Here is a 57,671-nt window from a genome sequence, read left to right as displayed (position 1 = left end):
CCGTTTCCATTTCGGTAAACCCTGGTAAAATCCACGCCCAAATACGCGCGGCCCTGTGTCCCGTCAAAAAATTTTGTCAACGAGGAAAGCCCCTCGGTTCCTCCCAGGGATTTTTCGATGGTGGCGGTATGAGGCACCCGAAACTGCATGCCGCCGTTGATCGCCCCCAGAAGCAGGGCGTTAAAGCTCGCCACATTGCGCTCCGCCAATTGCCGCCCAAACGCTTGGATCCCCTCAAAGGTAGACGCCGCGGTTTCCACATTCATCGGAATAAATCCGACCATCTTCCTTTTTGTGACCGCTCCTAAAAAACTCACATCGAGACGCAAATCCCGTTTCTCCGGCAGCTTTTTTATAGAACCGGTTTGTGCCAGATAGGTGCGATAGTACCGGGCCATGCCGGAATAGCCGGCGTTTTCGCCGTATAGGAAATGATACCGTACCACATAGGGAGCTTCGGGTTCCTTTTTGGAATACACCCGGTTTGCCACCACATTCTCCTGCTGATCCAGAATATCGTTTGATGCAACGTCCATGGTATAGTAGGTAAAGTAGGGGGCTGCCGTATTATACGAGGAAAGTGAATTCACGGTCTTTATCCGCACGCCGCCCATAGCGTCGCCGCTCTCCACAATGCCGAAAACCCCGCGATTCCCGCTGCGTATACCGAACACGGGAAACGGCGAATAGGGAACCAGCGTCGAAGCGTCGTTATGGTTGACGCCGAAATCGCTGCCGTAAAACGGCAGCTCCGTTTGCGTTAAGGAAGCGCTGCTGCCATTTCTGGAGCTGTTCTCAATAACCGCGCCGCTGCCGTCGGGGATCATGAGATAGCCCTCTTCCTGCGCCGTCGTGGAAAACAAATTGCTCAGCAGATAAATTTTTGTCAGCGTATATCCGCTGTTCTTGACATGCACGATATGGGACGTGTCAATCTGTGCTATGAGATCTCGCTCCTGCAGCCGATACACCACCGGGATCTCGAAATACGCCTGCGCGGCCCCGGCGGCATTGACGGCGCCGGCCTGTGCTTCCTCCCGGGATATGAACGACTCGTCAATGCTCAGCGCGGCGGAAACCTCCTCCAGAAGAGAACGCTGAACCGACGTCAAATACGTAGGATCGCAAACATACAGGAGCCCCAGCGACGCGAGCCCGGAATATTTCTTGGCGTATGCCGCCTTGTCGGCGTCGTCCAGCTCGTCGTAAACAATCGCTTGATACAAATTTTGGAATCTCGCGAATTGGGAGGTCGAGATTCGCTCCTCCCCGATAGCCCGGTCTGCCTTTTCCGCAAGCTGATCGTAGCCTTTCTGGCTCATGACATAGCAAATCGTTTGTTTTTCCGTGTTGGTTCCGAACGCATAGGTGATAGTAAGAGAATCCGGCTCCGCTTTTACCGTTACCTGATTCAGCCCGTCGTCGTCAACACTGTTGGGATAGCTGCTCATCATATTGCGCGCGCTGGCTCCATCGTAATATTCGACAGCCACCTGAGAATAGGCGTCGGCCTTTCCTTCCTCGCTCAGATCTGTATCGTCCTCATAAACCGCTCGGTTGGAGAAAAACACGCTGCCCGTGTCCTTGTCCAGTACGGCGATATCATAATACCGGCCAAGATACAAGGTCAAATGATCGTTGCTGAGGACTTCTTCCATCGCAGAAAGCGCCTCAAGCTCTTTCTCGCCCGCTTTAAACGCGCCGCTTTTCGCCTCACTTTGTAAATCGCTGACAAATTGACTGGCATGCGGCGCATAGACGGACTTGGCGTCGCCGGCAGAAATCGCTTCCCCGCCGCAGCCGGCCAGCAGCGTCAGGGCGGCCAGACAGCCGATGGCCGACACGGCAGCCGAGCGCTTCTTCGTGTGTGGCATCCGTTTACCTCCTCTCAAGACAGTCTGAGCTTAAGCTCCGCCCAAAGCGTAACAAAAAAACCGGACATCTGCTGGATTAGGTTGAAAAACAGCAGGGCGATATAGGCCATCATACACATGCCCAATAGAATGAAAACAATCATCAGAACCGATTTGGCAAACGTGTATTGGTGGGTAACCAGTGTTCCCGTAAACAGCAGGAACGCCATCCAGACATAGCCGATATTCACCAGCATTGTATAAAAAGAAGCCTCCGTCAGCACAAGCATATAACTCAACGGAATGAGGATACACTGAATCAGAGTCACCGGCACCAAGGCGTAGGCCGTCGCCTTTAAAATATCGGTAAACCGCCCCTCGCCGTCATACAAGCTGGTGAGACACCAGCTTGCGATGCACCATAAAAAGAACAGCCCCAGCGTCGTGGCCACGCTTTTATAGATGCTGAAATTCACGCCGCCGGCGGGATTGAACAGATATGAGGTGCAATAGCCGGACAAAACGGAGACAAGGATGTAAAGGGTAAGCAGAATTCCAGCCGTACGCAGGCTGCCCTTGCGTTCGTGTTTGATCTCCCAATAGCCCTTAAACGGGTGTACGGTTACATACAAGGAATACCGCAATTCTTTCAGCAAAGTACCCATAGGCTCACTCCTGACTGCCCTTATAATATTTTACCATGCGCTTTATCAGGGAATACAGCAGGGCCAGTACCCCAAGTGAGATGAGGATTCCCATTATAACGGGAAAATACGTTTGCACCTTTTGTTCCCGAATGAGAGCAACCGTATCAGAATACCGGTTTTGATCCTCGGCATACCGAAAATACTTGAGCGCCGCATCGTATTTCCCCTGCTTGAGCATAGCGTTTCCCAAGCCCACAAACGCGTACTTAAAATTGGTGTTTTCCCCCGCCAGCTGCGACCAAAGCTTGTAGGCTTCCTCGTAGTCGCCGTTAAACTGACTGGCCTCCGCCTGCAAAACCAGCTGGCCGTAGGCCGTCGGCTGGAATACCAGCACCTTTCCAAGTCCGCTGTCCAGCACCAGCAGATTGTCCCCCTGATACCGAATATCCACCGGCATTTGAAAATCGCTTTTTCGGTTTCCGATATTTCCAAAAATAAAGAGAAGATTTCCGTTGTCGTCGTAGGTGAAAATATGCCCTCTTTGCTGATCCAGCAGACTATATATCCCATTCTGGCCGACCGCCACACCGACGATGCGGGAGGGCTCTTCCTTAAAATCCAAATCGCCCAGCGGCGCGTAAAAGCCGTTTCTTTTCAGGACGTCGTTTCCCATCGTGTTGAGCTTTTTTATTGGCGTCACGGTGCCGGATTTATCCTTGGATCGGATGGCGTTCAAAATATCCTCGCCGTCCAGAGAGCTGATGGTAGACCAGAGAAAATCCTCGTCGTCCATAAAAATACTATTGTATTCCGTGGGAACAAACTGCTCCAGCTTCGCCTTCTGCGTTTCCGTAAAAAAACGCCGTAAAAGCACGGTCATTACATCATACTGCACCCGGGGAGAACCAATATATCCCATGAAGCGGCCCTCACTGTCCAGCTGGATGATGCCCCTGTTAATATTGCGGGCCACTACGTACATTCTCCCGATGCTGTCCACCGCCAGCCGGGAGGGCAGAAAAGCCTCGTCCCCACCGGTCAGCCCTGTCATATTGGCAGGTTTTTCCAAAATCTTAAAAACCGTCCCGTCCTCCCGGCATTGGAGGATGCGTCCGTTTTGAGTATCGGCTACCAGCAAATCCCCATTATCATATACATAAATACCCTCGGGCTGATTGAGCTGAAGCGTATCATTTTCGTATGGAAAATCCGTCAAAACCTTTTCCAGCCGAAAATCCGCCGAATATATCAGGATGCGGTTGTTGTCGGTATCCGCGACATACAGCCGGCCGGTTTTCTCCGACAGAACCATGCACTGTGCATGCCCGGCCCGCAGCCCGTCCGCGTCTACCAAATCGAAAGCGGTCTTAAACGTGTACGCATCGGGAATGCTCACGTCGTTTCCCTTTTCATCGTAGGTGTAGCTTGCGTTCTCGCCTATCCCCGTATAGGCGAGAGCCGGAAAGCACGCCATCAAGCTCAACGCCAGCAGCACAAGCAGCGCACGGCCGCCTTTCCAATACTTCACAACCACACCTCAATCCTTCATGCCCGACGTGGACATCGTCTCTATAATATTGGACTGGGAAACGACGAACACGGTTAAGGGCACCAGCATCATCAGCACCGTGATGGCGCCGCCGACCCCCGCCCGGGCAATGCCGGCCGCCTGCACCTGACTGAGTGCATAGGACAGGGTTTTCAGCTGCTCACTGAAAATATACGACGAGCTTCCCAGCCCCCACAAAGATTGCACCGTGAAAATCATCAGCGTGATCCATGCCGGCTTGGCCATGGGCATGACCAACTTGAAAAATTTGGTTCCCTCCCCGGCACCGTCGATATCCGCGCTTTCCAGTACAGAAAGATTCACCGTCTGATCCATAAACTGCTTCATAATAAACAGGCCGAGCGGGGCACCTACTGCTGGCAGGATGACAGCGGTATAAGTGTCAATAAGATGGAGTCTGGACATGATGATAAAGCTGGGGATCGCCGTGACGGCCGAGCTAAACATAAGCGTGGTTTGGATGACGGAAAAAATAAAGCGGGAGCCCGGGAACCGATACCGCGACAACGGATAGGCACACATAGAGGCCAATACGATATGCAGCAGCGTTCCGGCCGCAGTGATGAATACCGTGTTGAATATGTACCGGCTGAAAGGTATCCAGGAATCCGACATGAGGGAAAACAAATCGCCGAAATTTTTCATAGTGGGCTTGATAACAAAAAAGCGAGGCGGAAACAGCCACAGCTCATTGGCGGGTTTCAGCGACGTTGAAATCGTGTAGACAAACGGCAGGATCATCAGCAGCCCCATAAGTGCGAGAAAGAGAACCAGGACAATATCGCCGCCTACCGAACGAGCCACTTTTTTTTTGAATAGGGTATGTGAAATCGACATCATTCAAGTTCCCACGCCTTTCAAAAGTCTGCGCACCGCCATGTTGCAGAAAATCATCATGAAAAACAAGAGCGTTGCAATCGTGCAGGCATAGCCCATCTCGTACCGTATAGTGCCGTAATCCGCCAGATGGTTCATAATGGTGTGGACGGAATAATTGGTGCTGGGAAATCCGCAGAGACCGGTAATAACATCCCCCACGCCGAAAGAGCCGGTTATGCTCAGTACAGCAGAGAGAAGCAGCTGCGGCTTCATCAGCGGCAGCGTTACAAACCACAACTCCTGCCACCGGTTGGTGATCCCGTCTATCGCCGCTGCTTCATAGTACTGCTTATCCACGCCCTGGAACCCCGCGATGAACACAAGGAAAGAGGTTCCCAGACTCATCCATAGGATAATTACGATTAAAACAGGAAACATATAGGCTGGATTTTGAAAGAACTGGATAGGCGCCTGTATCACCCCCAGCCTCCGAAGCATGCTGTTGATATAACCCTGGGCATCGCCGCTGAAAAGATAATTCCAGATAACAAATATGCCCCCGGAAATAGACGGTGCGTAAAAAACGATGGTGAAAAACACGCGCATGCCACGCGACAGATCGTTGATAAGCCAAGCAAAAAAGAAAGAGAGCAAAAAGCCTCCCGGGCCGACGATGACGGCAAAAGCCAGCGTGTTCTTAAGCGCAATAACAAAAATATCGTCATTTAGAAACAAACGAAAATAGTTGCTGACCCCGATAAATTGCGGTGCACTTAGCATATTGAAAGACGTAAAGCTTAAGCACACCGCCACCACGACGGGCAGAATGGTAAACAGGGTGAAAATAAGCAGATACGGGAGCATAAACAGATAATGCGTGCGGTGCTTCCGCATGGCTTTAAACGTATTGGAACAATCGGATTTGAGACGAGCTTTAAAAGCATGTCTTCCTGCAAACATTCGCATCGGCCACCTTTTTCTAAACGTTGACGCCCCACATCCCTCACTGCAAGCCGAATTCCCGGCGTTTGAGAGCCATTTCCCGGTTGATCTGATTCACATAGCCAAGCAGCGTATCACGGGCGCTGACATTTTCGCTGTATACGGTGGCAATGGCAAAGCCCACATTCCGGCTGGTCATGTACCCGCCCGGCACCTCGGGAATCCCCCGGGTAGCTTTCAGCTGCTTGAGCAGAACCTGTTTGTCGACAGTGCGCCAAGGCAGTCTGGCGAGAGCTTCCAGATTGGCGGTGTTATACCGCGCACCGACCCCCATGACGCTCTCCAGTTCCTTGCCGTATTGATACTGCGTATCGCTGCTGGTCAGCCATTTCATGAATTTCCAGGCTGCTTCCTTATTTTTGCTGGCGGACATCAGCACACAGCCGGATCCAGACGATGGGGAAATGTTTTGCACGGCGCCGTCCTCGCCAGCGATGCCGGGGATGGTGGTCATGCCCCACCGGCCGCTGATTTCCGGGGCGGAAATTTGCAGCAGGTTGTAGTTGGTATAATCTTCTATGCCGATAACGATTTCCCCCGTGCGGAAGCGGGTGACGAAATTGTAGGCGTATGGGAGATTATAGTCGGTAAAAAGCCGCATGAAATAGTGGAAAGCATCCAGATTTGTCTTGCTGTCCAGCGCCGTCCTGCTGCCGTCCTCGCTGTAAAGCTGTCCCTGATTCTGATAGAGGAACATGGCATAGGAATTAAAATTCGGCATCAGGGACACATTCATGTTTTGTCCCTGTATCGTGGGCAGGGCGCCAATAAGATCCTGCCAGGTCCGGATCGAACCGATGTCGATTCCGAGCTGTTCCAGAATATCCCGGCGGTAAAACATCATTAGAAAGGAGAACGTTTCCGGCAAGGCATAGATGCCGCCGCGATACCGGTAGGGGACCAAGGCGCTGTCGGAAAACCGTTCGGCCACCTGGTCGAAATCTTCCATAAGAGATAAATCCGCCACCGCTCCCCGCATGGCGTAATTGGCCGGATCCCCCCCGCTGACTTGCAGAGCCACATCCGGGCCCAATCCCGCCACTGTGGCAGTCAGAATGGTCGTCGCCGGAACCAGCTGGAGGTTCACCGCGGTTCCGTAAGAGGGAGAGAATTGCTGCTGGATCAGCCGACGGAGTACCATCGCCTGATCGCGGCCGCCCGATAGGCCGTTGCCCACCCATACGGTTATGGAGGTATCGCCGGTGCCGCCCGAAAGGTTGTTATAATCGCTGACAAAAGAGGACAGAAATTTCTGAACACCGTCTTTCAGCGAGAGGAAAAAGCTCACATTGGCTGTCGGAAGTGCTGCCTGCGGCTCGGCAATAAACAAATAATCCAGCAACAGTGGCTGCTTTTTCACATCCAGGAGCAAGTTGGCAAAGGTACTCAGCGCATCGCGGAACTGGCTGTAAATTCCGGGGATCTGCCCGGGAGAGCGTACCATTTCATCGAGCTGGTATGCCAGCTGATTCATCTGCGCGACATTGGAATCCTGCTTCCCCGTCAGATCCACCCAACTGGCGGCAATTTTTTTCAGCTGCGCCGCTTGCTGCCGGAATACCTCGATTACGTCGGGCATGTATTGGTCGATGTTATAATCCCGGTATAGGTCGGGTTCGGAGCCAAGCAGGGTCAGCAGCCGCCAGCTTGCCGTATTCAGTTCATCAAGGCTCTGTGAGGCGTCAAGCAGGGAGGGCGCAAGCGCCCCCAGCGTCACCTCCAGCGTAATCGTCCGAGAGCCCTTGTCCAGATAAAACAAATAGGGCGTATCGCCGCCTGCCGCGGTTACCTGCCAACTGGAATCGAACGCAAACTCCATATTTTGTGCTTCACTGAACGGAATCTCCCCATCAATACGCAGACTTCTTACACAGGGAACGTCACGCAAATAGTTTTGCTTAAAACGATAGCCGATGTGATAAAGCCCGCTTTCCGGCACTTCGATTTTCCATGTAATCCACGCCCCGGGTTCCTGCCAGCGGGTTCCGCCAATCACATTGATTTTTTGTTCGTTATATATGTAGGGCTCGTTAGCCGGGGAAGTGTTGTCCGCGCTGGCATACAGCGCGGGGCTCGACACCGCGCTGGTATCCTCCGCTTGCACCTTTAAAATTCCGTCTTTCAGCACCCCCTGTACCGCCGAAGCGCCTTGCCTTTGATATGCCGCTACAGCTTCCGTATAGTTCGGTACGGGTTCAGCGGGAGGGTTCAGCGTAACGGATGCAATCGCCATCGGCTCCGCTATCGATTCCAGCGCGAGGCTGTGCGTCCCCTGTGTCAGGTAAAACTGCAGGGGGCCGTAAAAGCCGGAAGCATCTTGGAGCGTGGCCGACAGCCACTGCGGCTCTTCCTTCAGCACGGTCTGCCGCTCCTCATCTTCTGTGCTTTCCCGGGCAAATACTCTGCCGAATTCAAGCTGAGAGGCTTCCTCAAAAGGGACTGTTCCATCAATAAGCAAGCGTCTTTGAACGGCTGAGCTGGTCCCCTCCATGGGGTAATATGCAAGCGTGATCGTATATAAACCGGCCTGTGAAACCTCTATCGTCCATTCTGCCCGTCCCGTCTCTTCCGTCAGTACCACGTCACCCGTTTTGCCAGCGTATTCTTTTACCAAACGAACATTTTCGCCGCCGTGCAGAGAAGAAAGATCCACATGTACACTTTGACTGGGAGACTCTCCCGTTTGCATTGCCGTGATATAAGCGCCGTATCCTGTGGCCTTCCTGGTCTCCCCAGCAGGGGATGTATCTGCAATTTCCGCGAAACCGGTCATGGGAACGAGAGCAATTGTCGTGGCAAAAATCACCAAGGCGCACAATCCCGTCAAAAACCTTTTTTGAGAGATCCGCAAAGCAATCACCCCTTATTTTCGTTTCGTTATACGTGTAACACAAAACAATTATAGACTGTCCGTACAACAAATGCAATACTTTTCTTTAAAAAATATTTAATTTATTAATCGCCCAGCCCGTTCTCCTGAATGACCTTCTGATACCAATAGGCGCTGTCTTTCCACGTCCTGTTTTGCGTCGAATAATCCGTGTGCAAAATACCGAAAGGATACGAATAGCCCGCCGTCCATTCGAAATTGTCATATAGGGACCAGAGATAATACCCCCTGACGTCAGCCCCGTCTTCAATAGCTTTGTGAATCCATTTAAGGAAGCCTTCCACATACTGAATGCGATAAGCGTCATGAACCCTGCCGTCCGCCCCTACTCGTTCGTTGGCATTATGTACGCCGTTTTCCGTAATATAGATAGGGATTTTCAATTGAAAATCCTCACGCAACATGGTTATCGCATCATATACGCAGCGCGGATAGTACTCCACACCCGTTTCCAGGAAATTACCTCCGTTGCGTTCCATGGCACGTTTTATCTCTGCTGCTTGCGCGGAAACCACTACACGGTTGTAGCAATTGCAGCCAAAGAAGTCAATGGGCTGGCTGATAAGCTCTAGGTCGCCTTCCCTGATTTCCGGCATCGTGCCGTCCCGCTCCATTTTATCCAGCAAATACGCCGAGTAGCGGCCTTTTAGAACCGGATTCAAATAGGAAAGGTACGATTCTTCGTTTTCCCGCAATGCGATAGCAATGTCCTCTTCGTTTTCCGGGCGCGCGGGATGCCGGTGCCAAATATCGACCACAATACCGATCTGGCTGTTTTGGGAGCTGCACGCCCGGAAAGCCGCAACGCCCTCGCCGTGAGCCCTTAGTATATTATGATTGGCTTGTTTCCCAAACGCCTCGCTTTTGAGCCCAGGCGCGAAAAGCCCCGTGGCATACCCCATATAAGTGGCAATTGGTTCGTTAATCGTGGCAAAGAGCGGCACGCGATCCGCGAATTCCTTGAATAGAAGCTGCGCATATTCTCCAAACCACTTGGCTGTATCCCGATTCAGCCAACCGCCCAATGTTTGCAGTTCATAGGGTAAATCCCAATGGTACAGAGTCATGTTGGGGGCAATATCATTTTTCAATAACTCGTCCACCAGTCTTTTGTAGAAATCCAGGCCCTTGTCATTGATTCTCCCCTTGCCCTCCGGCAATATCCGTGGCCAGGAAACGGAAAAGCGATAACTGTTCAGCCCCAACCGCTTCATTTGCTGAACATCCTCTTTATAAAGCTCATAATGGTTGCAAGCCGTTTCCGGCAAATCTCCGTTCGCCGTTTTGCCGGGAATCCGGGAAAACACATCCCATATGGACAAGCCTTTACCATCCTTCTGAGCCGCCCCCTCTATCTGGGCGGCACTTGTCGCCACACCCCATAAAAAATCTTTCGGAAAAATACAAGCCATTTTAAACCCCTCCCAAGTTGTTACACGTATAACTATATCATCTTTAATTGGAGAAGTAAATAGCTTTTGATAAATCTTATAAGGACCAACATTTCTTTGATTCATTTTTGCGCTATACATCCAACGACCTCTTGTATTTACGCGTAAAGCATTGCATACTGGAAAGGCAATAAATGGATGGAGAATATCCCATGAGCGTTGTACATGCGCACCGCGGTGCGTCCACCTATGCGCCGGAGAACACCATGCCCGCCTTTCGTTTAGCTATGGAAATGGGAACGGACGGCTTTGGGAACGACATTCATTTAACGAAAGACAAGGTGTTCGTTGTCAGCCACGACGCATCTATTGCCCGCTGTTCCGACGGAAACGTCCTTATCCATGAGAGTACGCTTGAGGAACTGCGCCGTTTTGATTTCGGGAGTTGGTTTTCGGAGAGGTTTGCCGGAACGAGTATCTCCACACTGGACGAAATGCTGGACCTCACCAGCCGTATGACCGTATTGAACATTGAATTAAAGCCCCCGCTGCCTGCCGGCCAGGAACTAGATGAGGCATTGGGCATCTTATATGAGGCGCTGAACCGGCATCATTGCACAGAACGAGCTATCATCACCTTCTGTCATGACTGGGCGGCGCGTCTCAAGGAGCTGTTTCCAGATTTGCGCACGTGACTTCTATATGGCGAGCATCTTTCCCCCGAGGAAACCGTGGCGCTGGCGGAACGGTACAGCGCCGACGCCGTTCACCCGGCGCTGAACGGCGTAACGTCAGATGTAGTGACCGCCTGCCATGATCGAGGGCTTCTCATCAACGTCTGGACCGTGGATGCTCCTGAAGCAATTGAGCGGGCCATTGCCCTTAAAGTAGACGGTATCATCAGCAATGTTCCCGACCGTGTTCTTCGCGCCCTAGGCCGCGACGTTAAATGAGAAACTGACAAATGCCAACCGGCGGACCCGGGAGCGTTTACCGGCCGGCATTTGTTGTAATGGTTATCGCAATATGAAAGATAGCAAAAGGGGAAGTGGCGGTAACCATTCCAGCTCTGTGTTCTAATTTTCACAACTTAGGAGATTAAAAACAGTGATGGGCTTACGCGCGGAAAAACTTCTAAGATTTTTTCTAATACTTTCTGGAATAAGCGGTCTTTAAACGGGAAGCGGGTCGGTTAAGATTTACAGGCGCAAAAGCCTTGAAACCCGCATGAATACTAGGCTTTACGTGGCATTACCCGCCCCTCGGTAATCTTCTGTGACACCCCACCCATGCGATTCCGATTCCAAAGGCCGGGGGTTCGAATCCCTCCGGGCGGACCAAAAATAGAGCGTCGTGCGCGTCAGCGTGCGGCGCTCTATTTTTTATCCCTGTCCGCCAGGGAGACGAACCCCCTGGGTTCTGAATCCCTCCGGGCGGACCAAAAATGGAGCGTCGTGCGCGTCAGCGTGCGGCGCTCTATTTTTTATCCCTGTCCGCCAGGGAGGCAAAGCTCCCGGGTTCTGAATACCGACCGGCGAACGAATAACACAAGCCGACAAGCTTACTGGTAAACTTGTCGGCTTGTGTTATATTTCTTAAAAATCAAAAACTACGATTGCATGAAAAGATTGGGATATGGCTTATTCAGACGTGACGGATGTCTTATTGGTTTTGCGAAGGAAATAGAGCCCTGCACTCGCAAGCCCGGCTGCCACGATAGCCATTACATACAGGAGGCTCGAGTCGCCGGTGGTGGGAGAGGCGGCATCGGAAGCGGTATTCGTCTGTCCGGTGGTTGGCGTCGTGGGCTGGGGTTCCGGAGAGACGCTGGAATCCGGCTTTTCCGGCTCCACAGGGGACCCCGAGCCATACTGCACCAGGTACTGCGCCGAGGCCAGCCACTGCTCGTTGTCGAAGTCCCGGCCAAGAACCAGCACCTTATCCTTGTACACCTTGACAAAATATCCCTGTGCACCCTCGATGGTGGCCTGCGCGTCGCTCCACAGATAGGCCACGGAGGCCGTATTGAAAATCGTCGGCAAATTCTCGTCCCGCTCTTTCATGTTGGAAGCGGAATTCATTTCCCAATGGCTGTGGCCGCTAAACAGGATGACCTCGGGATAGTCCTTGAGGATCGCGGCAAATTCCTCCGCCCGGTCAATACCGTGCCATCCCTGATATTCGTAGGTGCCCGCCACCGTATCGATAAGTCCCTGGTGCAGGAACACATAGATCGGCCGGTTTTCATCCCGCTTTTCCGCCAGCTTTTCCCGGAACCAGTTCAGCTGCTCATCCGACAGATAGGCATACAAGCCGTTTCCGCCCATCTCGCTGCCCAGGAAAATGAAGTGGGCGCCGTCGATCCACTCGTCAAAATAAATCGTTTTGGAATCTGGATTGGTGTATTCCAGGAAGGTTAACAGCTTCTGCTTATCATTGCCCGGCCCATAAAAATCATGGTTGCCGATGGCGCAGCGCACCTGCGATAGATCAAAGCCGGCCTTTTCGACCAGATCCTGATAAAGCTCGTATTGCCTTACCGTACCGTTGTCCGCGATATCCCCGTTGATCATGATACCTTTGCTGTTCGGGGACAGCTGCTTAACCTGTTTGAGCGCACTGGTGAAATGCTCGTTGTGGATAGCTGCCGTGGCGGGGTTATCGCTCAGATGGATGTCGCTGAATACCTGAAACTCATATAGCGGTTTGCCGAAATCATACTCGTTGCAGCCTTTCGGCAGCATGGCGGTGGCATAGGTTTCCGAGAGCCGTTTGCCCCGCGCGGCGTACACCAGAATCCGATCGGCGCCGTTGGGGATCAGGGTGTTGGCCACCATCGTATACGTGGTGACCTCTCCGGCGGCCTTAATCAGGGGAAACGAGGTATAGTCCGCCAGCTTCCCCTGCGCATTCCCCCAGAAAGCCGCATAGGAATCCGGGATCGCGTCCTTACTGGCCGTGATGGTCAGCTTGCCGTCGGCCGAACCGGTGAAGCGGTTGTTCCGCTCATAGACGGCGGAGGCTGGCGCCACAAGAGCCGTGTTCTTCTCGTTAATGATGATGCCCGTCTGCGCCAACATCGTATACCCGTCGTTTTCACATAAAAAAATGGTGTATTCCCCGGCGGGCAGATTCTTCAAATCCTGACGGACGATATATTCGGATTCAAAAATATTTTTGGCTTTCCCGGACGTGTTGCCGTCCTTGGCCACATAGTACCACCGGATGGATTGTATCGCCGCCCCCGGGTTCTCGCCTTTTCGATAGATGCCCACCCAGTCATTGCCCGTCCCGGCCGCTGTTATCATAATGGCCTCGCCCTCGGTATAGGCCGCCTTGTCCGTACTCAAGAGAGCGCTGTCCGCAGAGGCAGACAGCGGAACGCAAGCGGACGCCGCCAGCAAAAGGCTGGATATAGCCGCCAAAATTTTTTGCCTGACTTTCAAGTCTCAGACCTCCCTGCTTATGCTTTTCAAAATTTTGCGTATGCTTGCGGATTTTCTTTCCATACAGGCCTGTCGGGACGGCGGCTGACGCCGCCGTCCCGGTTTTGTGGGCTCTAGTAAAAAGTCCCATCACGTATAAAGGCTGCTGCGAAATGTCCTCATGCGCCTTTTAAGACCGATTTCCCGCAAAGGGACCAACCTTTTTCTTAAACAGGATGAAGACAACTCCTCCGGCAATGACCAGTACCCCTGCCACAATCAGCACAATCCACAGCGGGCTGAAGCCCCCCTGTTCATCGATATTCGTGGGTGTGTCACTGCTGTTGGAGGTGGTATCCGGCTTGCTGGCGCTTTCGCTGGATTGGGTGGGAACGCTGGACTCCGGCTCGGCCGCGTCCGAAGCATCGGAAGAGACCGGTGCCTCCGAAGAAACGTCCTCCGGCTCGGAGGAGGCCTCCGCCTGAGAGGCGGCCGTGGTTTTAGCCGGGGTGTCGGGGGCTTTTGTAGTCGCATTCGTGTTCGGTTTAGTCGTGGGCTTGGCGGGGGCGTTGCCCGCCAGCTCCACTATCGGCAGGTCGGGCGCTTCCCAATATCGCTGATAGGAGGGGTTGGCCCAGGACACATAATAATCGCGGGCCCCGTTTTCGTCCATATCGTCATTGATACCAAAGTTGAAGCCCAGCCAGTCGCCGGCCTTGTGATTGCCCTTTTCCGACCAGGGAATGCTGATTTCGCAGAGATAGTCGCTGGCATTGCGCACGCAGCTGGCGGTTGCGGTTTTGATATTCGTCTTGTTGGAGGTCAAGGCGCCGGTGGACGGTTTGCTGTTGCGCTCATAGGGGTTCACCAGCAGCTGCCAGTTGCCGCTGTTGTCATAATACCTGCCCAGGTCGTCCGCCGTCTCCGAAACAAAGAGGGTCACCTGCTCCGTCATAAAGCGCACCACAGAGGAGGGGGCGTCCGCCGGATCGCTGGGCGTTTTGTCGGTGGCGGCATATACCAGGAAATACAGGTTGTTTTCATCCCACATGACCCTGGCATAGGAATCCTTCAGCGGCTTATCCGCGGCGTTATAGCGGGTTGCCGTCTCATCGCCGGCCCAGATGACGGGAATCTTATCGGTGGTGTTCCAGACGGCGTCAATTTTACCGTCGATAACCGGCGTGCCATACTGGGCCTTAGGGTTGTCGTCCGCCAGGCTCCCCATAGGGCAGGCGAGAGAAAGGGCCATGGCCGCGGCCAATACGATACTCCATTTTTTCATATGCTGCTCTCCTTTATACAGAGGACTTATCCGCCGGGCCCTCTCGCCTCTCCTGTTAAGGCAGGCCGGGCTTACGCGTCGTTCAGGATTGCCCTTGGGCCGCTTTTTTGTACACCGTCAGCAGAGCCGCCGCCAAGGCCGCGGCCGCGAGCGCGCCGAACCACACGATACGGGAGGACTCACCGGTGGTCACATTGTCCGGCTCGGTGGGCTGGGTGGGGTCGGTGGGATTCTCCTGCGTGGGGGTGGATTCTTCCGGCTGGGCGGGCGTATCGCTGTCCTCGGGCTGGGTGGGATTGGAGGACTCCTCCGGCTGGGTGGGGGTGGGGGTCAACTTCTCCTCGCTGAGTGTGAAGGTGACGGTGCCGCTGCTCTTGCTCTCAGAGGAGTTCCAGAGCCAGTAGTTCCGGCTGCCGTCGTCGGTGACAGGCAGCGGGCCGTCCTCACCGTAAAAGCCGTTGTAGTAAACCCGCACCTGCAGCTCGGTGGCGTCCGCGGCGAGACCGATCATCTCGCGGTTGACCTTTTGCATGGCAATGTAGTGGCCATCCTCCAGGTGAATGTTCTTAGAAGGCAGGTTCCACAGGTGGCCGGAGATTTCCGCACTGCCAAGCTTCGGATATACATGATAGATACCGTTCTTGGACCAGTCGCGGCCAGCGGGGCAATAGGTGCTTACCTCCTGGTAGTTGGCTTCGGTCACGTCATAGAGATAGTAGATATACGTGTCGTCATACATCACTTTGTAGGACACGACGGCGTCCACCTTATTGTCTTTGGCCACCTGGCTGTCCGTCCGGCCTTCCGCGACATTGGTGCTGGTTTTGAAGTAATCCAGCGGGATGGCGGACACCTGATTCCAGATGGGATCGTCATAGCCGGCGGGGGTGCCGATTTTCATGGTTTTGTCCAGGGTCGGTTCCTCCGGCTCGCTGGGAGTGGAGGATTCCGGGGTGGAAGATTCGGGTTCGGAGGATTCCGGCTCAGAGGATTCGGGTTCAGAGGACTCCGGCTCGGAAGATTCCACAGGGGCCTCCGCAGGGTTAACGGTAACCTCATATTTCTGATTGTTCCACATGGCGAACAGCATATAGTTCCTGCCGCCCGGTGCAGGGAACATGGCCTGATTATTCACGGTCTCGATCGAGTCGTTATACCCCACGTTAAAGGTAATCTTATTATTGTCCTTTGTCACGCCCAATTTCTCATAGGGAATTGTGAGCATCTCATAGTAACCCCAGGTCTCGTCCTTAATCACCTTGGTAATTCCTTGGCTGCTCAAATCCGACCAGCGATAGGCGGACACTTCGCCCAAAGAACCCAGAGCGCCAAAAAAGAAGCCCTCATAGGTCCACGCGGAAGCGCCTGGAGCATAACTGGCGTCCTGGCGTACAAAGGGATCCTCCGCCTTCAGACGGATATACATATTCTTACCGTCCGCCATCAGCTGGTAGGAGGCTTTGGAGACAACATCCTTTTTATCCTCCGCCGTCAGGTCGCCATACCATTTGTGAAAGTTCCAAGCTTCATTTACCACGGCGCCCAGCTCTTTCGCGGGGACCTTCTCCCATTCCGGATCCGCAACGCCTGTGGGGGTGCCCACGCTGGTGGTATCGGCATTTTCCGCGGGAATGACGGCCGCCGACGCGCCGGTGGCTACAAAGGCGACCAACATCACGAGGATCAGGGCCATACAGGAAACCAGGGATACGATTTTGCCGTGCAACTTAGTCATACTTGTCTCTCCTTTTTTTAATATATATTGAAGGGGCGGCCCGACTGAGGCTGTGCGAACCGCGCCATCAATCCAAATCGGTACGCAGCCACCTGCGTCAGGTGTCCAGCCAGTCTATCGGCGGGGTATTGACATCCACATTATTGATGGAGCCTTCTTCATGCTCGCGTAGCTGGATGTTGTACTTTTTAATGTCATCCAGCAGCTGCTGATTGGCCTTTTTCCAGGCCGCGGTGTTCTTCTGGCTGCGGTAATTCACCGACTGGGCCAGGTAGGTATACTGCAGGCGGGAGCGTTTGACATGCTCGAGCTGATCGCCGGAGGCGGCCTTTTCCGCCGCGTCCCACCAGCCCTGCGCCCTGGCGACAAAGTCCTTGGTGTTGGCGTTGCCAAAGGGGGTCAGAATCTCGGGGCTGATATAGATGGTGGCGGAGGTGCCCAGCTTCTTCACCAGCTTTTCAAACTCGGTGATATAGGTCTTGATGTTCTTCCAGCCACTGCCGTAATACGCCTGCAGGAAGCCGTCCATCAGCGCGTTCACATCGGCCTTCGGGTTCCACAGCAGCTTGGACAGCAGATAGGCGCGCAGCTCGCCGAACTCGCCGCCCTTATTCGGATTGCCCTGTTCAAAAATACCCGTCACATTGTTCTCGATCAGGAACTGGATGTTGGGCTGCAGAACACTGAAGTTCGGATAGGTGTACAGATAGAAATCGAAGTCCGTGGTGTAGTCCCATACATAAATGTTCTTGGTCAGCTTGCCCCAACCCTTGAGATCGTTGGCAAACGTACGGTTCACCGTGCGTTCATCGTCGTTCAGCGGCGTATCGAACGCGCAGTAGAAGGAGCAGAGACGGACGATGACGTTATCCGCGGGTTTGGTCTTACAGGGGGGTTGAGAATACATGTAGGCCAAGGTGTCCACCTGGACATGGGGATACTTTTTCTTCACTTCGGCGGCTATCTGATTGATCGCCCGGATGATCGGGCCCGCCGGACTGCCCTCTTCCTTAATAATGGCGGCGCATTTTTCACAGCGGCAATAGGCGGTCGTATCGTTCTGGGAGACCGAGACAATGTCGGAATCGGGATCCTTCGACAGCAGATCCAGCGTGCTTTGAGTCAGGACTTTGACGACCTCCGGATTGCTCAGGCAAAGGGTGGCTGTATCCCGGCCGCCGCTGACGGTAAGGCCGAAGTATTCCGGATGCGCGTTGTAATACTTGTTGGCGGGCAGCAGGGAGGAAAAGGTATGCACGAACTGGCCGCCCGCATAATGGATTCCCCGGCCGTAGCTGCTGCTTACGCGGCGGCTATGATCCGAATTGTTCCGCATTTTGGCGGCGAACACGGTGTCGAGCGTGGCGTGCCAACCCACGTCCCGGTACTCCAGCGCCGGGTTCTGCACGTCGTTGATGGAGTCGGGCAGGCGGATGGTCTTGGAGGCGGGGACGGATTCAAAGTTCTCGGAATAGAACCCGCAGCCAAAGTACGTCTCCAGCAGGTGATACACGCCGTAAAGGGTGGATCGATCGTCGACCCCCTCCACCGCGATTTTGTTTCCCTTTTTGAGCACCGCGAAGCCGTCGTATTTCAACTTGCTTTTGTCTACCTTCACGCTGCGGCTTGTACTGCCGACGATAAATTCGTTAGCCGTTTCCGCCGTGCTGTCATTCACGATGGAAAGCTGAACGCCGGTAATTTTCTTCAGATAGCTCTGCAGTTCCTTGGCCGCCTGCTGTTCGACACGGGTGGCCTTTGCTCCCTGCACAATCACGTAGCTGGCCGGATCCGTGGAGGAAGAGGCCGTCCGCCGGGTGGTGGTCGTGGTCGCGCCGGGCTTTTGTCCGGCCGAGTTATTCTGCGGGCGCCGGGTGGTTTCCTGGCCAGCCCCCGACTCGGTTCCTGTAGAACTGTCCGCGCCGGAGACGGTGAAATCCCCGCTTTCCGGAGCTCCGGCAGCGGAGGACGGACTCTCGCCGCTCTGGCCGCCTGCCTGTGAGCTGCCGGGATTGGCGGGCTTTCCGCAAGCGGCCAACGGCAGGAGCAGCAGCAGGGACAGCAGCAGCGCCATCCCGCTTCGCATTGTTTTCGCCATATGTTTCTCTCCTATTCTTTATGATCGGTTTCGATGCGGACAACCGGCGCTTCAGCGGGTGGGATCCACCCACTCCAGCGGGGAAATGTCTGTATCCACCTCCTCGAGCGTCCCTTTTATATGCTCGCGCATCCGGATGCCGCAACGGATGAGATCGGCGCGCAGCCGCCCGTTTTCCTGCTTCCAGGAGGCGGTGTCCTTCTGCTCGTCATAGGCCGCGCATTGGGACAGATAGGTGAATTGCAGGCGGGAGCGTCTGACCCGCTCCTTCTGCTCGCCCGCCGCTTCCGCTTCCGCCTCGTCCCACCAGGCCCGCGCACGTTCCAGAAACGCCCGGGTACGACGGTCCTTAAAAGGAACCAGCTTTTCGGTCTTGGCGTAAATGGTGGCGCCGGTGCCCAGTTCCCGGATCAGCTCCTCAAAGCCGGTGATATAGGCTTTGAGATGCCGCCAGCCCTTCCCGTAATAGTGCTCCAGGAAGCCGTCGGTCAGGGCCTGCACATCCTCCTCGGGATTCCAGAGCAGCTTGGCCAGCAGATAGGCGCGCAGAGCGCCGAATTCCCCGTCCGGCTCGCGGTTGCCCTGTTCGAAAATGCCGGTGACATGATGACGGAGCAAATACTGGATATTGGGCTGCAGGACATGAAAGTTGGGGAACGTCTGCAGATAGATGTCAAAATCGGTGGTATAGTCCCAGACGTACAGGCGGTTGGTCAGCCGGCTCCATCCCTCCAGATCGGCGGCAAAGCCTGCGTTCGGCTCCCGCTGCGGATCGTCCAGGGTGGTGTCGAATTCGCATTCGAAGGAGCAGAGGCGGACGATCACGTTGTCCGCCGGCTTTGTCCGGCAGGGTTTTCGGGAATACATGTACGCCAGCGTATCCACCAGCACATGAGGATGCCGCTGCGCCACCGCGGCGGCGACGGCGTTGACCGCGCGGATCAAGGGGCCGGCCTGGCTGCCTTCCTCGTCCGCCACGGCCTGACAGGCGGGGCAATGGCAGTACTGCGGGTTGTCGTTCTGCGACACCGACAGAATATCCGCCGCCGGATCGGCCTCCAGGGCATCCAGCGCGCCGCGGGTGAGCAGGCGGACTACCTCCGGATGGCTCAAACACAGCGCCCCCCGATCCCGTTCCCCGTCCTCCCGCAGCGCGAAATATTCCGGGTGGCTTTCAAACCAGGGTTCCGGCGGCAGAAGCGCCGAAAAGGTATGTACAAAGCGATCCCCCGCGTAGTGCATGGTTTTGCCGTATGCCGCGTTATTCACCCGGTTGTGATCCGAGTTTATCCGCAGCTTAGCGGCAAACGCGGCGTCGTGCGCCTCAAACCAGTCCACATCCCGGAAGGACAGCGCCGGACTGCACCGGTCGTCTATCGCATCCGGCAGACGGAACGCCCCGGGGGATGGCAGAACCTCGCAGTCCCGGGCATAGAACCGGCAGCCCCCGTAGGTCTCCAGAAAATAGTACACACCATAAAGGGTGGAGCGGCCACAGGTTCCCTCTATCGCCGTCAGTCCCCCGCACCGGCGGACGGCAAAGCCGTCGTCAGTCAGCCCGGCGACATCGGCCCTGAATGAACGGCCGGTTCGTCCAATCAGGAATTCACAGGGGGAGGGCGGCGCAGCGGCATCGGTCACCGGCAGCCGGATGCCGGTGATCGTCTCCAGATACCGCTGCAGCTCGCCGGCGGCCGTCCTTTCGACGGGTGAAGCCTCCACCCCATGCACAATCGTATAAGCGGCCAGCCAGCGGTTGACGCCGGGCGGCCCGTTCTTTTCGCAGACGGACACAAAATCCCTCCCGTTGCAGAGGCCGTTGACCGTTATTTGTTGTAGTTATCGTCCAGATAGGCCTGGAGGGGCTGCTTGACTTCGGCAACCACCTGCGCCGCCGTCTTCTCGCCGGTGGCCAGTTCGTTGGCGAAGTTGGGCAGGCTGTCTCCCGCCAGATCGAAAAGCTCGCGATAACGTATGAGACGGAATTTGCTGTTGGTCTGGATGTCCAGCAGCACCTCGAGGGAGCCCTCGTCCCGCAGAGACGCGCCGTATTTGTTGGTGAAGATTTCCGCCACGTCGGAGGACGCGTCAAAATCCGCGGGCAGCTTGGTCTCCACATACAGGCGAATGAGCGTATCCTTGTCGATTTTGGTGGAGGTAGGCAGGCAGATGCACTCCCAGCCGTCGTAGGAAGCGACGTAATCGCTGGCCTTGGGACCCTTGGGGAAATAGATGACGCCATAGTCGTCATCCGTCATGGTGGTGTTGAAGCGCTCATAGGGGACCCAGATGCCGGGGCACAGTATCATGGCGGCCCGACCCTTTTCAAACATGCGCATTGGGCCGTCCCAATACACGTGCTCCGCGTTCATGATCCGATCCGTGTGCATCCATTTTTCCACCTGGTTGAGCGCCTCCAGGGAGTTGGGGCTGTCCAGGACCAGCCGGTACGTATTGTTTTCAAAGGATACGACATCGCCCATGTTGGAGGCGATGGCCGACGCCATGACGCTGAACAGATCGCCGTGGAAGCCGTACTGGGTGATTTTGCCGGAAGAGTCGTACCGGGTGCATTTTTTGGCATATTCGGTGAACTTCTCCCAGGTCCAGTTGCCGGCCTTGGCCAGCTCATAGGGATCGTCCAGGTTGTTCTCTTTGAAAATGCGCTTGTTGAAGGTGACAAACATCCGCTGCTCCAGCGGTTCGGCGCACATGCCGTAGGTTTTGCCGTCGAGGCTCATCCAATCCGACGCCTTTTTGCTCAGCTGGTTGCCGAGGTACTGCTTGTAGGCGTCGTAGCCTTCCAGCGGTTCCAATATGCCCTTTCTGGCATAATCCGGCAGGCGGTTGGATCCTACGTTAATCACATCGCCCGTCGGCTGCCCTGCCAAACAATTCTGCACCAGGGTGTTATAATAATCCGTCTGGGATTTGTAAACGAATTCGATTTTACAGTCGTACTTTTTCTCCACCTCGCCAACCCGGCTGATAAACGCGTCGTTTTCAGCTGAAAGGCCGGGGGTCATCACAATTTCATAGGGAAAGGCCATCTTGACGGTAATTCCACCCAGTCCCTTTACCGAGGGGGCGTCGGGATCTGCGGAGGAGCTTCCCGTCCCGCCGTTGCAGGCCGTGCACACCCCCATCAGCATAACGGCGGCGCCCAGCAGGGCCAAAACGCGACTCACTTTTTTCATAAAAAAGACCTCCTTGTATATCTGTGACGATCGACTTGTGCGTATATACCTATGTTCCGTCCGCCTCCTTTCCAGCCAGATCGTTCAGCCCACCAGACCGCTGCGCTCAACGCCTTCGAGCAGAAATTTCTGGCCGAACAGATACACCACCATCAGCGGAAGAATGGCAAGAATCTCGCCAGTCACCTTGAGCATGTCGGCCTTGACCCCGCTGTTGGTGGGGATGATGCTGTTCAGGAAAATACCCAATCGGAAATCGCTGGCGGCCCGGCTCAGCTCGCTGGTCATGGTTTTGAAATTACCCACCAGCATATTGGTGTAATAACTGTCGTTATACTGCCAGACGAACATAAACAGAAACACGGTCACCATCATGGTCATGGCGGCGGGCAGCATGATTTTCACGAAGATTTTCAACTGACCGGCGCCGTCTATGGCCGCCGCCTCATACAGCTCATTGGGGAACCCTTTGAAATACTGCCGCATAATAAAGATAAAAAACGCGTTTTTGATCCCGCTGCAGAAGGCGGACAGCAAAAACAGAGAAGCCGGGCTGTTGGTCAGGTCAAAGCCCTTGAAGCCGAACAGATTGGTCAGGCCGAAAAAGCTGAAGAATCTCATGTTCAGGAACTGCGACATCATGATCGTCTGCGGGGGCACCACCATACACACAAGGACGCAGGCAAACAGCAGCCGGTTCAGCTTGAACGGAAATTTGGCAAAACCATAGCCCGCCATCGTGGTGGACAAGGTGGTCAGCAGCGCCGTCCCCGAGCACAGCAGCAGGGTGCAGAGCAGCGTGGAGCCATACTCCATGACGTCTATCATTTCAACATAGTTGTTTAGGGTAAAATGCTTCGGGATCAGATCCACCGTGGGATCGTACATATCGATTTCCGCTTTGAAGGACATGCTCAGCTTTTCTATCAGCGGATGCAGAATCACAAAGGCAATTCCCAGAATCAGGAGCGTCCTCAGAATGGCCCAAAGCAGCTGCTGGCTCTGTTTCCTTAGGCGGTATGATGAAACACGCATGACATTTCTCCCCGATTCTCAGTCAATTATCTTGATAAAACACCACTTTGGACAGCAGCCCGTAAACCAGGCCGATAATCAGAAAAACCACCAGGATATACAGCCAGGACATGGCCGAACCCATCCCGAACTGCAGGCCGGCATATTTCCCCTGTACCGCCTGGATAACGGGGTTGGAATTGGCGGTAAAGGAATCGATAACGGTATACAGGGTGCTGACCAGAAGAATGGGGCTGACAATCGGGACCGTGATCTTCCAGAAAATCTCCCAAGAGTTTGCCCCTTCCATGTGGGCGGCTTCCAATTGGGAGGGTGTCACCGACTGAAGCCCGGCCAGGAACAGGAGAATCTGCACACCGGACGCCGATATAATGGTGGTGATCCGTTTGACCCCGCTGATAACATAGTCGGTAAACCCTCCCGGCAGATTGACGGACTTCAGAAACGTCTGCATCTGCATGGATAGGTTCACGGTTTCGCGGGCCGTTTCCCCGATCCCGGTTCCGCCGCTGGCGGAGGCCATGATGGCGTCCACGTTCATCCCCAGCACGGACGACGACGCGAGGATAACCGGGAGGAAAAAGATGGCCCGCGCCAGCAGCCGGCCGCGGAATTTCTGATTCAGCAGATTGGCCGCGAAAAACGAGAAAAACACAATCAGCGGCACATTGAGCAGCATATCCTTCAGGGAATTGAGCAGGAGCAGGCGGTAGCTGGGATCCTTCACGAGCAGGTATGTATAATGCTCGATTCCTACCGGCTGGGTATGATAGCCGTCCATGTTGTAAGTGATGTCCTGAAAACTAAAAAACATCGACTGGATCAGCGGGTAGACGGTGAACGCCAGAAAACCGATGATAAACGGCAGCACGAAGAAATACCCCATCCTCGCCCGCTTTTCTATAAGTCCGTTTGCTTTGTGTTTACGCACTCGTTATCCTCTCCCTTGCTCCGCGGCGGCCATTCCGTTTAAACAATCGCGTATCCATGGGCGGGCACCGTGACTCCCTCGACGGTATACGCCGTATCGGCGTAATTGACCAGAATCCGTTTGCCGCTTTCGTAAGTGGTGCTGTACACCTTATCAGCCAGCCGGCAATGACCGGTGATGACTCGGCCGCCCACCTCCTCGTATATCGCGCTGAGCTTGCCGTAGGCTTCGCTGAACGCATCGATCCAGTGGCGGTAGCAGGAGGTGTAGTATGTATCCAGGTTCTCCTTATGCTTGAGGACGCTGTTGTCCGCATACATCAAATCGACGTACAGCAGCGAACCCGTTTCCAGCGCTTTCAAGAAATTGGTGTTGGCATCGTCATAATTGAAGGCAGCCCCGGCATAGTCCAGCGACCCGGATACCACCATCTGCAAAAAGGGAACGGCGTAATCGGTAATGGTGTATTCGGCGGAGTAGGTATCCAGCTCCACGACATCGGTCACTTGGGAAAACGCATAATCGTTGACCCCTTGGGACAGCACGCGGATGGAGCGATCCGTCAGGCGGCGCAGGGCGTCTTGCACCCGCGCGGTGCTTTCCGACAGGGAACAATATTGACTGTCGTCGTAGTCGGCCGCCAGCTTGCTCCCCATAGCCTCCAGGCTGACACCGGTCAGGCCAAAGGATTCTAATTCATCCGCAACCATTTCGCTGAATGCATTGTACAGGGAGGGTTTAAGGACATACTGTTTTTCCACGGGCGTATACAGATCGCCCCGATAGCGGGGCACATACCGGCCGTATTTGCCGGTGATGGTCCGAGCGGCGTGCTTCCCCCTGGAAAAATTGTCAAACAGCGTGTCTGTTTTCGTCACCGTCTGAAAGTTGTAATTCAGGTACAGGGCGATGTCACGGGTGCGGCAGGTCTCCAGAAACGTCTGAAAGGCGCGGGTACCGCCCAGTTGGCTTTCCGGCGAAATCGCAGAGGGAAGCCCCTGCCGGACGCCGCCTTTATTCCAGCCGGTGTATTTGACCGCCAGCTTTTCCACGCCTTTTTCTTCCAGAGCCTGAAGGATTTCGCCTGCCTGCCCGAAGGTGGTCAGCGCAATGACCTCCTCATAGGGGATGCCCAGCAGGCTGCCGGTGCTTGTCACCGCCCCCGTCAGCTCCAGGTAAGCCTTGTAGGCCGACGGTTCCGCCCGATCGGCAAGCCGGTTTTTTTCAATCAGATACTGGCGATAGATCTGCGCCATTTGCGAATATCCCATGGGCTCTGAAAAGAGTTTGTAGCGGACAATCATGTCCTCATCCGCGTACCGGGTGTCCAGAAAGCTGATGGCCGCGCCGACGGTTTTTCCCAACTGGTAATACTCTTCGGCCACCGGGGCGAAAGAGACATAGGCGTTATTGTTTTCCGACCGCATACCCGACACCATCGCGTGCAGGGTGGCGGTTTCCTCTCCGTTTTCTATGATGGCGAAGACGGCGCTGTTCTGCCCGGAAATGCCGAACACCGGCAGATGAACCGCACGAGGTTCATAGCTCTTTGTGCGATCATAATTGCCGATATCGTCTCCATACACCTTGGCCTCGTATGGATTGGCGCCGGTTTTGCCATTGTTCATCCGGATAACGGAACCGGAGCCGTCCGGCAGCACCAATTCGCCGACGGCTTCTTTTCCCTCCGAGGCAAAATACGGAAGCACCCCGATGGTTGTAATGGTATAGCCCGCCGGCATGGCCAGCCGGTCGACGGGTATAGTAACCACCAGATCGCCGTCCACCAGCTCATAGCGGATCCCGACCTGAAAAAGCACCTTTTCTTCCTTTTCCACATAACCGGCGTCGGTCTCGTCCCGTTTCAAATCCTCTTCGGAATACCCCACGTTTTCCAGTAAGGCGCGCAGCTTCGCATAGACGACTTTATTGCCGGTTCGTAAAATATATAGATCTTCGTTTTGAAGGCGCGGGTATTTCTCCAGGAAGCTCTGCATGGTTTCCCCTTTTTGCAGCATGCTGAGCTTGACCAGGGAATACTGCTTGGAAAAGGCCGACTGATCCGTTTTGTTCTGAAAACGGGCGAGCAGCGTCTCGTAGCCCTGCTTGGTCAGCGCCTTAGGGATTCCCCGCTCCGGATCCTCGGCGCCCAAATGATAGGTCACCAGAAAACCGCGTTCAACTGCCTCGCATTGATAAGCCCCCAGACGGACGCTGTCTTTATAGGAGTAGAAGGAGGAGGTCTGATTCATCGGGTTCTGATAGGTGATGAACAGCTGCGAGGCGAGAACCTCCTTGTTTTCATCGGTGGCGATGCTGTCGTTTTCCCGTTCCTGCGGATTGGAATACCATATCGTTCCGGTTGCGTTATCCCGTACGGCAATTTCGGCGGTCGCTTCATTGAGCAGCAGCGTCCGCCCACCGGCTTCATAACGGCGTGTGAACCCTGACGGCGGCGCCTCGGTTCCCGAAATTTCTGTATACTGGCCGAAACCAGCCGCAGAGCCGCTTTCTTTAGCTCCCGCACAGGAGGAAAGCAGCAGAACAAGCGCCAGCAGCGGCGCCGCGCACATGCGGATCGGTTGTTTCACAATAGTCCGTCCTTTCGTTGTCATACGAATTTCCGGTGAAAGGGCCGATAAGATTGGCTGTTCGTATAAGCCCTCCGGGTGTTTCCCCCCTCGTCAACGAAGCCGCAGGGATATTTCCTCGGCCAGATTGCTGACAAAGGTCCACATTTGGTCCATCAGAGTGAACAGCAGCAATCCCAGGAAAATCACGATGGCGATGCCGATAATGGTGAACAGAATGGTCATCACCGTTTTGAACATCGTGTACTGGTGGATTTCCAGCGTCCCGGCAATCAGCAGGAACGCCGTCCAGATGAGCACAACGGTATGAACCAGCGTGACCAATCCGGATTCCTCCAAGGTCAGGGCGTAGCTGATAAGAGTCAGTGGAATATAGGTCAAAACCATGGGGGTCAGGGCGTAGCAGGTGGCCATCACGATGTCCCGGAAAGCGCCTTCCCCGTTCATCAGAGTGGTCAGGCAATAGCTGACCACACACCACAGGGCGAACGGCAGCAGCAGCGACAGGCTGGCAGAAAAGAAGTTTTTCGGTTCATAATACGCCGTATTGAACGGGAAGCTGAGATACTGCGCCTCCGCCACCGTGGAAATAACGGCCAGCGCCAGAATGGTGAGGGCGGCGGAAAGGCTCCCCTTCTTCTCCCGTTTCATATCCCAGAATCCCTTAAATGGATTGACGATTATGTATAGAGAAAATTTCAAGGTTCTTGCATAATTCTGTAAAGCAGACCGCATGATCCTCCAACGCCTTTCCGTGATTTTTACCGTCGCCGGGCGTGCATGACGCTGTCAACAATTTCCCGGTACTTTCTGCGCAGCCGCAGACATATGGCGAGCACCAGCAGCGCGCCGGCCAGCGCCAGCAACACGGCGGCAATTTCACCGAAATGGTCGACGATAACCTGCGAGCGGTATTTACTGAAGGCCTTGGAATAATTCTGGCGATCCTGCCCCAGCTTGAAATAAGCGGCCGCCTGCGCATAATTTTTATCGTGGTATTCCACCAGCCCCAGCCCGATATACGCGGTTTCACAGTTGCCATTGAGGGTCAGCACACTTTCCCACTGCTGCCGGGATTCCGCGTACCGGCCGTTTTGATACTGCAGCGTTGCATCGACGATTTTTTCGCCATACTCCGTGGTCTGAAACTCAATCAGACACTGCCGGCTGAAATCCAGAATCAGATACCGCCCATCCAGCTGGGTCAGAGAGACCGGCGTGACAAAGCCGCTGTTGGTATCACTCAGGCCGCCGAATTGGAACAGAAGATTTCCTCGATTATCATATTTGAACACATGTCCGCGGTTGGAATCCAGCACCGTGTAAAAAGAGGCGCCGTCTACCGCAATATCCCGCAGTTTGGAGGGGCCGGCGGGCTTTGAGGAATCGATGACTGCGGAAACGTAGGTGGTGTCGCCGACCGGCATAAAAGCCCCCTGCCGCTGCAACACATCGGTACCGCTGGCGTTAAGCTTACGAATCGGAGAATATCTCTCATCCGTGGACCGGTTTTGAATCACGCTGGAAATGACGGAATCGGACAAGGTGCTGGTGGTGGTATAGATAAAGCCGTCGGCATCGATGGTGATGCCGTTATACTCGGTCGGCACCGTTTGCTCCATACGGGCGATCATTTCCTGGGTGGAGAACCGCTTGAGCAGCACCTGCCAGGGATCGATATTGACCTTATTGGCCCCCATAAAGCCCTTGAACCGACCGGACTCATCAAACTCCATCAAGCCCTGATTGATATTCCTGGCGATGACATACATGCGCCCGGCGGTATCTACCACCAGAGCGGTCGGCTGGTATACGAAATTATCTCCCAGCAGAGCGGATTCCGGGCGCGGCATTTCCCGGCGGAATTTTCCGTCCGGCCCAAAGACCAGCACTCTCTGGTTCCCCGTGTCGGCTACATAAATCTCCCCCTCTTGGGTGACGAATACGCCGTTCGGCTCTTTGAGAGAATCTTCCCGTCCTTCGCGCGAAAAAGTCTGTAAAACAAACTGAACCGTATATTGGCTGTCGGTCACGACAACACGGTGATTGCCGGTGTCGGCGATCAGCAGCCGGCCGTCCGGCGCACAACGCACACACATCGGATCCTTGAAGCCGCCGATTCCTAAGTCCACTCCGGTGATGGTTCGGCCGAATTTTACGGCTTCGGCGGACAGAACGGCGTCGTTGCCATAGGTGATGCTGTAGGAATCCGACGGGTACGAGAAGGAACAACCGAAAACCAGCAAAACCAGCGCCACTGCGCAGATAAGCGCTCGTTTGACCCTCTTCTTCATGGCTCTCTCCTTTTATTCCTTAATGCCCGAGCTGGCCATGGTTTCCACGATGTTGCTCTGGGTGAGAATAAACGTACAGACAGGGACCACCAGCATAATCAGGGAAACCGTCGAGGCAACGCCGGTGCGGGCAATGCCGCCTCCCACGATCTGGCTGAGGGCATAGGGTAGCGTTTTCATATGCTCCGTGTAAATATACACGCCGCCGTTGGCATTCCACAGGTTCTGCACACAGAAAATCACCAGGGTCAGCCAGGCCGGCTTGACTTGCGGCATCACGACCCGCCAGAATATGGTCATCTGATGGGCGCCGTCTATTTTTGCGGCCTCAATGAGCGCGTCCGGCACCGTGGACATGAACTGCTTCATGAGAAACAAACCCATGGAGCCGCCCACAACCGGCAGGATAATCGACCAATAGGTATCCGTCAGGCGCAGATTGGTCATGATCATGTAGTTGGGGACGCCGGTGACGGCTGGGGTGAACATCAGGGAGTTCACCACGATGAAAAAGAGCAGGTTTTTGCCGGGCAAATCGATTTTGCACAGGGCAAATGCCGCCATAGAGGCAAACAACACATGGAACAGCGTGCCCGTCGCGGTGATAAACAGGGTGTTGAACACGTACCGGGAGAAGGGCACCCAGGAATCCGCCAAAACGATGTACAGTTCGCTGAAATTGTTCATGGTCGGATTGCGCACGAAGAAGCGGGGCGGAAACATGAAAATCTCATCCAGCGGCTTGAAGGCATTGACGATGACATACACCAGCGGCAGAGCCATGAACACGCCTACGGCGCAGAGAAAAAGAAAATTGACGACGTCGCCGCCGCGGGAACGATTGGCCATTCGACGGCCCTTTCGGCTTTGAACTCTCCCCCTACTCATTTGCCCACCCTCCTCAGCAGCAGCTGAATCAGCTGGTTCGTCACCAGCATTGCCAAGAAAAGCACGGTCGCAATAGCGGAAGCGTATCCCATTTCATATCGCACCGTTCCGTAATCCTGAAGGTGATTGAGAATCGTATGGACGGCATAGTCCGTACTGGGAAGCCCGCACAGGGCGGTGGTTTGATCGCCGATGGTAAACGCGGAGGTAATGGACATGACCGCGCCGAACATCATCTGGGGCCGCATGGAAGGCAGCGTGATGAACCACAGCTCCTGCCAGCGGTTGCTGATACCGTCGATCATCCCTGCCTCCACCAGCGAGGCGTCCAGCCCCTGGAAGCCAGCGACAAAAGACAGAAACCCGGCGCCCAGGCTCATCCAGATGGTGACAAGGATGACAATGGGAGCCATATACCGCGTATCGGCCAGCCACTGAATCGGATCGTTGATAAACCCCAGGGAGATCAGCACGCTGTTGATATACCCATAGGAGTCACCGCTGAAAAGGATGGTCCAGATGAGATACACCGCGCCGGAAATCGAGGGCGCGTAAAAAATCGTCACCATGACGGCCCGCACCTTACCGGGAAGCTCATTGATGAACCAGGCGAACATCAGACTGGCCAGATAGCCCACCGGGCCGGTAATGACAGCGAAAACAAAGGTGTTTTTGACGGCTATCATAAACACGTCGTCGTGAATAAACAAATCCAGATAATTCTTAAACCCAATGAATTTCGGTGTGTTCAGAATGTTGTAATAGGTAAAGCTGTACCAGATGGAAATCACCACAGGCAGGATAACAAACGTGAAAAATAGCAAAAAAAACGGAAGCAGAAAAAAGTACCCTGTCCAGTTTTTCCGCAGCCTTCTTCCAGTAGAGCGCAGGCTGTCCTGTACATAACTTCTTACGATCTGTCTGCCCGTCAAGCCTCTGTCAAGGTCAGCATTCATGCCGATTCCTCCATATTTCTCGGTTCCCGGTGTACAGGCCCGTGCAGCCTGTCAGGAAAATTCGTCAATCTTATCGGCTATTTCCCGATTAATGGTCTCGGTGTATTCCACCAGAGATTCCCGCGGCTCCGCACCGGATATCACCACACTGCGGAAGGCGTTGGTCAGATGCCGGGAAATGAAGTAGCTGCCAGGCACCTGAGGTATGCCGATCAGCTCCTCGCGCTGCTCCACCAGCTTTTGATAATCCGTCGCCGACCAGGGCAGCTCCCTGACCGCCTCCAGGTTGGCCGTGGGATACCGGGCAGAGGCCCCCAGGACGTTTTCAATTTCCGTACCGTAGGCGCTCTGAACTTCGGCGGAGGTCCACCAGCGAAGGAACTTCCAGGACGCTTCCACATCATCGTTTTTCGCCAAAATCATGGAGCAAACGCCGGAGCCGGAATTGGCGCGGCTGACGGTTCCGGAGGAGCCGGCGGTGCCGGGAATCTTTTCAATCCCCCACAGCGAGGCAATTTCGGGAGCAAATACCTGCAGCGTGTTGTACAGGGAATAGTCGGCGAGCAGCAGCGGGGTTTCTCCCAGACGGAAGCGGTTGGCCGCGTCGTAGGTTTGGGGCAGGGTATAATCCACGTAAAAACTCGTCCACTGTTTAAAGGCCGCTATGGATTCCTCGCCGTCCAGCCGGGTGGCGTTCAAAGCGTCGTTGTACAGGCTGCCGCCTCGCTGGAGCAGAAACATATAGAAGGTGCTCATGCCGGCGTCCGGCGCCGCAACTGTTGAAACTGGCATGGCAAAATTCATATTGTTTTTCTTAAGGATCGGTAATATCTTATAAATTTCATCCCAGGTTTCGGGAACACCGATGCCCAGTTCCGACAGGATGTCCTTGCGATAAAACAGCATGGTGTAACTCTGGGTTTCCGGTAAAGCATACACGCCGTCCCGATATTTCAAAGGGGTAATCGCGCTGGGATGGAAGCGTTTCTCCACCTCCTGGTAATCGCTGAAGGCGCTGAGATCCACCAGAGCGCCGCGCATGGCATAGTTAACGGCGTCGCCGCTCGCGGCCTGGAGATAGACATCGGGGTTTCTACCTGTCGCCGTGGACGGCAGCAGCACAGAGGCCTGCACCAGCTTCAGGTTCACGTTGACTTTTTGATGAGGAGTAAAATCCGATTCGATTAGTTTTTTCAGCACCTGAACCTGATCCCGTCCGGTCGCCAGCCACACCTCGATATCTGTTTGGGCTTCGTTGCTGTTGCTGACGATGGAATAATCCGCCGTAAAGGAACGAAGAAACGCTTTGGTCTCGTGCCACAGCTTCTGCACAAAGGTACCGTCCGCCCGGGCGGGAATAAAGTCCGGCGAAGCAATCTGCAGGAAATCAATATCCAGCGCCTGCTCGCTCGCCGTCAGCAGCCAGGTGCCCAGAGAACCCAGGCTGTCCTTGAAGACGCTGAACCGCTTGGCAATGGTATCCGGCCGTTCGCTCATATCCGTCAGCCGGGTGACAATCCGATCCAGCACGGCGGTATTGGATCCGCGGCTTCCCGTCAGCTTCACCATACGGGCGGAGGCCTGCCGCAGCCGATCCGCCTGTTCCCCCATAGCGGCAATGGTTTCCGGGAGCAGCTTATCCAGGTTATAATCCCGATAGGCGTCCGGGGAGGTGCCTACCGCCATCAGGATGTCCCGATAGCAGCGGTTGAGCTCTGTGAGGCTGGCGTCCACCTCTCCTATCACCTCGCCGATTTCACCCAGAGAAACAGACAGGGTGACGGTATGCCGGCCGGCTGTCAAATAAAACAGGAAAGGATCTTCCTCCCCGCCGACCGTGTAATTCTGCCAGTCCGAGGAATACGGGAAAGCCAGGGCGGCGGCTTCCTGAAAGGGCAGTTGCCCGTCGATAAGAAGCTGGCGGGTGGCGTTCACGTCCCGGCTGTACTTCTGCCGGCTTTTAATGAGGATTTTATACAGGCCGTCCTGTTTCACCTCAATCTCCCATGTGATACTCGCCCCTGGGGATTTCCAGTTATCAGCGCCTATGTAGTTCAGAGAATTGCCCGCGCCTCCGCCCGGCGTGGTGGTGGGAGAGCTTCGATCCGCCTTCGGCAGGATGGATTTGCTGTTTTTATAGAGCGGCAGTTCTCCCTGCACCGTCTGGCAGTAATCCGACGCCGGCCGGTATCCCAGCCGCTCATATTCCCGCTGAACTTCCGCGTAAGCCGGAATCTCGTCTGCAGCCGAAAGCCGGATGGAACGAATCGCCAAGCCTTCACGATTCAGGGCAATGCGCAGGGTGTTTTTTCCCGCCGGAAACCGGAATAGATAGGGCTCCTGCTCATACCCTCGCGGATCCGTCAGCCGGATATCCTGCCAAACCGGATATTCCCGCACGGAAGGGATAATGTCGTTTCCCTGGCTGTCCTGCTGAAAAGCGCCTCCCTCCACGTCATCCTTGTATATGCGCCGCACCTCAAAGCCCGCGGCAGAGGAGAAGGGAATTTCGCCGTTAATATATAAAGCAAACTCTGCATTCGCGCCGCGGCCCGTCACCTGGCAGCAGGATATCTCCACATGACACAGAGTATCCTCCGGAAAGTTAAAAGACCATTCGGCAAAACCGCCTTCCGCCAGCTTCAGAGAGGGGCCGGAATACCCGTTCAGTTCCTCGAGAGTTTCCGCCTTCTCCGAAGCGGCCGGCTCCCGCATGTTCAGAGACAGCGGAGACGCCGGGGACTTCCCGGTATGCCCTGCGGAAGCGTATGCCGCATAAGAATCGCTGCCAAAAACGCTGCTTTCCACCGGGACGAACGCACCGGCAGGCATGACGCCCGTACACAGAAGCGCCGCGGCGGCCGCCGCGAAACGTACCCGATTTCTGTGAGTCTTCATATCGCATTCTCCTCACCAAGTAAATGGCATTGTTCAAGAAGCCGTTCATCCCCCTCAAGGATATCCATCATCTGTATGTCGCCCATACTCTGCCGGTAATCCCGCGGCGATTTTCCGACGACCTTCTTAAATGCATTGGAAAAATAATGAGGGTCGCCAAAGGACAGGCGCATGGCAATCTCCTGAACCGGCATTCGGGTGTACACCAGCATGTTGCACGCAACCTGCATCTTTCTCTTGAGAATATAATCATAAGGCGATTGATGATACGCCTGTTGAAAAATGCGTGCGAGATAGGCACGGCTGATATAAAATCGTTCCGCAATGAGCTCGAGGCGAAGCGGCTCGCCAAGATGAAAATCAATATAATCCCGTATCTGTTCATACAGCGGTTTTTTCAGGATCTGCGAGCATTCGGTTTCGCTCACAAAAGCGATCAGCTCATGAAAGGACAAGGTTAGCTGCAGGGTCGGATTCTCCTCCGACGGGTGGAGCAGCTGCCGGTGAATCTCCCGGAAAAGGTGTTCGACATTCTTGTGAACAATCACTACCGGGGAGACCAGGCCGTATCCTGCCAGCAGATGGCCCACCAGCTCGCCCTCGGCATTGAGCCAAATCTTTTTATACGGTGTGTGATAATCGGAACCATATGTACAGGCAGTCGATTGCTGGATAAGATAAAAATCCCCCTCCTGCACCGTCAGCCGTTCCCGCTCGTATTCGATCCAGCCGCGTCCTTCCAGCACATATTCAAACACATAAGACGAGGCCGGATTGTGCCGGATACGATAATAGGGACTCGGATAGGTCACGCCTGCAAGCTCCACCGACAACGGGGCATCCCGGTGGGACACACTGGTAAATATAATCTTTTCCCGGCCTGTGTAGTTTCGTTTTGTCCTGGGACGTGCCATAGTCCTCAACCTTTCTACATCTTACAACCGCTGCTGATTATTCAATTATAGAAAGTCCGTCTGTTCCCGTCCAGCTATAAAAATTTAGAACACTTTATCGGCTATCTGACGGCGGCCCCAACCAGAACCGGTTCCACTTTTTCCCCTTTCTTCAGGCCTTTTTGTTTCAGCAAGCCGATAAACAGGCCTCCCTGTACGCTTCGATTCTGGAATTCCCGCGCCTGAGCCGTCGTGGTGTAATACCAGTCGCCCATGGCGAAACGGGTGGGCGATTCGTGATAGAATTTCCACAGAGGCTCGATCATGCGTACAAAATCCTCGCGGCGGTCAAGCATGGCGGCGCACCACACCAGCCAATCGGATTTGGTATAGGCCTCCCGGCAGTCCAACGGCATCCCGTAAAGCTCCGCGCGCTCCATGTAGGACCGGAGCTCCACATCAAACGTATGGGGCGGGAAAATTTCGGTGTTAAACAGCTGATCCCAAACCGCGTTGTATTTCAGGCTAAAAGTATTCGGCTGGTCAAAGGCCAGGCGAAAAGTTCCGTCCTCGTTGGAGGCTTCCCGTATCCAGCGGACAGCCAGAGCCCTGGCTGTGCTTACAAGACTTTCCCATCGCTCCGGCATGCCGTTTGCCTTGCAAAGAAGGGCAAACCCGGCGATGCTCATAATAAACTTCAGCGACAGATTGCAATTGTGGGCCAGATGCCCCGCAAAGTCGTCCGTGCACAGCTGATTTTCCGGATCGTAGCCATGCTCCAGCAGATAACCGCACCACTGCTCCAGCAGATCCCAATTTTTCCGGGCGAACGAAATATCTCCGCTCGCCAACGCGGCCGCTGCGGTCATCAGCAGCATGTTGCTGCATTCCTCCACCGGCATCTGACGCTCCATTTCCATGCCATATGTCTGGCCGTTCAGCAGCGGATAGTATCCGGCGTCATGCGGAGCAAAGGGATAGGGCCAAGCATCGGAGCGGGCATAGCGAAAAATCGGACGCATCATCGCTTCTACAAGGCGGGGATTATACAACAGGAAGAGCGGCATGGAGGGATAACTGACATCAACAGTGGCGGCACAGGCGCCGCTTCCACATTCCTTGGAAATGAACAGCAGCTCGCCTTCGGAATCCTCACACAGTTTGTGGGCCGCCACGCTTTGCCGGTATGCCAGCGAAAGCAGCTCGGCATATAAACCGCTGCCGGCCTCTGTGGCGTCCTCGCAGAGCTGCCGATCAAAATTGTCGCACCTTTCCTTTAGAGATTCATATTCGTCCAGCGCTATCTCCAAAAGACGCTCAAGGGTAGGCGCTTCTTTTTTCCAGTAGAGCTCCAGCGGTGTATGAAAATATTCCAACGCCTGGATATCGTCATAGGCCAGGGCTATCACCGTCTGCTGCTCATCTGTTTCCAGAGGGATGTCGATGCTTATGTTATGAAAGCATGTCCCGTTCTTATTTCGGCCGTTTATCGGAGCGACGACCGCCGCCGGCTGGCGAACTGCCGCGTAGACGTAGCCCCACTGGATGCAAACCAAATCGCCGCAGGAACTCAGCGGCTTTTGCTCCCGGCCGCCAACCTTCGCGCCTTTTACGGTCCCGCACGTAAACGGGGTATAAACCGTATCCTGTTCGCCCTTTTCGCCCAGGCAAATAGCGTCGTCTATCACAAGAGTAACCCGCAAATCCTGCACGGCGGCCTTATTGTCCGGAAAGGCTTGAATCGCTAAATACGTCACCGGCCGGGATAAAACCGTAAGATCATCCAAAAGCAGAGGGGTGGTGAAAGTGACCGCCAATTCCAGCCCGGGGCAGCGAAACCGATAGGCGGTAGACATTGGCGTAACATCCACCGAAATTTGCTGCATGGCATCGCTGTCGCCTACGCCCATAAAACGGTAAATCTTTTCATTTAAGGTTACCTCACCGGTCAGCGGATGGGGCACAGACGTCCAGTGCCTCGTGGGATCGTCATTCAAGCTATCCGACATGGACCAAATGCTGAAATACGGATCGTAAGTAACCAGCGGAACAGCCGGCGCGCGCAGTTTCATGACAGGCCCTCCAAATTTTACTTGCGGCTATCGTGTCTTTCTATATAATAATTATAGAGAAGCGTCAACGAAAGAGAATAGAATATTTCTCACAAAAACGTGAGGAATCTTAGCCTTTTTCCCGCAAATGGTATTTCCTCTAAAGCGCTAGAAATTCTTGGAATACTCACGAATCCTGTAACATATATTTACAAGCCCTCTGTTACCAGACCGTCCCAATCCTTGCATATAAAAACCGTACAGATCTCTTTTCATACAGACCAAAAAACAGCGAAAGCCTGACTGAAATACCGCTGCTATTTCAGCTAAAGCAGTGGATGGATAAACAAAAGCGGCCGTGCATTATAGCACAGGCCGCTTTTTCGCATCTGAAAATCTGGAAAACAGAAAAGGCGCTTGGCAGAAGAGAACGACGGAACCAAGCGCTTTTCCTCGATCCCAATCTTTATCTAGTCCAAATCCAAAGGAATTTCCTTGTATATCTCCGGAATGACCCGGTTATCGCAATCAAACGTGTATGGGTTGATATCATCCATTAACCCAAAATGCAGGGGTACGACCCTCCGTGCGCCGACCCGCCGCGCGAACCGGGCGGCATCCTCGCGATTCATGTTGTTGCCCACACCGTTGATCGGCAGAAAGAGAGCATCGATGCGGGCGGGCAAATCAGGAAATATAGCCGTGTTGTACAGCGTGTCCCCCGTCACATACAGGACGCGTCCCTCGGCCTCCATCACAATCCCGATGGCGCCGGGGTCACTGTGTTCGGCGTATACGGCGGTAAAGCGGACATTTCCCTGCGTCCAGACCGTGTGCTTTCGAAACAACACATAATTGTGCGCCCCGCCGAAGTGCCGCACCCTATCCCATACGCCTTCGGGCGCTAGCACACAAGCGCTGTACGCCGAACGCAGTATCGGCTCAACGGTCGCCGGATCATAATGATCAAGATGTCCGTGGGTGAATGCCAGTATATCCGGACGCAACGATAAACATACAGGATCCACCGGAACCCGCCGCCGCATACGCGGATTTGCCTCGCCCACACTGTCGGATAGATAGGGATCCACCATGACGGTCTTGCCCTTCAACTCCAACCATAAGCCGGCTTGCCCGAGCCATATCGCTTTCATCCGTCCGCCTGCCTTTTCCTTGCTGTATCTGCTGCCAGTACCGAGTGAAAACGGCTTGGCGAATCGACCGAGTACTTCTCTATCGATAATTTGTCCCGCCGTTTACGTCCAAGGTCATGCCGGTGACATAGCGCGCTTCCTCGCTCGCCAGATACACGGCCGCATAGCCGACGTCAAACGGCGTTCCCAGCCCTAACGGGACGCTGTCCGATAGCTTTTGCACGCCGTCCTGTCCATGCGTTTTATAAAGCAGCTCCGTTTTCATCATGCCCGGAGCAATGGCGTTGACAGTGATGTGATCCGGTGCTCCTGTGCGCGCCAAGGTTTTGACCAAGCCGATTTGTCCGCTTTTGCTGGCTGCATAATGGGCATGTCCAAACAGCGCGCCTCGCTCCCCCACAACAGACGAGACAAAAATAATCCGGCCATATTGCCGCTCCCGCATAAGGGGAAACGCCGCGCGGGAACATAAAAAGCCACTGGTCAGATTCGTCTTGAGAATACGGCTCCAGTCGTCGGTGGTAATCGAATAAATATCGCGATCCTGAGACGTGCCGGCGTTATTGATTAAAATGTCCAGTTTCCCAAAGCGCTCTTTTATATGTTGAAACAGCCGGGTGACCTCCGCCTCCTCGGAAACATCCGCCTGCATAAAGACCGCCGGCTTTTCTGCGGTTTCCACCTGGCTTAAGGCGTCCTCGGCCTCCTTTGGTTCGCAAATATCGTTGATAACGACATGAGCCCCCGCTTTGGCTAAGCAAATGGCGATGCCTTTTCCCAGGCCATGGGCGGCCCCTGTAACAAGAGCCACCTTTCCCGTCAAATCAAACATAGACGATTCGCTTCCTTCATTTAAAAATATCGGGATGACTGCACCGGACGAATATCGGTCAATTCGCCGGAATAATGCCGCAGAACATGCGCTTGATAAGGATGCTGTTCACACGCCGATTCGTCAATTTCTATTCCCAACCCCGGCTTATCCGAAATGTGCATACGCCCCTCGCGATAGATCAGACTTTCATTGGAAATGTCTTTGCGGTAGCTGACGTCGCTGTACATGATTTCGAGAATAGAAAAATTGGGACAGCAGGCCGCCAGCTGAAGGGTCGCCGCATTGGCGACCGGCCCGCTCGGGTTATGCGGCGCGAATGCAACATAATGGGCTTCGGCCGCCGCCGCGATTTTTTTCAATTCCAACAGCCCGCCCGCATGGCTCACATCCGGCTGCACGTAATCCGCGGCTCGCAGCGCGAACAGGTCCATAAAGGAGCGCAGGGAATACAGCCGTTCCCCGGCGGCAATGGGCACCGGGGATTTATCCCGCACCGCCTTCAAAGCGTCCAGATTGTCCGGTGGCACGGGCTCCTCAAAAAACAGCGGGTCAAACGGCTCCAGCTGCCGGGCGATTTTGATTCCCGTTGCCACATTGAAGCGACCGTGCCCTTCAATGAGCAGGTCAACCTCGCCGCCGACGGCATCCCGAACCGCCCCGATACAGCTCAGCGCCTCGTTAAGAGCCGTATTCGTAATGTCCATGTAGCTCTTTCCGAATGGATCCCATTTCAAAGCGGTCACGCCGTTGGCCGCCGCTTCTTTGGCCTTATCAGCAAATTCCGCCGGCGTTTTGGCCCCAGAGAACCAACCATTGGCGTAGATCCTGACGGATTCCCGCACTTTTCCGCCCAACAGCTGATAAACCGGCGCGTTCAAATACTTCCCTAGAATATCCCACAAGGCCATTTCCACGCCGGACAGGGCGGACATTAACACGGCCCCGCCGCGCCAATAGGCATCCCGGTAGATATCGTGAACATGCTTTTCAATGGTAAGCGGATTTTGCCCTGTCAAAACCGCTTTTAAATGCTCCACGGCCCCCACAAGCGCTTTTTCCTTATATTCAAGAGTCGCCTCCCCTACCCCGCAAAGCCCTTCATCCGTATATACCTTAATAAAAATCCAGTTGGTTCGGTAACAGTCAGTCACAAACGTGCGAATATCGGTAATTTTCAAGAAAAATCCCCCTTATTTGCGCCGCCCGGCGATACCGGAACACAGAAACTAAACGGTTTTTTCAAAAACCGCGCAGGCGACACGATGTGCTTCCATGGTTATTTCCCGGTTCTTAAACGAGAAACGAACGGCCTGATCCCTGCGGTTGGCAAACGCATACAGCCTATCCCCCTGAGAGCGGTAGGCGCCCATGACCACTCCCTCGGGCAGTGCGACATCTTCCTCCGACACAAACGTGCCTTCATAAAAGAAACGCCGATAGGTCTCTTTTAAATCCAGCAAGCCCTTGAGATATTCCGCGTATCGAGGCAAAGCGGTTATGTGAGTTTTTCGGCCGCGGTAGATAGACGCGTCAAAAATCAAACCCATAACAAACGCGTAGTTCAGATGATCCTCCATGCCCTCCCTGTCGTCATGCAGAAAGCGATCGGAAACAATAAGTTCCGGGAACAGGGAACGAAACATCTGAGGATACGCCTGCGGGGCATAGAAGCTGCCGACGCTGCAGCCGTGGATAAAGTCAAACTGGGCGGAAAAAACGTCCGTGAGGTGCTCGGTTCCCATCGCCTGTTCCGACGCCAAAGCGCTTCGCAAGGCTTTTATGTTTTCCAGCCGGTATACGGCTTCTTCGTCGGGCCGGAAGCCGTGCTTATGCGTTTCACGAAAGCACAGCCGCGTCAGGCAGCCGCCAATTTGATCATAAAACGTCGCGTCCGGATGAAACGACAGCAGCGTGTTCGTCGTATCCAGCAGCTGCTGCTTCCAATCTTCGGCCGCCTGGCAGCCGGATACAAAGGTTTTATAGCCGAAATTCCGCAGTACGGTTCCGTTGTTGGAAAAACGATAATGCTCCCGATATTCGTTGCCGTCTATATCCATCTGGCAGGAGCGCGCGCCCTTTTCCTGATAATACGTGGATTTTACGTCAATCAGTTTGCCGTTGGAATATAAAATCACACGGCCGCCCAGGGCCTGTATTTCCTGAATGGCGTCCTGCAGGCCCCGTTCTCCGCCCAGGGCTTCATCCGCTTCGTATTGCGGATACCCGTTGTCAAAACGGCCTTTCCACCAGCCGAAAACCAGCAGCGTATGGAGGCCAAGCTCCGCCCCGTCCTTATAAATTTGTGGAAGATCCGCATAGCGAAAAAATATTTCGCCGTATTGGTGTTTCATAATAATGCGCTGCCAGCCGGCCATATTCCTGACCCACTGCGGTTTTTCAACCGGCGTATACCAGGTTTGCACCCATTCCTTGTAATCCGCCGCACCGCTGCGCCAATCTCCCTTGAACAGCTTGACAAAAACCGCCGGCGTCGTAATCGTTTCCCCCGTTCTCGCAAACGGATACTGGGACACCGTCAAAAGCAGCCGCTCCTCCTCGTTCCTTGGCGTCGTCCCCACATTGAGGCTGCAAATACGGAAGCGGTCGTCCTTGCGCGCGAGATATAGAAAATAGCCGCCGCTCTGTACGCCAAACCAGCACATGCTCAACGGCGCGGGGTAAACGTTGCTCTGCCAGATGTTGCAATAGTCAGCCGCCATATATTCCGTATGGCAGCTTTTTCGGACGAAATCCCTTGGGTTGACAATGCGCTCCCCCATGCCGTTTGGCAAGTATAGAACCTCTTCTTCCGGCGAGGAACACAGCCTGTCAAAATCAAAAAACGGAAGCTGAATTTCATTGAATCGCACGGGTGAATGATTGTCAATGGTGGCGAAAAACAGCAGCCCGCCATCCGATTCCTGTATATGTATGGTGAGAGCTATGTCGTAAACGTTTCCGTTTTCGGCTGTAAGTGTGCTGTAGGTAACAACCGTTTCCTTCGCGTCTCTCTGAATAGCCGGAGGATTTTGCCGGGACGATACGACGGTCATCTCGCGATACTCTCCATCATCCAGATGGGCGCGCCAGAAGTCGGAACGCTCGTGGATGTTCATGGGCAGCCCCTCTGCCGTCAGCTGCCAGGCATGGCCGGCCGGATCCGGTGTGTATTGCAGTTTCATGGTACGCAATCCCCCTATCGTTTCTTTTTCATCTCCTTTCACAGTATAGCAATTATCCGCGGTCGGTTAAATAAAGCAGCCCGGCTTATATTTGACTTATAGTGAACAAGATGGTATGATGATTTTGCACATAAGGCCGGAGTTTTCCACAACGGAACCGGTTGCAGCGGGCTGCTGCGCAAGGAGGAATTTGAACTGCCGTGTATTGTCTTTCATGGGAGACGCCGCTCTCCTGCCGCATGTTCGGCAGAATGCGGCAGACGAAGGGCTGGGAACACAACGGGCGTGTATTAGCCGAAGATTTGCTGGTCATCGCCCTGGACGGTCAGGCGGAATTCACCTTTCACGATCAAAGGCACCCCGTGCATCGCGGGGATGTGTTGTACATACCGGCCAACACCTGGTATCAAGCGTATTCGGCCGATTATCTCGACTATTATTTTTTCCATTTTTGCGGTGGCCGAGTGTCGTCGGTCAGTGAAGAGGAGTGTCGGCGCTTTAAGGAATACGAGGACCAGCTGCAGACGGCCTCCACACGCGCTTTTTATCTGCCGCAGACAGACTATCATCTGCTTATCGACAGCCAAGTATCCCTCGGCGAGCAATTTGATCATGTTTTATACTATATTTCCAAATGCCAGGGGTGCCTGGTGCAAATGGACTATTACAAAAAGCTGCAGATCGATTTGTGGATGTCACAAATGCTTGTTTTTCTGTCGGAATATACTTGCGCCAAACTGTTTATCCGCCCGAGTTATCCCGCTATCTTGACGAAGATACTATTGTACATCCAAATTCATTATACCGAACCGCTGACGCTTACCTCTCTGGCCGTACGATTTGGCGTTTCAAAATCCTATGTAGCGCGTCTGTTCCGCACGTGCCTGTCCACGACCGTTTCCGCTTATATCCATTCGGTCAAAATGCAGCATGCCGCCGAAATGCTGAAGCTGTCGGCTCTGAATGTCAGCGAGATCGCCGAGTATTTGGGATATTCCAATGTATATTATTTTTCACGCTTATTCAAAAAATACTATTTCGTGAGTCCTTCCAAATTTGCATAACCCGTATCATGCGCGAAGTGCTGGTCTAAGGCAGCGGCCCGCTATGGGAACACAGTAAAATTAATAACAACGGAAGTGATTATAAAAATGAACCACATTAGTAGTGATAAAATGGATGAATTAAAAAAAGTAGCTAAACTTCTAGCGGTAATGGGTGTAAGAAATAACACAGACTTAGAAGAATTACATGCTGGAATTACGCCTTCTTCGAAAACGGGGGATTACTCTGATGTAAAAGTAATAACGCCCTACGGAGAAATTGAATGGAACAGGCTGTCTCGCATCAGCGACAAAGAAATGCGTTCACTTATGCTGAGCATTGAACAGGCTATAGAAAAAACTCTCTATGCATATGAAAAGCTTCAGCAAGAGGATAAAGCCGTGCTGCTGGAATTGATAATGAAGCAAAGGACATATGACCGGGACGATTGGAATACGATAAGCGAACAAGATACATGAGCATTTTTTGCTTTTTCCCGAAATAATATTATCTATACATCTTTTATATAGCCTCTCTTCATGATAGAGAGGAAAAACTACTCTTTTTTTCAGCGTTGATGTGAATTTCCAGGCTTTTTAGATCGACCTTCCTCGCCTGCTTGACCGGCCATTCCCGAAGAATGGCCGGTTTTCTTTATAAAAAAGCTTCATTTATTCCTGTGTTTTATGATATACTGATTCTATATGGCTTCGTACGGAATTTACATAGAAACGGAGGAACGGCGTGACTGTTTATCTGACGATTGCGGCCTGCATTATCCTGTTATGTGTCCTGCTCAACCGTCTGTCTTTTCGGTTCGGTGTCCCCATGCTGCTGATGTTCATCGTTCTGGGGATGGTATGCGGCATCGACGGCCTGCTGGGGATTCCTTTTGACAACTACAAGCTGGCTGAACAGATTTGCTCGACGGCTTTGATTTTTATCATGTTCACCGGCGGCTTCGGCACCAACTGGCCCCAGGCCAAGCCGGTGGCCGTCAAGGCGGCGGCGCTGTCCACGGTGGGGGTTTTCCTGACGGCACTGCTGACGGGCGGCTTCTGCTATTTCGTTCTCAAAATCCAGCTGTGGGAGAGCTTTCTCATCGGCGCCATTCTCAGCTCTACCGATGCGGCGTCGGTATTCTCCATCCTGCGCTCCAAAAAGCTGGGCCTGAAGGAAAACACGGCGTCCCTTCTGGAGATGGAAAGCGGCAGCAACGACCCCTGCTCCTACATGCTGACCGCCATCGTCCTGTCGGTCATGAACGGCAAGGCCGACGGGGGCCAGATCGCGCTGCTGATCGTCTCCCAGCTGGTTTTCGGGGTGCTGTTCGGCGCCGGCATCGCCGTGGCGGCCCGGCTGTTTCTCAGCCGGTTCCGTTTCGGCTCCTCCGGCTTTGATATGACCTTTTTCATCGGGCTGGCCCTGCTGTCCTACGGGCTGCCCTCGCTGGTGGGCGGAAACGGCTACCTCAGCGCGTACATCGTCGGCATCGTCCTGGGCAACTCCAAGGTGAAAAACAAGGCCCCGGTGGTCAACTTTTTCGACGGACTGACCAGCCTGATGCAGATTCTGATCTTTTTCCTGCTGGGCCTGCTGGCTACGCCGTCCCAAATCCCCGCCGTCCTCCCCGCCGCGGCCGCCATCGCGGTGTTCATGACCTTTGCGGCGCGGCCCCTGGCGGTGTTCGGCCTCCTGTCCCCGGCGCGCTGTTCCTTCCGGCAGCAGGTGCTGGTGTCCTTCGCGGGCCTGCGAGGGGCGGCGTCCATCGTGTTCGCCATCATGGCCACGGTGCACGAAGCCTCCACCCGCAGCGACGTATACCACATCGTGTTCTGCATCGTGCTGCTGTCCATGGCGTTCCAGGGCTCTCTGCTGGCCCCGGCGGCGCGGAAGCTGAACATGTGCGACAAGGACATCGACGTGCTCAAAACCTTCAGCGATTACTCGGAGGAGGTGGATATGCGCTTTATCTGCACCAAGCTGCCCGACGGGCATGAATGGGTGGGGAAAGCCCTGCGCGATTTGCTCCTGCCGCCGGACACCCTGATCGTCATGCTGCTGCGGGGAGAGGAGCGCATCGTCCCCAGCGGCCGGACCGTCCTGCAGGCCGGGGACGTGGCCGTGCTCAGCGCCCGCGCCTTCGTGGAGCCGGCGGGTCTTCTGCTGACTGAGCAGGCCATCGCCGCGGACAGCCCCTGGGCGGAAAAACGGATCGCGGAATTCTCTCCCTCCGGCGGCGAGCTGGTGATTCTCATCCTCCGCAACAGCAAAACGGTCATCCCCAAGGGGGACACCCGCATCAAAGCGGGGGACGTTCTGGTCATCGCTTCCCAGGAGGAAGCCCTTATACAGGCATAAAAAGGCGCGCCGGGTATCCCGCAAGGGAAACCGCGGCGCGCCTTTTGCGCTTATTCCTTCCGGCTGTCCGCCGGCTCCACCTCCTCATAGGGGGCGGGGAACCGCTTGAAGCGGGGATGGCGGCGCTGGAAGAGCACGACGTTGAGGATGCTGCCCACAAACAGGATGTTGCAGCAGGTATAGAGCCAGACCATCAGGATGATGATGGAGGCCAGAGAACCGTACACCAGGGAATACTTGGTGGAATAGGTGATAAAGATGGAGAACAAGACGCTGACCACTACCAGGCAGAAGGCGGTGAGCAGGGCGCCCCAGAACACCGAGAGGCGGGGCCGCTGCCGGGGCGCGCTGACCCGATAGAGGCCGTAAACCATCAGCAGCACGAACAGGAACAGCACAAGAAAACGGATCCACGTCCAGCGGCTGATGAGATAGCCGATGCCGAAATGGGTGTCCAGCAGCTCGATGAACCAATTGCCGGTCAGCAGGATGATGATACAGAAATACACCGAGATGAGGAACACGAAGGAGGCCGCGAAGCTGGCCAGCCAGTGGATGAACCGGCGGGGCTGGCGGCGCTCATAGAGGCTGTCCATCTGGTTGCCGATGGTGCGGTAGGCAGCGGAGGAGGAGGACGCCATGGTCAGCAGACCGCCCACCAGCATGGGAATCGACCGGGACTGGGCGATATAGGCCAGATAATCCTGGATAATGCTGATGGTTTCCCCGGGTACAAAGCCGCCGAACAGCTTGCCCACGGCGGAAATATCCACATTGAGGATACCAATAAGCCAGTTCAAGCAGAGGAGGAAGGGAAAAATCGACAGGGTGAGGAAAAAGGACAGGGCAGCGGCGGAACGCGTCACCTGCTTTTTCAAGAACAGGTCCACGCTCCTATGTACCACCCGGGCAGCAGCCAGCACCCGACGCGATCGTATTTTCACTGTGGCCCCCCTTCCGCGGCGTACCACGCCGGCTTGCGTGGTTTGGTGTCATTATACCAAGGCGGCACGGAGCGCCGCCCTCCTTAGTCCGGAACGGCCTTGTCCGTTCCGGGGTGGTTCCATGTTCTCTCAGGCGTCCAAAGCCTTGCGATGCAAGGCTTTGGACGCCGTGAGGTTATTATACCACAAAAGCAAGCAAACGACGTTTGCGGGGGCACGACAGTGCCCCGCCCTGCCGCAGCAGGGCCTTTTGATGGTACAATGTTCTCCATACCGGAAAGCGACGCTTTCCGGTAACCGCGCAGCCGCGCGGTTCGGCGCGTACCACCGCGCCGATCACGGAGGTTATTATACCATAAAATTCGAGGTCTGTGTAGCCGTGGATTCTTGCCTTTGCCCGGCAGGGGGTGTATACTGAAGCCAGACCAAGGGGAACGGCGGCGTTGACATGTGGACTCTCTTTCCGATGAACCCTGTCATGCGGCGGCTGGGCTGGGGCGGCTTTCTTCTTCTGCTGGCCCTCTGGCGGCTGCAGGACGCGGTGGGCTTGGCCTATAGCGCCGCGCTTTTGACAGAAACCGGGGAAGAGCTGGTATCCCAGCGGCATCTCATCGACCAGGGTGGGAAAACCCGGCAGCTGAAAAACGCCGCCCACCCCCTCGGCCGGAACGCCGCCGGCACCGTCATCCCCGCCGGCCGGGGGACGCAGCGACGGGGATATCTGGCCAAATCCTTCAGACTGAACAGCCGCGAGCCGACAACGGTTAGCCTGTATGTCCAGCTGGTGCATCAAAGCCGGTTTATCAACCTCCCCTACCAGCCGCCGCTGAGCCTGTGCGCCCCTCATGGGGCGAGCAGCGGGCCGGAAGGCCCGTTCGATCAGTTGTTTACGGATCTGCCCATCTCCTACGAGCCGGAGGGCTATACGCCGCCGGAAGTGAATGTTTGACAAAAGTGAATGGTCATGCTATATTTGGCATACACTACACTGAGGGCCATTTCCTAGGCGCGGCCCGTATTTTCCCGAAGAGAGATGATGTGCCATGGAGTCCTCCCTCATTGAAAACGTCCGGGAAACCGGCGGTTCGTCCGGTATGCTGTTCGCCTGCTGGGCGATTGTGATTGTGCTCGTCGCCATGTTTCTGGTGTTCATGCGGGCCCATAAAAAGGAGTACGCCGTCGCCATCGTTCCGCTGATCGTGCTGCCTTTTATCCATATCCTCAGCAACCCGCTGGCCCACCTGCTGGATCCGCTGCTGCCGCTGACCCTGCCGGAGCTGCGCATCGCGGTGGACATGACGGCGGGGCTGGTCTCCTGCCTGCTCATCGGGCTGACCGCCCGGCACATACGGGAACGACGCACCCGTAACGCCTTCATGATCTGCTGCTCCGGCTTTCTGATCATCCTGACACTGGTGCTGGTGGTCAATTCCCTGGTGCTGGTACGCGTATAACGGAAAACCGCCTTATGGCGGTTCAGCTTGTCGACAAAGTCGACAAGCTGCTGGACGGGGACGCCGGATCGCGGCGGCTCGTAAACGATCGCTGCGCGAGCGTTTACTCCCCTTACTCCCTCTGTCCCCCGCTGGCGGAGCATTCGCTCCGCCCGGCCACGCCCTGCTCTTGAAAACCGGCGGAAACACACGTGTTTCCGCCGGTTTTCGCCTATAAGGTGTGTTTGCGAGGCACATGTCCTCGCAAACACTGATCGGTAACCCGCCCCCGCTTTTTCGTTTTCCAAATGACGGATTCCCCTTTTTTGACAGCCTGAACCGCCTTATGGCGGTTTTTTATTGCCTGGAAACATTGATTATTCTTCCGCAAAGTGGTATACTAAACCGTATCTGTTTAGGAAACGCGGGGGTTCTCCCCCTGGACGGAGGGATGTGCGTGAAAAGGCTGAGACGTATGGGAAGCGCCGGATTGGCGGCGGCGCTTCTGGTTTTCTGCGTCTCGGGCTGCTCCACCATCCCCAAGGAGCTGCTTACCGGCTCGTCGGAGGCGCCGGCGCCGGTGTCCTCCGAGGTTCCTCACCCGGCAGTCAGCACGGTTTTTACCCTGAGCTTCAGCCGCGAGGACACCCTCAACCCCTATGCCGCTAAAACGCGGGTCAACCTGGATTTGGCCACCCTGCTGTACAGCGGACTGACGACGCTTGATGAGTCGTTTACCCCGCAGATGGCGGCCGCTACCTCCGTTTCGTCCGGGGACGCGACCCACTGGACGGCCGTTATCCGGGAGGGCGCGTTGTTTTCCGACGGCTCCCAGGTGACGCCCGCCGACGTGACAGCCTCCTTCCAGCTGGCCAAGGGCTCCGCCAATTATAAGGATCTGGTCAGCAACATCGTCTCCGCCGAGGCCAGCGGGAAAAACGCGGTGATCTTCACCCTTTCCTCCCCCGACCCGAACACGGCGGCCTGCCTGACCTTCCCCATTCTCAAGGCGGGCACCGTCACGAACGAGGCCGGCAAGGCGCCGGTGGGCGGCGGGCCGTACGTCTACCGCCCGGGTGAGAACAGCTATACGCTGGAAGCCAACGGGCGCAGCGGCAAAACGCTGTCCATCCCTTCCATCCGGCTGCTGCACCTGCCCGACGACGTGGCCATGCTGCACGGCCTGGAAAACGGCTCTATCAGCTTCTATTACAGCGACCTTTCCAGCGGGGATATCCCCCGCACCTCCCATTCGAGTATCCAGGTGCCCCTGAATTACCTGGTGTTCCTCGGGGTCAATGCGGGCCGGGGAGACCTTTCCAGCGCGGCGGTGCGCCGGGCGCTTTCCAACGCCATCGGCCGCACCGAAATCGCCGAAACCGCCTTCGCCGGCCGGGCGCAGGCCGCCGTGACCCCCTTTCATCCGCTGTGGAAGCCGGTTGTCGAAATGAAGGGGTTTTCCACGGGCGAAAATCTTACCCAGGCGGTTGCAGAATTGGAGGCGGCGGGGTATAATACTAAAAGCGGCTCTGCGCCCTCCAAAAACACCAAAGCCCTGACGCTGGAGCTGATTTATCCCACGGGCAACGATTTCCGCAAGACCACGGCGGAGGTTCTCACCCAGCAGCTGGCCAAGGCAAACATCACCCTCAAGGCCACGGCCCTGGAGTTTTCCGCTTATAAAGACCGGCTGGGCAAAGGCGACTATGACCTGTATCTGGGGGAAATCCGCCTGACTGGGGATATGAACCTGCGGCCTCTGCTGGCCGGCGGTTCCGCCTCCTATGGGATACAGGCCGCGGGCGCGGGGGCGGCGGCTTACGGGCAGTACCTGGCCGGCGGCAAAACCCTCGCGGAGTTCGTGGAAGCGTTCGTGCAGGACGTGCCCTACATCCCGCTGTGCTGGCGCAAGGGGCTGGCGGCCTACAGCCGCACCATGAGCCACATCACCCCGAACGCATCCGATATCTATTACGGCATCGAGAGCTGGAGCCTGTCCGGCTGACGGAGAGGCGACCCGCTTTGGCAATATCCGGCAGGCGCCGGAGTCTAACGTGGAAAGGCGTGTGCAACGATATGATCCGCATTGAAAACCACTTGGGAACCATCGAGATCGCCCCGGAATATTTCCGTTACCTGATTGGCAACGCCGCGGCCTCCTGCTACGGTGTGGCGGGCATGGTCAAGAGCGGCCCCAAGCAGGGGCTGCGCTCCGTGTTTTCCAAACGCTCTTACGCCGACGACGGCATCCGGGTGCGCGGCGAAGGGGATCGGCTGATTGTCGACCTGCATATCTCTGTGATTTACGGGATGAACATATCCGCCATCGCTAAGAGCATCGTCAACAAGGTGCGTTATACCGTCGAGGAAGCCACCGGCCTGCGGGTGCGCAAGGTCAACGTGTTCGTCGACGGCATGAAGTCGGAATAATTCGGTGTGTGCCTGCGGCGCATGCCGGGGGAGCCACCTGCAAGGGAGTTGCTTAATATTGATACAAGGTAAACTGCTCCGGGACGCGATGATTTCCGCGGCCCATACGCTGTCGAACGCCAAGCAGTCGGTCGATGAGCTGAACATTTTCCCGGTGCCCGACGGGGACACCGGCACCAATATGTCCATGACCATCACGGCCGCGGCGCGGGAGCTGGCCCGCCTGGACAATCCCACGGTCAGCGAAACCGCCGACACGGCGTCCTCCGCTCTGCTGCGGGGCGCGCGGGGCAATTCGGGCGTCATCCTGTCCCTGCTGTTCCGGGGCTTCTCCAAGGGGCTCAAGGGCCGGCAGGAAGCCGATGGGGCCGATCTGGCGGCAGCCCTGACGCTCGGGGTGGAGGCCGCCTATAAGGCGGTCATGAAGCCCACCGAGGGCACCATCCTCACCGTGGCCCGGGAAGCCGCCGACAAGGGCCGGCAGGCCGCGGAAAAGGATCCCTCCCCTGAAACGGTCTGGGCGGCCATCTGCGACGAAGCAGACGCCTCCCTGCAGCGTACCCCCGAGCTGCTGCCTGTGCTGAAGAAAGCAGGCGTGGTGGACGCGGGCGGACAAGGCCTGTGTATCATCCTGCGCGCCATGCTCGACGTATTCAATGGCGGAGAAATCGTCGCCGGGGACGCTGAGGAAAAAACTGCATCCGCTGTAAAGGCCGTCAGCGCCGCCGGATCCTTCGACGCCGACATCACCTTTACATACTGCACCGAGTATATCGTTGCACGTGATAAAGGGAACGACCGGGATCCGCTGCGGCTGCGGGCTTATCTGGAATCCATCGGCGACTGTGTGGTCGTGGTGGACGACGACGACATCATCAAGGTGCATGTGCACACCAACGACCCGGGCAAAGCCTTGTCCGAGGCGATACAGTACGGCCAGTTCGAAACCGTCAAGGTGGAGAACATGCGCATCCAGCACGCCAACGCCGGCTGGGTGGAGGAAGCCGGCGTCGAGCAGCCGGCGCCCCTGCCCCGGGTAGAGCCGGAAAACGAGTACGGCTTTGTGGCCGTGGCGGCGGGCGACGGGCTGGGCAGCCTGTTCCGCGACCTGGGCTGCGACCAGGTGGTGTCCGGCGGCCAGACCATGAACCCCTCCACCGACGACATTCTGAATGCCATCCAGGCCACCCCGGCCAAGGTGGTCTATGTGCTGCCCAACAACAAGAACATCATTCTCGCCGCCGAGCAGGCGGTGCCTCTGGCCGATCGGACGGTTCACGTCCTGCCCACCCGCACCATCCCCCAGGGTATCTCCGCGATGCTCAGCTTCTCCGGAGACGCGGACGTGGAGGAAAACCTCATCGAAATGATGAAGGCCGCGGACAACGTGTCCACCGGTTCGGTGACCTTTGCCGCCCGGGACAGCGAGTACGGCGGCCACACCATCAAAGAAGGCGAAATCCTGGCTCTGGACGGCGGCAAGGTGGTCTTCACCGACGACGACGTGCAGCACGCGGCTGTCAAGCTGGCCAAGAGCCTCATCAACGCCCGCAAGCTGGGCGGCAAGGACGTGAGCTTCGCCACCATCATCTACGGCGAAGGCGTCACCGAAGAGCAGGCCGAAGTGGTGCGGGACGGCATCCGCGCCAAAATCGGCGACAACGTGGACATCACGCTGGTAAACGGCGGGCAGCCGGTATATTATTACTTCATCAGCATCGAATAACGGAAAAAAGGAAGCCCGCGGGCTTCCTTTTTTAGCGGTGTTTTCGGCATAGGTACGGCGGGATGCCGCCCCTCATAAAGAAGAGGAAGCCTTCCGGCTTCCTCTTTTTTATCCCTTGATGGCGCCGGCGGTCAGGCCCTTGATGATGTTCTTCTGCAGGAAGACATAGACGATCATCACCGGCACGAAAATCAACGTCACCACCGCGCACATCATGCCGTAGTCGGTGCCGAACTGGCTGCTGACCTCGTTGAGGAAGCGGGTGATGGTCCATTTCTCCGGACTGCGCAGGAAAAAAAGCTGAGTGAACAGATCGTTGTACGACCAGAGGAAGGAGAAAATGGCCACCGTGGCGAAGGCCGGCCGGCAGACCGGCAGAATCACCTTGTAAAACACCTGGAAGACGTTGCAGCCCTCCAGAAAGGCGGATTCCTCCAAATCCACGGGCAGGCCGCGGATATACCCCATGAGGATGACCATGGCGAAGGACAGGTTGCCCGCTATCTGGGGCAGGATAACGCCCACGGGGCTGTCGGTCACGTTGATAGCGGACAGCATCTGAAACACCGGGATGATGGTGGAAAAGACCGGAAACATCAGGCTCGCGATGATCAGGGAATCGAGGAACCGACGGCCCCGGAAGCGGTAGCGCACCATGGCGAAAGCGGCCATGCCCGCCAGCAGCACCACCAGGACCGTCACCACGCCGGAGATGAGAATGCTGTTGAAATAGGCCATCCATACCGACTGGGGCGGCTTGGTGAAGGTCTTGACGTAGTTGTCCAGGGTGGGGGCGAAGCGCAGGGAGAAGGCGTCGGTCTGGATGATGTCCTTGTTTTTAAAGGAGCTTATCAGTACCCAAAGGAAAGGGAACACCGTGGTCAGCGCCCACAGACTCAGCAGGATATAGATGAGGACGTGGGAGGGATAGATGCGCTTGCGTCCGATTTTCATGACGGCGCCCCTTTCTAATAATCCTTCTCGCGGAACACGAGCTTGCTCAGCTGAGACAGCACCACGCCCAGCACCACGATGAACACGGCGATGGCGGCGGCATAGTCCACGTTGCTGGTCTGAAAGGTCTGGTAATACATATAGGTGCCGGTCAGATAGGCGTCCGCGAAGTTGGGCGGGAACATGACCCAGGGCAGATCGAACACTTTGAGCGCGCCGGTGATGGACAGGGTCAGGCAGGTCACCAGCACGTTGCGCAGCAGGGGCAGGGTGATATACCGGATCCGTTTGAATCCGGTGGCCCCGTCGATTTCCGCCGCCTCCTTGACGTCCTCGGAGATGTTGTTCAGCCCGGTGACCAGGATGACGAAGTAGAAGCCCACGTACTGCCACACCACTGGGATGGCCATGGTTAAGAAGGTGTACTGCTCCTTGAAAATGATCCGCGTCCCCCCTAAGGACTCGATAAGCTGGTTGATGGGGCCGCGGGTCATGAGCATCAGGTTGAACAGCAGGCCCAGGGCGGTGGCGGACACCACGATGGGGAAAAAGAAGAGGGTGCGGAACACCTGGGAGCCCTTCTGAATCGTATCCACCATCAGGGCCAGCACCAGGGCGATCCCGACCTGAAACACGATGGTGCACGCCATGAGCAGCAGGGTGTTTTTCACCGCGATGACCATGTTGGGATCCGTGGTTTCCAGCCCGGGGATGATTTTCAGATAGTTTTCCGCCCCGATGAACGCCCCGTGAGGCGCGCCCAGCTGGGAGACGTTGAAAAAGGAATCGATGATGTTGCGGATAAACGGATAAAACAGGAAAATGACCATGAACACAAAAGCCGGCAGCAGAAAGACGGCGGCCGGCCATTTGCGCTTATAGATCATCGCCACCGTCTCCGGGCGCTGCGCCGATTTGGTTTTGGATTTCAAAGGAATCCCCCGATCCTGCCTAGGCATAAAATGTAAGGAAAAGCCGTCGGCCCTCCATCCGGACGGGCCCGGCGGCGGGCGGGACGCATCCCGCCCCCGCCGAAGGCGCCGCCGGGTTATTTGTTGTTTTTGACCAGCTCTTTGAGCACCGCCTCGGGCGTGGTCTCGCCCTTGGCCAGCTTAGTGGCGTTGGCCAGATACACCTCGAAGGCCGGACGCTCCAGGTTGTCCTGGGCCACCATGGGGGTGGCGGGCGCGTCCTTGAGCAGCTGCAGGAACTGCTTCTGTTGGGCGGTCATCTTGCTTTCGTCCATCTTGGCCGTGTCGGAGGCCGCGAAGCCGCCGCCGGCCTCCACGAATTTCACGATGGCTTCGTCGCTGGAGTTGTATTTCACAAAGTCGATGGCCGCTTTCCGCTTGGCCTCGTCGTTCCAGCATTTCTTGGAGATATACCAGCCGGAGGAGAAGCCGGACAGGATGGTGCCGGGCTCGTTTTCACTCTCGGTATAGGAGGGGAATGGAATCACCTTGACGTCGTCCGCGGTCACCTTGGCTCCCTCGGTTTTACCGTCGGGATCCACCACGCTGAACCAGGAGCCGTCCAGATACATGGCGGCTTCCCCCTTGCGGAAATACAGGGGCGCTTCGGTATTGGCCATGGAGGCGGTATCCGCCGGGAACGCGCCCGCGTCGTACAGCACCTTCAGCAGCCCTAAGCCCTTGACCCAGGATTCCGGGATTTCGGCGTCGCTCTTCGGGTTGACGTTCATGGCTTTCGCGCCGCCCACCGCCATGATCAGGTGATCAAAATAATAGTGGGCCTCGGCGCCCAGGGAGGCTGAAATGGGAATGATATTTTTGGACTTGAAGACGTTGATGGCGTTCAGCAGGGAGGCCCAGTCGGTTGGCAGGGGCACGTTGTGCTGCTTGAACAGGGTCTCATTGCAGAACAGGCCCTCTCCATAGCCCTTGATAGGCACAGACATGGATTTGCCCCCGCTGGTGACATTATTGGCGGATTTCATAACCGATTCGCGGATATTTTTACCGTAATCGGGATCTACCTGCTGGATTGTTTCCACATCCACGATTTTGTCGAGGATGGGGGCCGCCGTCGCGCCATTGAAGAAGAACAGCACGTCCGGCTCGGCGCCGGTGTTGAAGTCGGCAACCACCTTCGCCTTCCAGACGTTGTCCGCCTTGGTGGAATCGTTGGTGATTTTGTTGCCGGTCTTTTTCTCCCAGTCCTTGATCTGCTGCTCGAACACAGGGGTGGCGGGATCCTCGCCGCCGAACTGGGTGACCACCTTCAGGGTCACCTTGCCCGCGCCAGGTTTGCTCTCGTCCTTGTCTTTGGAGCAGCCGGCCAGGCAGGAAGCGCAGAGCAGTGCGGACAGGCCCAGGGCTAAAATACGTTTCATGGTGTTTCCTCCTATCGATCTATCGGGTTCTTGGATATCTCGTTCAGCAGCCGTCCGCGCTGTGCGGGACTTCTGTGGCATTAGGTTGCGCAGGGGCGCGGAAAATATACCACGCGCCCCGGGAAACCGCGGCTTCTACAGGCCGAGAAACGCCTGCATCTGATCGCAGATGGCGTTGGCCTGGGAGCCATCCTCCATCTCGCAGAAGATGCGGATGAGCGGCTCGGTCCCCGAGAAGCGGGCGATGATCCACCCGCCGTTCTCGAAGTACACCTTGCACCCGTCCAGGTAAGATACCTTCTCCACTTCGCAGGGGAACTCCGGCAGCCGCTTCTCTTCCATCAGCAGCCGGTGGATCTCCTCCTTACGTGCCGCGCTGAACCGGTAGTCCCGCTCCGCCATCACCAGGTTCCCATACTCCCCGATGATTTCGTCGTAGATCTGCGACAGCTTCTTGCCCGTCACCGCCAGCATCTCCACCAGCAGCGACGCCGCGTAAATCCCGTCCTTTCCCTGGATATGGCCCCGCACCGTCAGCCCGCCAGACGATTCCCCGCCGATGACCGCGTTTGTCTCCAGCATCTTGCCCGAAATGTGCTTGAAGCCCACCGGCACCTCATAGCACGTCTCCCCGAACGCCTTCGCCACCTTGTCCAGCAGGTGCGTCGTCGCGATGTTCCGCACCGCCGCCCCGTGCCACCCCTTGTATTTCAGCAGGTAGTAGTACAGGATTACCAAGATCTGGTTCGGGTGCACGAAATGCCCCTTGTCGTCGATGATCCCCAGCCGGTCCGCGTCTCCGTCCGTCGCGATACCGATGTCCGCCTTCCGCTCCAACACCGCGTTACGCAAAGCTCCCAGCGTCTCCACGTTGGGCGCCGGCAGCCGCCCCCCGAACAGCGTGTCGTGCCGGTCGTGGATCACGTCCACGTCGCACCGCGCCGTCAGCAGGATCGTCTGCAGGCTCGTCTTCGACACCCCGTACATCGGATCCAGAATGATCTTCAGGCTCCGGCTCCGGATCGCGTCCATGTTGATCCCCCGGATGATCGAGTCGAGATACGGGTTCTGGGGGTTGATCTCCTCCACCAGCCCCTCCGATACCGCCTGCTCATACGGCACCGCCCGCAGGCTCTCCCCTTCCAGAGCGCCGATATAGCGCTCGATATCCGCCGTCACCGTCTCGTCCGCGTCCCGGCCGCCCTTGACGAACACCTTGATCCCGTTGTAAATCGCCGGGTTGTGGCTCGCCGTCACCGCCATCCCGTACGCCATGTCGTAGTATTTCACCGCGAACATGATGAGCGGCGTCGGCGCCTCCCGGTTCACCAGCTTGCAGGCGATGCCTTCCCCCGCCATCACCTCCGCCGCCCATTTCGCCGCTTCCACCGACAGAAACCGCCGGTCGTACCCGATGACGAACCCGTTCCCCTGCGTTCCCTCCTCCTTCATCTTCCGCGCCAGCGCAGCCGTCAGCAGCTGCACGTTCGCCTTCGTGAACTCTTCCCCGATTACGGCACGCCAGCCGCCCGTTCCAAATCCTATCATGTGTTTTCCGTCCCCTTCTCTTCCTGTCTGCGTTCGCGGCTACAGCGTCACGTCCACATGCACCATGGCGCCGGCCGGCTGCACCGGTACCGGCCCCCGGATTTCCCTGCCGTCCACCGTCAGGCGCCGCACGCCCTTCTGCCGCCCGTCGGGGTTGTGCACGGCGATGCGGTAGGTGGCGCCCCGCCATTTGCGCACGGCCGTGAAGCCCTTCCAGCCGGACGGGATGCAAGGGTCTACCGTCAGGCCGTCGAAGCCGGGGCGGATGCCCAGCAGATACCGGGTGGCGGCGAAATAGGCCCAGCCGCCCGACCCGGTCATGAAAGGATGGCGGGCCAGGCCGAAGGCGGCGTGATCCTTCCCCATAATAAACTGGCAGTAGGCATAGGGCTCGGCCTGCCGGATTTCGATTTGATTGTTCTGGTTCTCCGGCAGCAGGGCGTCGTAGAACTTCATGGCCCGATCCCCGCGCCCCAGCATCGCCTCGGCCACCCAGGCCCAGGGGTTGGGGTGGCTGAAGATGGAGCCGTTTTCCTTGACGCCGGGATACACCCGGGTGACGAAGCCGATGCCGTCGTCCGGCACGGTGTAGGAGGGGGCGTTCAGCATCAGCCCGTAAGGGGTGAACAGATACTCGTCCACGCTGTCCATGGCGGCCCGGCCCCGCTCCTGTCCGGCCACGCCGGAGATGACGGCCCAGGTGTTGGATTCCATGTGCACCCGCCCCTCCCTGTCCCGGCTGGTGCCGATTTTCCGGCCGTCGGCGGTGATGCCCCGGATATACCACGCGCCGTCCCACAGCTCCCGGTTGCAGACCTCGCGCACCCGGGCGGCCATGTCCTCGTACTTCGCCGTGTCCTCCGCCCGGCCCGCAGCCCGGGCAACATCCAGGAAGTGGCCGATAGCCCAGACGTGCAGAAAGCTGACCATGGCGCTTTCCCCGCCGCCCAGGTTGAGGCAGTCGTTCCAGTCGGCACGCAGGCCCTTGGCCACGCCGCTCATCCCCGTCTGCCGGTCGGTAAAGTCCAGAATGCGGGTCATATGCTCGTAGACCGTGCCCTCTCCCCCGTCGGCATAGGTGACCACCTCGTCGAGCAGGGACAGCTCGCCCGTCTCCCGGATATACTCCACAATGGCGGGCACCAGCCAAAGTGCGTCGTCGGAGCAGACGTTGCGCAGATCGTCCCCGATGATGTCCCGCACGTTGACCTCGGGCACCACGGTGGGGGACTTGAAGGGCTTGATGTCCTCCTTGTCG

At 56.0% G+C, this 57,671-nt stretch carries 42 protein-coding genes and 1 pseudogene (2 of these 43 only partly in view); 10 read left to right on the top strand and 33 right to left on the bottom strand.

Features of this window, described 5'->3' with window-relative positions; all coding sequences use genetic code 11:
- The 7 genes from ACSAMM_RS14900 to ACSAMM_RS14870 form a co-directional block, all read right to left on the bottom strand.
- A protein-coding gene (locus ACSAMM_RS14900; protein WP_457792070.1) for a DUF5696 domain-containing protein crosses the window boundary here: on the bottom strand, positions 1-1,874 show its 5' portion. 856 nt of this gene lie to the left of the window's left edge; only the first 1,874 of its 2,730 coding nucleotides appear in the window; the start codon lies at positions 1,872-1,874; its stop codon lies beyond the left edge, outside the window.
- Positions 1,875-1,888: 14 nt separating this feature from the next.
- Positions 1,889-2,518, bottom strand: coding sequence for a Yip1 family protein (locus ACSAMM_RS14895; protein ID WP_457792069.1), 630 nt, complete (start codon positions 2,516-2,518; stop codon positions 1,889-1,891).
- 4 nt (positions 2,519-2,522) lie between these two features.
- Entirely contained in the window at positions 2,523-4,034 is a 1,512-nt protein-coding gene (locus tag ACSAMM_RS14890) for a hypothetical protein (protein WP_178722604.1), read from the bottom strand.
- A gap of 3 nt (positions 4,035-4,037) precedes the next feature.
- Positions 4,038-4,910 (bottom strand): ABC transporter permease subunit, encoded by an 873-nt coding sequence (locus ACSAMM_RS14885; RefSeq protein WP_178722602.1) that lies wholly within the window; start codon positions 4,908-4,910, stop codon positions 4,038-4,040.
- On the bottom strand, positions 4,911-5,849 hold the full coding sequence (locus tag ACSAMM_RS14880) for an ABC transporter permease subunit (protein WP_178722600.1): 939 nt from the start codon (positions 5,847-5,849) through the stop codon (positions 4,911-4,913).
- A gap of 43 nt (positions 5,850-5,892) precedes the next feature.
- Entirely contained in the window at positions 5,893-8,250 is a 2,358-nt protein-coding gene (locus tag ACSAMM_RS14875) for an extracellular solute-binding protein (RefSeq protein ID WP_457792068.1), read from the bottom strand.
- 596 nt (positions 8,251-8,846) lie between these two features.
- On the bottom strand, positions 8,847-10,313 hold the full coding sequence (locus tag ACSAMM_RS14870) for a GH1 family beta-glucosidase (protein ID WP_457792067.1): 1,467 nt from the start codon (positions 10,311-10,313) through the stop codon (positions 8,847-8,849).
- A 53-nt stretch (positions 10,314-10,366) separates the two neighbouring features.
- Here ACSAMM_RS14870 and ACSAMM_RS14865 point away from each other — a divergent pair.
- Positions 10,367-11,125: pseudogene (locus tag ACSAMM_RS14865) on the top strand (glycerophosphodiester phosphodiesterase).
- A 687-nt stretch (positions 11,126-11,812) separates the two neighbouring features.
- Here the strand turns inward: ACSAMM_RS14865 and ACSAMM_RS14860 are convergent.
- The 20 genes from ACSAMM_RS14860 to ACSAMM_RS14765 all read right to left on the bottom strand — a co-directional run bounded on the left by ACSAMM_RS14860 (position 11,813) and on the right by ACSAMM_RS14765 (position 41,620).
- Positions 11,813-13,618, bottom strand: coding sequence for a metallophosphoesterase family protein (locus tag ACSAMM_RS14860; protein ID WP_457792066.1), 1,806 nt, complete (start codon positions 13,616-13,618; stop codon positions 11,813-11,815).
- 169 nt (positions 13,619-13,787) lie between these two features.
- On the bottom strand, positions 13,788-14,882 hold the full coding sequence (locus ACSAMM_RS14855; RefSeq protein ID WP_178724545.1) for a sugar-binding protein: 1,095 nt from the start codon (positions 14,880-14,882) through the stop codon (positions 13,788-13,790).
- A gap of 82 nt (positions 14,883-14,964) precedes the next feature.
- A complete protein-coding gene (locus ACSAMM_RS14850) occupies positions 14,965-16,617 on the bottom strand; it encodes a hypothetical protein (RefSeq protein WP_457792065.1) in 1,653 nt (550 codons plus the stop codon).
- Between the two features lie 97 nt (positions 16,618-16,714).
- Entirely contained in the window at positions 16,715-18,715 is a 2,001-nt protein-coding gene (locus ACSAMM_RS14845) for a DUF4838 domain-containing protein (RefSeq protein WP_457792064.1), read from the bottom strand.
- Between the two features lie 51 nt (positions 18,716-18,766).
- Entirely contained in the window at positions 18,767-20,509 is a 1,743-nt protein-coding gene (locus tag ACSAMM_RS14840) for a DUF4838 domain-containing protein (RefSeq protein WP_457792063.1), read from the bottom strand.
- Between the two features lie 32 nt (positions 20,510-20,541).
- Positions 20,542-21,912, bottom strand: coding sequence for an ABC transporter substrate-binding protein (locus ACSAMM_RS14835; RefSeq protein ID WP_457792062.1), 1,371 nt, complete (start codon positions 21,910-21,912; stop codon positions 20,542-20,544).
- Positions 21,913-21,996: 84 nt separating this feature from the next.
- Complete coding sequence (locus tag ACSAMM_RS14830; protein WP_178724555.1) at positions 21,997-22,947, bottom strand: ABC transporter permease subunit; 951 nt, start codon at positions 22,945-22,947, stop codon at positions 21,997-21,999.
- Positions 22,948-22,969: 22 nt separating this feature from the next.
- On the bottom strand, positions 22,970-23,878 hold the full coding sequence (locus ACSAMM_RS14825) for an ABC transporter permease subunit (RefSeq protein ID WP_178724557.1): 909 nt from the start codon (positions 23,876-23,878) through the stop codon (positions 22,970-22,972).
- 38 nt (positions 23,879-23,916) lie between these two features.
- Positions 23,917-26,469, bottom strand: a complete 2,553-nt coding sequence (locus ACSAMM_RS14820) for a DUF5696 domain-containing protein (protein ID WP_457792060.1) — start codon at positions 26,467-26,469, stop codon at positions 23,917-23,919.
- 93 nt (positions 26,470-26,562) lie between these two features.
- Positions 26,563-27,204 (bottom strand): Yip1 family protein, encoded by a 642-nt coding sequence (locus ACSAMM_RS14815; RefSeq protein ID WP_457792059.1) that lies wholly within the window; start codon positions 27,202-27,204, stop codon positions 26,563-26,565.
- 26 nt (positions 27,205-27,230) lie between these two features.
- On the bottom strand, positions 27,231-28,763 hold the full coding sequence (locus tag ACSAMM_RS14810) for a hypothetical protein (RefSeq protein ID WP_178724563.1): 1,533 nt from the start codon (positions 28,761-28,763) through the stop codon (positions 27,231-27,233).
- Between the two features lie 12 nt (positions 28,764-28,775).
- Positions 28,776-29,612 carry a carbohydrate ABC transporter permease gene (locus tag ACSAMM_RS14805; RefSeq protein ID WP_457792058.1) on the bottom strand — a complete coding sequence of 279 codons (837 nt, stop codon included), beginning with the start codon at positions 29,610-29,612 and terminating at the stop codon, positions 28,776-28,778.
- A gap of 35 nt (positions 29,613-29,647) precedes the next feature.
- Positions 29,648-30,607, bottom strand: coding sequence for a carbohydrate ABC transporter permease (locus ACSAMM_RS14800; protein ID WP_457792056.1), 960 nt, complete (start codon positions 30,605-30,607; stop codon positions 29,648-29,650).
- A 51-nt stretch (positions 30,608-30,658) separates the two neighbouring features.
- Entirely contained in the window at positions 30,659-33,505 is a 2,847-nt protein-coding gene (locus ACSAMM_RS14795; protein WP_457792055.1) for an extracellular solute-binding protein, read from the bottom strand.
- Positions 33,502-34,419 carry a helix-turn-helix domain-containing protein gene (locus ACSAMM_RS14790; RefSeq protein ID WP_178724570.1) on the bottom strand — a complete coding sequence of 306 codons (918 nt, stop codon included), beginning with the start codon at positions 34,417-34,419 and terminating at the stop codon, positions 33,502-33,504. Before ACSAMM_RS14790 ends, ACSAMM_RS14795 begins: the two co-directional genes overlap by 4 nt.
- Before the next feature lie 101 nt (positions 34,420-34,520).
- Complete coding sequence (locus tag ACSAMM_RS14785) at positions 34,521-36,470, bottom strand: glutaminase domain-containing protein (RefSeq protein WP_457792054.1); 1,950 nt, start codon at positions 36,468-36,470, stop codon at positions 34,521-34,523.
- A gap of 449 nt (positions 36,471-36,919) precedes the next feature.
- Complete coding sequence (locus tag ACSAMM_RS14780) at positions 36,920-37,603, bottom strand: MBL fold metallo-hydrolase (RefSeq protein WP_457792053.1); 684 nt, start codon at positions 37,601-37,603, stop codon at positions 36,920-36,922.
- A gap of 79 nt (positions 37,604-37,682) precedes the next feature.
- Complete coding sequence (locus ACSAMM_RS14775; protein WP_178724575.1) at positions 37,683-38,435, bottom strand: glucose 1-dehydrogenase; 753 nt, start codon at positions 38,433-38,435, stop codon at positions 37,683-37,685.
- Positions 38,436-38,455: 20 nt separating this feature from the next.
- On the bottom strand, positions 38,456-39,616 hold the full coding sequence (gene dgoD, locus ACSAMM_RS14770; protein WP_178724577.1) for a galactonate dehydratase: 1,161 nt from the start codon (positions 39,614-39,616) through the stop codon (positions 38,456-38,458).
- A 48-nt stretch (positions 39,617-39,664) separates the two neighbouring features.
- A complete protein-coding gene (locus ACSAMM_RS14765) occupies positions 39,665-41,620 on the bottom strand; it encodes a DUF6259 domain-containing protein (protein ID WP_457792050.1) in 1,956 nt (651 codons plus the stop codon).
- A gap of 200 nt (positions 41,621-41,820) precedes the next feature.
- On the opposite strand from ACSAMM_RS14765, the gene ACSAMM_RS14760 reads away from it, so the two are divergent.
- The 3 genes from ACSAMM_RS14760 (at position 41,821) to ACSAMM_RS14750 (ending at position 45,025) form a co-directional block, all read left to right on the top strand.
- Complete coding sequence (locus ACSAMM_RS14760) at positions 41,821-42,684, top strand: AraC family transcriptional regulator (RefSeq protein WP_457792049.1); 864 nt, start codon at positions 41,821-41,823, stop codon at positions 42,682-42,684.
- Positions 42,685-42,771: 87 nt separating this feature from the next.
- Positions 42,772-43,143 (top strand): hypothetical protein, encoded by a 372-nt coding sequence (locus ACSAMM_RS14755; RefSeq protein ID WP_457792048.1) that lies wholly within the window; start codon positions 42,772-42,774, stop codon positions 43,141-43,143.
- A 265-nt stretch (positions 43,144-43,408) separates the two neighbouring features.
- Positions 43,409-45,025, top strand: coding sequence for a potassium/proton antiporter (locus tag ACSAMM_RS14750; RefSeq protein ID WP_457792047.1), 1,617 nt, complete (start codon positions 43,409-43,411; stop codon positions 45,023-45,025).
- Between the two features lie 50 nt (positions 45,026-45,075).
- On the opposite strand, the gene ACSAMM_RS14745 is transcribed toward ACSAMM_RS14750, so the two are convergent.
- Positions 45,076-45,969 carry a YhjD/YihY/BrkB family envelope integrity protein gene (locus ACSAMM_RS14745; protein WP_178724587.1) on the bottom strand — a complete coding sequence of 298 codons (894 nt, stop codon included), beginning with the start codon at positions 45,967-45,969 and terminating at the stop codon, positions 45,076-45,078.
- A 448-nt stretch (positions 45,970-46,417) separates the two neighbouring features.
- Here ACSAMM_RS14745 and ACSAMM_RS14740 point away from each other — a divergent pair, with 448 nt between their 5' ends.
- The 6 genes from ACSAMM_RS14740 (at position 46,418) to ACSAMM_RS14715 (ending at position 51,558) form a co-directional block, all read left to right on the top strand.
- Positions 46,418-46,918: a hypothetical protein gene (locus ACSAMM_RS14740; protein WP_457792045.1), complete on the top strand. Its 501-nt coding sequence runs from the start codon at positions 46,418-46,420 to the stop codon at positions 46,916-46,918.
- A 94-nt stretch (positions 46,919-47,012) separates the two neighbouring features.
- Positions 47,013-47,423: a hypothetical protein gene (locus ACSAMM_RS14735; RefSeq protein ID WP_457792043.1), complete on the top strand. Its 411-nt coding sequence runs from the start codon at positions 47,013-47,015 to the stop codon at positions 47,421-47,423.
- Positions 47,424-47,437: 14 nt separating this feature from the next.
- Positions 47,438-47,596 (top strand): hypothetical protein, encoded by a 159-nt coding sequence (locus ACSAMM_RS14730; RefSeq protein ID WP_457792041.1) that lies wholly within the window; start codon positions 47,438-47,440, stop codon positions 47,594-47,596.
- Positions 47,597-47,877: 281 nt separating this feature from the next.
- Positions 47,878-49,407 carry an ABC transporter substrate-binding protein gene (locus ACSAMM_RS14725; protein ID WP_178725405.1) on the top strand — a complete coding sequence of 510 codons (1,530 nt, stop codon included), beginning with the start codon at positions 47,878-47,880 and terminating at the stop codon, positions 49,405-49,407.
- Between the two features lie 71 nt (positions 49,408-49,478).
- Entirely contained in the window at positions 49,479-49,832 is a 354-nt protein-coding gene (locus tag ACSAMM_RS14720; RefSeq protein WP_178725403.1) for an Asp23/Gls24 family envelope stress response protein, read from the top strand.
- A 58-nt stretch (positions 49,833-49,890) separates the two neighbouring features.
- Positions 49,891-51,558, top strand: coding sequence for a DAK2 domain-containing protein (locus ACSAMM_RS14715; RefSeq protein WP_457792040.1), 1,668 nt, complete (start codon positions 49,891-49,893; stop codon positions 51,556-51,558).
- A 108-nt stretch (positions 51,559-51,666) separates the two neighbouring features.
- On the opposite strand, the gene ACSAMM_RS14710 is transcribed toward ACSAMM_RS14715, so the two are convergent.
- From ACSAMM_RS14710 to ACSAMM_RS14690, 5 genes are all read right to left on the bottom strand, one after another.
- Positions 51,667-52,512 (bottom strand): carbohydrate ABC transporter permease, encoded by an 846-nt coding sequence (locus ACSAMM_RS14710; RefSeq protein WP_457792038.1) that lies wholly within the window; start codon positions 52,510-52,512, stop codon positions 51,667-51,669.
- A 14-nt stretch (positions 52,513-52,526) separates the two neighbouring features.
- Positions 52,527-53,444 carry a carbohydrate ABC transporter permease gene (locus tag ACSAMM_RS14705; protein WP_457792036.1) on the bottom strand — a complete coding sequence of 306 codons (918 nt, stop codon included), beginning with the start codon at positions 53,442-53,444 and terminating at the stop codon, positions 52,527-52,529.
- Between the two features lie 116 nt (positions 53,445-53,560).
- Positions 53,561-54,865 carry an extracellular solute-binding protein gene (locus ACSAMM_RS14700; RefSeq protein ID WP_178725397.1) on the bottom strand — a complete coding sequence of 435 codons (1,305 nt, stop codon included), beginning with the start codon at positions 54,863-54,865 and terminating at the stop codon, positions 53,561-53,563.
- A 135-nt stretch (positions 54,866-55,000) separates the two neighbouring features.
- Positions 55,001-56,413, bottom strand: a complete 1,413-nt coding sequence (locus ACSAMM_RS14695) for a phosphoglucomutase/phosphomannomutase family protein (RefSeq protein WP_457792034.1) — start codon at positions 56,411-56,413, stop codon at positions 55,001-55,003.
- A gap of 39 nt (positions 56,414-56,452) precedes the next feature.
- A protein-coding gene (locus ACSAMM_RS14690) for a GH36-type glycosyl hydrolase domain-containing protein (RefSeq protein ID WP_457792032.1) crosses the window boundary here: on the bottom strand, positions 56,453-57,671 show its 3' portion. The gene runs 1,178 nt beyond the window's last position; the window shows 1,219 of its 2,397 coding nt (coding positions 1,179-2,397); the start codon falls outside the window, past its right edge; the stop codon is at positions 56,453-56,455.

The sequence above is a fragment of the Anaeromassilibacillus sp. SJQ-5 genome (assembly GCF_054108045.1).
The sequence above is the reverse complement of the archived record's forward strand: the minus strand, read 5'-3'. Positions and strand labels throughout refer to the sequence as shown.

Bases quoted from the DNA above. Each gene is read 5' to 3' on its own strand.
- ACSAMM_RS14895 (WP_457792069.1), bottom strand. From the start codon at position 2,518: ATGGGTACTTTGCTGAAAGAATTGCGGTATTCCTTGTATGTAACCGTA.
- ACSAMM_RS14785 (WP_457792054.1), bottom strand. From the start codon at position 36,470: ATGAAACTGCGCGCGCCGGCTGTTCCGCTGGTTACTTACGATCCGTAT.
- ACSAMM_RS14850 (WP_457792065.1), bottom strand. From the start codon at position 16,617: ATGACTAAGTTGCACGGCAAAATCGTATCCCTGGTTTCCTGTATGGCC.
- ACSAMM_RS14735 (WP_457792043.1), top strand. From the start codon at position 47,013: ATGGAGTCCTCCCTCATTGAAAACGTCCGGGAAACCGGCGGTTCGTCC.
- ACSAMM_RS14870 (WP_457792067.1), bottom strand. From the start codon at position 10,313: ATGTATAGCGCAAAAATGAATCAAAGAAATGTTGGTCCTTATAAGATT.
- ACSAMM_RS14725 (WP_178725405.1), top strand. From the start codon at position 47,878: ATGGGAAGCGCCGGATTGGCGGCGGCGCTTCTGGTTTTCTGCGTCTCG.
- ACSAMM_RS14810 (WP_178724563.1), bottom strand. From the start codon at position 28,763: ATGAAGAAGAGGGTCAAACGAGCGCTTATCTGCGCAGTGGCGCTGGTT.
- ACSAMM_RS14805 (WP_457792058.1), bottom strand. From the start codon at position 29,612: ATGGCCAATCGTTCCCGCGGCGGCGACGTCGTCAATTTTCTTTTTCTC.
- ACSAMM_RS14700 (WP_178725397.1), bottom strand. From the start codon at position 54,865: ATGAAACGTATTTTAGCCCTGGGCCTGTCCGCACTGCTCTGCGCTTCC.
- ACSAMM_RS14815 (WP_457792059.1), bottom strand. From the start codon at position 27,204: ATGCGGTCTGCTTTACAGAATTATGCAAGAACCTTGAAATTTTCTCTA.
- ACSAMM_RS14775 (WP_178724575.1), bottom strand. From the start codon at position 38,435: ATGTTTGATTTGACGGGAAAGGTGGCTCTTGTTACAGGGGCCGCCCAT.
- ACSAMM_RS14740 (WP_457792045.1), top strand. From the start codon at position 46,418: ATGTGGACTCTCTTTCCGATGAACCCTGTCATGCGGCGGCTGGGCTGG.
- ACSAMM_RS14855 (WP_178724545.1), bottom strand. From the start codon at position 14,882: ATGAAAAAATGGAGTATCGTATTGGCCGCGGCCATGGCCCTTTCTCTC.
- ACSAMM_RS14795 (WP_457792055.1), bottom strand. From the start codon at position 33,505: ATGAAGACTCACAGAAATCGGGTACGTTTCGCGGCGGCCGCCGCGGCG.
- ACSAMM_RS14790 (WP_178724570.1), bottom strand. From the start codon at position 34,419: ATGGCACGTCCCAGGACAAAACGAAACTACACAGGCCGGGAAAAGATT.
- ACSAMM_RS14695 (WP_457792034.1), bottom strand. From the start codon at position 56,413: ATGATAGGATTTGGAACGGGCGGCTGGCGTGCCGTAATCGGGGAAGAG.
- ACSAMM_RS14765 (WP_457792050.1), bottom strand. From the start codon at position 41,620: ATGAAACTGCAATACACACCGGATCCGGCCGGCCATGCCTGGCAGCTG.
- ACSAMM_RS14720 (WP_178725403.1), top strand. From the start codon at position 49,479: ATGATCCGCATTGAAAACCACTTGGGAACCATCGAGATCGCCCCGGAA.
- ACSAMM_RS14880 (WP_178722600.1), bottom strand. From the start codon at position 5,849: ATGTTTGCAGGAAGACATGCTTTTAAAGCTCGTCTCAAATCCGATTGT.
- ACSAMM_RS14830 (WP_178724555.1), bottom strand. From the start codon at position 22,947: ATGCGTGTTTCATCATACCGCCTAAGGAAACAGAGCCAGCAGCTGCTT.
- ACSAMM_RS14885 (WP_178722602.1), bottom strand. From the start codon at position 4,910: ATGATGTCGATTTCACATACCCTATTCAAAAAAAAAGTGGCTCGTTCG.
- ACSAMM_RS14780 (WP_457792053.1), bottom strand. From the start codon at position 37,603: ATGAAAGCGATATGGCTCGGGCAAGCCGGCTTATGGTTGGAGTTGAAG.
- ACSAMM_RS14755 (WP_457792048.1), top strand. From the start codon at position 42,772: ATGAACCACATTAGTAGTGATAAAATGGATGAATTAAAAAAAGTAGCT.
- ACSAMM_RS14800 (WP_457792056.1), bottom strand. From the start codon at position 30,607: ATGAATGCTGACCTTGACAGAGGCTTGACGGGCAGACAGATCGTAAGA.
- ACSAMM_RS14710 (WP_457792038.1), bottom strand. From the start codon at position 52,512: ATGAAAATCGGACGCAAGCGCATCTATCCCTCCCACGTCCTCATCTAT.
- ACSAMM_RS14845 (WP_457792064.1), bottom strand. From the start codon at position 18,715: ATGGCGAAAACAATGCGAAGCGGGATGGCGCTGCTGCTGTCCCTGCTG.
- ACSAMM_RS14730 (WP_457792041.1), top strand. From the start codon at position 47,438: ATGGCGGTTCAGCTTGTCGACAAAGTCGACAAGCTGCTGGACGGGGAC.
- ACSAMM_RS14835 (WP_457792062.1), bottom strand. From the start codon at position 21,912: ATGAAAAAAGTGAGTCGCGTTTTGGCCCTGCTGGGCGCCGCCGTTATG.